This is a genomic window from Psychrobacter pacificensis (assembly GCF_900101915.1).
Classification (GTDB): domain Bacteria; phylum Pseudomonadota; class Gammaproteobacteria; order Pseudomonadales; family Moraxellaceae; genus Psychrobacter; species Psychrobacter pacificensis.
On the sequence record NZ_FNAL01000010.1, the window covers coordinates 1 to 57671 of the forward strand.

47 protein-coding genes, 2 tRNA genes, 1 rRNA gene and 1 pseudogene (1 of these 51 running past the window's edge) are annotated in these 57671 nt (G+C 45.6%); 29 read left to right on the forward strand and 22 right to left on the reverse strand.

Going from position 1 to position 57671, the window contains the following annotated elements:
* Nucleotides 1-25: 25 nt before the first annotated feature.
* Nucleotides 26-139: ribosomal RNA gene (gene rrf, locus BLR43_RS07385) — 5S ribosomal RNA — on the forward strand.
* 146 nt (nt 140-285) lie between these two features.
* Nucleotides 286-783, forward strand: a complete 498-nt coding sequence (locus tag BLR43_RS07390; protein WP_093070042.1) for a hypothetical protein — start codon at nt 286-288, stop codon at nt 781-783.
* 166 nt (nt 784-949) lie between these two features.
* On the opposite strand, the gene BLR43_RS07395 is transcribed toward BLR43_RS07390, so the two are convergent.
* A complete protein-coding gene (locus tag BLR43_RS07395; RefSeq protein WP_093070045.1) occupies nt 950-1210 on the reverse strand; it encodes a DUF1289 domain-containing protein in 261 nt (86 codons plus the stop codon).
* Nucleotides 1211-1398: 188 nt separating this feature from the next.
* On the opposite strand from BLR43_RS07395, the gene BLR43_RS07400 reads away from it, so the two are divergent.
* The 3 genes from BLR43_RS07400 (at nt 1399) to BLR43_RS07410 (ending at nt 4921) form a co-directional block, all read left to right on the forward strand.
* Nucleotides 1399-2052, forward strand: a complete 654-nt coding sequence (locus BLR43_RS07400; protein WP_093070047.1) for a YqiA/YcfP family alpha/beta fold hydrolase — start codon at nt 1399-1401, stop codon at nt 2050-2052.
* Between the two features lie 110 nt (nt 2053-2162).
* Complete coding sequence (gene parE / locus BLR43_RS07405; protein ID WP_093070050.1) at nt 2163-4052, forward strand: DNA topoisomerase IV subunit B; 1890 nt, start codon at nt 2163-2165, stop codon at nt 4050-4052.
* A gap of 167 nt (nt 4053-4219) precedes the next feature.
* Entirely contained in the window at nt 4220-4921 is a 702-nt protein-coding gene (locus BLR43_RS07410) for a lysophospholipid acyltransferase family protein (RefSeq protein WP_093070053.1), read from the forward strand.
* A 37-nt stretch (nt 4922-4958) separates the two neighbouring features.
* On the opposite strand, the gene budC is transcribed toward BLR43_RS07410, so the two are convergent.
* Nucleotides 4959-5741: a meso-2,3-butanediol dehydrogenase gene (budC, locus tag BLR43_RS07415; protein WP_093070056.1), complete on the reverse strand. Its 783-nt coding sequence runs from the start codon at nt 5739-5741 to the stop codon at nt 4959-4961.
* A 294-nt stretch (nt 5742-6035) separates the two neighbouring features.
* On the opposite strand from budC, the gene BLR43_RS07420 reads away from it, so the two are divergent.
* Complete coding sequence (locus BLR43_RS07420; RefSeq protein ID WP_093070059.1) at nt 6036-7475, forward strand: hypothetical protein; 1440 nt, start codon at nt 6036-6038, stop codon at nt 7473-7475.
* A 137-nt stretch (nt 7476-7612) separates the two neighbouring features.
* On the opposite strand, the gene BLR43_RS07425 is transcribed toward BLR43_RS07420, so the two are convergent.
* Nucleotides 7613-9283, reverse strand: a complete 1671-nt coding sequence (locus tag BLR43_RS07425; protein WP_093070061.1) for a mechanosensitive ion channel — start codon at nt 9281-9283, stop codon at nt 7613-7615.
* 477 nt (nt 9284-9760) lie between these two features.
* Here BLR43_RS07425 and bamJ point away from each other — a divergent pair, with 477 nt between their 5' ends.
* Complete coding sequence (gene bamJ / locus BLR43_RS07430) at nt 9761-10492, forward strand: BamJ family beta-barrel-assembly machinery protein (RefSeq protein ID WP_058025059.1); 732 nt, start codon at nt 9761-9763, stop codon at nt 10490-10492.
* Between the two features lie 94 nt (nt 10493-10586).
* Here the strand turns inward: bamJ and argA are convergent, their stop codons facing one another.
* Nucleotides 10587-11909, reverse strand: coding sequence for an amino-acid N-acetyltransferase (gene argA, locus BLR43_RS07435; RefSeq protein WP_071002725.1), 1323 nt, complete (start codon nt 11907-11909; stop codon nt 10587-10589).
* A gap of 341 nt (nt 11910-12250) precedes the next feature.
* On the opposite strand from argA, the gene BLR43_RS07440 reads away from it, so the two are divergent.
* Nucleotides 12251-12838, forward strand: coding sequence for a hypothetical protein (locus BLR43_RS07440; protein ID WP_058025061.1), 588 nt, complete (start codon nt 12251-12253; stop codon nt 12836-12838).
* Nucleotides 12839-12978: 140 nt separating this feature from the next.
* Here the strand turns inward: BLR43_RS07440 and BLR43_RS07445 are convergent, their stop codons facing one another.
* On the reverse strand, nt 12979-13965 hold the full coding sequence (locus BLR43_RS07445) for a patatin-like phospholipase family protein (protein WP_093070063.1): 987 nt from the start codon (nt 13963-13965) through the stop codon (nt 12979-12981).
* Between the two features lie 406 nt (nt 13966-14371).
* Here BLR43_RS07445 and recG point away from each other — a divergent pair, with 406 nt between their 5' ends.
* The 9 genes from recG to BLR43_RS07490 all read left to right on the forward strand — a co-directional run bounded on the left by recG (nt 14372) and on the right by BLR43_RS07490 (nt 26594).
* Nucleotides 14372-16723 (forward strand): ATP-dependent DNA helicase RecG, encoded by a 2352-nt coding sequence (gene recG / locus BLR43_RS07450; RefSeq protein ID WP_093070065.1) that lies wholly within the window; start codon nt 14372-14374, stop codon nt 16721-16723.
* 73 nt (nt 16724-16796) lie between these two features.
* Complete coding sequence (locus BLR43_RS07455; RefSeq protein ID WP_071002728.1) at nt 16797-17480, forward strand: TetR/AcrR family transcriptional regulator; 684 nt, start codon at nt 16797-16799, stop codon at nt 17478-17480.
* A gap of 102 nt (nt 17481-17582) precedes the next feature.
* Nucleotides 17583-18938 carry an efflux RND transporter periplasmic adaptor subunit gene (locus tag BLR43_RS07460; RefSeq protein WP_083328910.1) on the forward strand — a complete coding sequence of 452 codons (1356 nt, stop codon included), beginning with the start codon at nt 17583-17585 and terminating at the stop codon, nt 18936-18938.
* Nucleotides 18935-22024: an efflux RND transporter permease subunit gene (locus BLR43_RS07465; RefSeq protein WP_093070068.1), complete on the forward strand. Its 3090-nt coding sequence runs from the start codon at nt 18935-18937 to the stop codon at nt 22022-22024. Before BLR43_RS07460 ends, BLR43_RS07465 begins: the two co-directional genes overlap by 4 nt.
* A gap of 202 nt (nt 22025-22226) precedes the next feature.
* Nucleotides 22227-22745: a hypothetical protein gene (locus tag BLR43_RS07470; RefSeq protein WP_093070071.1), complete on the forward strand. Its 519-nt coding sequence runs from the start codon at nt 22227-22229 to the stop codon at nt 22743-22745.
* 263 nt (nt 22746-23008) lie between these two features.
* Nucleotides 23009-24001, forward strand: a complete 993-nt coding sequence (locus BLR43_RS07475; protein ID WP_093070073.1) for a DUF1852 domain-containing protein — start codon at nt 23009-23011, stop codon at nt 23999-24001.
* Nucleotides 24002-24073: 72 nt separating this feature from the next.
* Nucleotides 24074-25102 carry a methionine synthase gene (locus tag BLR43_RS07480; RefSeq protein ID WP_093070076.1) on the forward strand — a complete coding sequence of 343 codons (1029 nt, stop codon included), beginning with the start codon at nt 24074-24076 and terminating at the stop codon, nt 25100-25102.
* 103 nt (nt 25103-25205) lie between these two features.
* Complete coding sequence (locus BLR43_RS07485; protein WP_201587532.1) at nt 25206-25709, forward strand: flavin reductase; 504 nt, start codon at nt 25206-25208, stop codon at nt 25707-25709.
* 66 nt (nt 25710-25775) lie between these two features.
* Nucleotides 25776-26594, forward strand: a complete 819-nt coding sequence (locus tag BLR43_RS07490; protein ID WP_071002733.1) for a sulfite exporter TauE/SafE family protein — start codon at nt 25776-25778, stop codon at nt 26592-26594.
* 417 nt (nt 26595-27011) lie between these two features.
* Here BLR43_RS07490 and BLR43_RS07495 read toward each other — a convergent pair whose 3' ends face one another.
* From BLR43_RS07495 to BLR43_RS07505, 3 genes are all read right to left on the reverse strand, one after another.
* Complete coding sequence (locus tag BLR43_RS07495) at nt 27012-27536, reverse strand: PaaI family thioesterase (protein WP_058023454.1); 525 nt, start codon at nt 27534-27536, stop codon at nt 27012-27014.
* A 65-nt stretch (nt 27537-27601) separates the two neighbouring features.
* Nucleotides 27602-27919, reverse strand: a complete 318-nt coding sequence (locus BLR43_RS07500) for a hypothetical protein (protein WP_244265490.1) — start codon at nt 27917-27919, stop codon at nt 27602-27604.
* A 61-nt stretch (nt 27920-27980) separates the two neighbouring features.
* On the reverse strand, nt 27981-28859 hold the full coding sequence (locus BLR43_RS07505; protein ID WP_093070083.1) for an alpha/beta hydrolase family protein: 879 nt from the start codon (nt 28857-28859) through the stop codon (nt 27981-27983).
* Nucleotides 28860-28945: 86 nt separating this feature from the next.
* On the opposite strand from BLR43_RS07505, the gene BLR43_RS07510 reads away from it, so the two are divergent.
* Complete coding sequence (locus BLR43_RS07510) at nt 28946-29311, forward strand: MerR family transcriptional regulator (RefSeq protein WP_093070085.1); 366 nt, start codon at nt 28946-28948, stop codon at nt 29309-29311.
* A 424-nt stretch (nt 29312-29735) separates the two neighbouring features.
* Here the strand turns inward: BLR43_RS07510 and glmS are convergent, their stop codons facing one another.
* From glmS to hisF, 7 genes and pseudogenes are all read right to left on the reverse strand, one after another.
* Nucleotides 29736-31580 carry a glutamine--fructose-6-phosphate transaminase (isomerizing) gene (gene glmS, locus BLR43_RS07520; protein WP_093070087.1) on the reverse strand — a complete coding sequence of 615 codons (1845 nt, stop codon included), beginning with the start codon at nt 31578-31580 and terminating at the stop codon, nt 29736-29738.
* A gap of 183 nt (nt 31581-31763) precedes the next feature.
* Complete coding sequence (gene glmU / locus BLR43_RS07525; protein WP_093070089.1) at nt 31764-33140, reverse strand: bifunctional UDP-N-acetylglucosamine diphosphorylase/glucosamine-1-phosphate N-acetyltransferase GlmU; 1377 nt, start codon at nt 33138-33140, stop codon at nt 31764-31766.
* A 167-nt stretch (nt 33141-33307) separates the two neighbouring features.
* Nucleotides 33308-33913: a phosphatidylglycerophosphatase A family protein gene (locus BLR43_RS07530; RefSeq protein ID WP_093070092.1), complete on the reverse strand. Its 606-nt coding sequence runs from the start codon at nt 33911-33913 to the stop codon at nt 33308-33310.
* Nucleotides 33914-33916: 3 nt separating this feature from the next.
* Entirely contained in the window at nt 33917-34960 is a 1044-nt protein-coding gene (thiL, locus tag BLR43_RS07535) for a thiamine-phosphate kinase (RefSeq protein WP_093070094.1), read from the reverse strand.
* An 11-nt stretch (nt 34961-34971) separates the two neighbouring features.
* Nucleotides 34972-35820: pseudogene (nusB, locus tag BLR43_RS07540) on the reverse strand (transcription antitermination factor NusB); the annotation flags it as partial.
* 217 nt (nt 35821-36037) lie between these two features.
* On the reverse strand, nt 36038-36556 hold the full coding sequence (ribH, locus tag BLR43_RS07545) for a 6,7-dimethyl-8-ribityllumazine synthase (RefSeq protein WP_057762077.1): 519 nt from the start codon (nt 36554-36556) through the stop codon (nt 36038-36040).
* Nucleotides 36557-36741: 185 nt separating this feature from the next.
* A complete protein-coding gene (hisF, locus tag BLR43_RS07550; RefSeq protein ID WP_071002744.1) occupies nt 36742-37524 on the reverse strand; it encodes an imidazole glycerol phosphate synthase subunit HisF in 783 nt (260 codons plus the stop codon).
* Between the two features lie 186 nt (nt 37525-37710).
* Here hisF and BLR43_RS07555 point away from each other — a divergent pair, with 186 nt between their 5' ends.
* The 4 genes from BLR43_RS07555 to BLR43_RS07570 are packed head-to-tail and all read left to right on the forward strand — an operon-like array spanning nt 37711 to nt 41570.
* Complete coding sequence (locus tag BLR43_RS07555) at nt 37711-38877, forward strand: homoserine kinase (RefSeq protein ID WP_093070099.1); 1167 nt, start codon at nt 37711-37713, stop codon at nt 38875-38877.
* A 48-nt stretch (nt 38878-38925) separates the two neighbouring features.
* Nucleotides 38926-39300, forward strand: a complete 375-nt coding sequence (locus BLR43_RS13850; RefSeq protein ID WP_227517134.1) for a hypothetical protein — start codon at nt 38926-38928, stop codon at nt 39298-39300.
* Nucleotides 39301-40221 (forward strand): class II glutamine amidotransferase, encoded by a 921-nt coding sequence (locus BLR43_RS07565; protein WP_093070101.1) that lies wholly within the window; start codon nt 39301-39303, stop codon nt 40219-40221.
* Between the two features lie 50 nt (nt 40222-40271).
* Nucleotides 40272-41570, forward strand: coding sequence for a PDDEXK-like family protein (locus BLR43_RS07570; RefSeq protein ID WP_093070104.1), 1299 nt, complete (start codon nt 40272-40274; stop codon nt 41568-41570).
* On the opposite strand, the gene BLR43_RS07575 is transcribed toward BLR43_RS07570, so the two are convergent.
* Entirely contained in the window at nt 41542-42114 is a 573-nt protein-coding gene (locus tag BLR43_RS07575; RefSeq protein ID WP_093070107.1) for a YchJ family protein, read from the reverse strand. The two genes, BLR43_RS07570 and BLR43_RS07575, sit on opposite strands and share 29 nt — an antisense overlap.
* Nucleotides 42115-42173: 59 nt before the next feature.
* Nucleotides 42174-42890 (reverse strand): metal-dependent hydrolase, encoded by a 717-nt coding sequence (locus BLR43_RS07580; RefSeq protein ID WP_093070109.1) that lies wholly within the window; start codon nt 42888-42890, stop codon nt 42174-42176.
* Between the two features lie 126 nt (nt 42891-43016).
* Between BLR43_RS07580 and BLR43_RS07585 the strand changes: the two genes are divergently transcribed.
* Together BLR43_RS07585 and acnA are read left to right on the forward strand one after the other, a co-directional pair.
* Nucleotides 43017-44081 carry a DUF3025 domain-containing protein gene (locus BLR43_RS07585; protein ID WP_093070112.1) on the forward strand — a complete coding sequence of 355 codons (1065 nt, stop codon included), beginning with the start codon at nt 43017-43019 and terminating at the stop codon, nt 44079-44081.
* A 286-nt stretch (nt 44082-44367) separates the two neighbouring features.
* Nucleotides 44368-47208, forward strand: a complete 2841-nt coding sequence (gene acnA, locus BLR43_RS07590; RefSeq protein WP_093070115.1) for an aconitate hydratase AcnA — start codon at nt 44368-44370, stop codon at nt 47206-47208.
* Nucleotides 47209-47327: 119 nt separating this feature from the next.
* Here the strand turns inward: acnA and BLR43_RS07595 are convergent, their stop codons facing one another.
* From BLR43_RS07595 to gltX, 4 genes are all read right to left on the reverse strand, one after another.
* Nucleotides 47328-47981 (reverse strand): LysE family translocator, encoded by a 654-nt coding sequence (locus BLR43_RS07595; protein ID WP_093070118.1) that lies wholly within the window; start codon nt 47979-47981, stop codon nt 47328-47330.
* A 223-nt stretch (nt 47982-48204) separates the two neighbouring features.
* Nucleotides 48205-48280 (reverse strand) — tRNA-Glu (locus tag BLR43_RS07600).
* A 129-nt stretch (nt 48281-48409) separates the two neighbouring features.
* Nucleotides 48410-48485, reverse strand: a tRNA-Ala gene (locus BLR43_RS07605).
* A 231-nt stretch (nt 48486-48716) separates the two neighbouring features.
* Nucleotides 48717-50237 carry a glutamate--tRNA ligase gene (gene gltX / locus BLR43_RS07610; RefSeq protein ID WP_379542901.1) on the reverse strand — a complete coding sequence of 507 codons (1521 nt, stop codon included), beginning with the start codon at nt 50235-50237 and terminating at the stop codon, nt 48717-48719.
* 373 nt (nt 50238-50610) lie between these two features.
* Here gltX and rsmH point away from each other — a divergent pair, with 373 nt between their 5' ends.
* Nucleotides 50611-51624 carry a 16S rRNA (cytosine(1402)-N(4))-methyltransferase RsmH gene (rsmH, locus tag BLR43_RS07615; protein ID WP_093070121.1) on the forward strand — a complete coding sequence of 338 codons (1014 nt, stop codon included), beginning with the start codon at nt 50611-50613 and terminating at the stop codon, nt 51622-51624.
* A gap of 242 nt (nt 51625-51866) precedes the next feature.
* Here the strand turns inward: rsmH and BLR43_RS13620 are convergent, their stop codons facing one another.
* Nucleotides 51867-52025 (reverse strand): hypothetical protein, encoded by a 159-nt coding sequence (locus tag BLR43_RS13620; RefSeq protein WP_167669394.1) that lies wholly within the window; start codon nt 52023-52025, stop codon nt 51867-51869.
* Between the two features lie 14 nt (nt 52026-52039).
* Between BLR43_RS13620 and ftsL the strand changes: the two genes are divergently transcribed.
* The 4 genes from ftsL to BLR43_RS07635 all read left to right on the forward strand — a co-directional run.
* Complete coding sequence (ftsL, locus tag BLR43_RS07620) at nt 52040-52522, forward strand: cell division protein FtsL (RefSeq protein ID WP_093070187.1); 483 nt, start codon at nt 52040-52042, stop codon at nt 52520-52522.
* On the forward strand, nt 52519-54603 hold the full coding sequence (locus tag BLR43_RS07625) for a peptidoglycan D,D-transpeptidase FtsI family protein (RefSeq protein ID WP_071002756.1): 2085 nt from the start codon (nt 52519-52521) through the stop codon (nt 54601-54603). The genes ftsL and BLR43_RS07625 overlap by 4 nt, the downstream gene beginning before the upstream one ends.
* Nucleotides 54604-54670: 67 nt before the next feature.
* Nucleotides 54671-56425: a UDP-N-acetylmuramoyl-L-alanyl-D-glutamate--2,6-diaminopimelate ligase gene (locus tag BLR43_RS07630; RefSeq protein ID WP_093070124.1), complete on the forward strand. Its 1755-nt coding sequence runs from the start codon at nt 54671-54673 to the stop codon at nt 56423-56425.
* A gap of 83 nt (nt 56426-56508) precedes the next feature.
* Nucleotides 56509-57671: the 5' portion of a UDP-N-acetylmuramoyl-tripeptide--D-alanyl-D-alanine ligase gene (locus BLR43_RS07635; protein WP_093070127.1), read on the forward strand. 286 nt of this gene lie beyond the right edge of the window; the window shows 1163 of its 1449 coding nt (coding positions 1-1163); it begins with the start codon at nt 56509-56511; its stop codon lies off the right edge, out of view.

The following is a 57671-nucleotide window of genomic DNA, read 5'->3' on the forward strand; positions in this document are numbered from 1 at the left end:
AACAGACTCATATCTAACCCCCTTTGCTGACGACAATAGCGCGATGGCACCACCTGATCCCTTCCCGAACTCAGAAGTGAAACATCGTTGCGCCAATGGTAGTGTGGTTCGCCCATGTGAGAGTAGGTCATCGTCAGCTCCTTATTCCTGATTAGCCCCTTGATACGTTAGTATCAAGGGGCTTTTTTTTGCTTACGATATAGACTTATACTATTCAATTGATAAAAATTATTTTTAAAAGCTTTGAACTATAAAACATAGTTTTTTTTAAATCAAGGATGAAAAATGGATAGTTTGTTGGTTTCTTTAGTTGTAGGAATTAGTAGCAGCCTTTTTGCCACAGCTTTATTTATATTAGTTAGTGAGTTTTTTAGGAGAAAAGTTTTGCCTTGGTATGGCGACAAAATATATAGAGGAGTAAGAATTGATGGAGACTGGGAGGTATGCGAATTTAAGGGAGTAAATCTTAGAGACCTCAAAGATAGTGATGGTTTTATCAAGCCATCCCTTAAGCAAAGTGGTGATGTTGTTGAGGGTATATATTCTCATAAAGGAGGTGATGAAGAAATTGATCAGTATGTGCTTCAAGGTCGTATTAGGGATATGTACTTTCTTGCTACAGCAGTCCCAAAGTCTAATCGACATGTAGATGCTATTACATTACTTCTTTATATAACTAATAGTAAATCGCGACTAATTATGACTGGAGGGCTTACTCATAAAAGTACACCAGGTAAGGTTGACTGCACGTTAGGTGTTGAGTTTCAGTGGAAGAGAACCTAAAAATCCTATACTCTACAATACTTATCACATATTAATTTTATCTATTTTCTTTAATTGAATACATCGGCTGTATTGTATACATAATTTTCTCAATATTTATAAGTTTAGAGATTAATTTTCTATGTGAAAAATTCGAAGTGCTATGTATTTATCACAATTCTAATTCCTAAAACAACTCACCCATCTCAAACTTTTCTTCAAAATCAAATCTTAACTGCTCATTCTTACGCAGCCGCATGAGCTCGATACGTAGTTTACGTCCTGCGATAAGCCTTAGTACCTCGCGTTGCTGCTCTGTCGTCATATCATGCCATCGTTGGCGCTCGGCTCGACTGCGCAGGCATCCAAAGCAATAGCCTTTTTTGTTGCTTTGACAGACACCGATACAAGGGTTGTCAATGTCGAACAGCTCAAACTGTTGATTCATGGCGACTCCATTGCTATGACCGTCATTCCTTTGACTGGTACCAGACGATTATGACCATATTATTATGTCGCAAATATTGACTAATAGTGTGCCGTTTTATTGTTATTATTTTTGTGCATCGGGTGCTATGCTTAGCGTCACTGGTCTATATAAGACAATCATAACAAAATTAATAAGTGAGATGATACGTGAACCTGATTTATATCCATGGACTGGACAGCGATGCAAACTCGACTAAAGGGCTGCTGTTAGAAAAATATTGCCAGCAGTATCATCCTGATATCAATGTACTGCGTCCTGATTTGAATAAATCGCCTGCGCAAGTGCGTGAGCAGTTGTTGTCATTGATAGAAGGGTTAAATAATAGCCAAGATGAGCAGACGGGATCGTCCAACACGGTATTGGTCGGTAGCTCATTGGGTGGGTATTTTTCTACCTTAATCAGTAATCAAATAGATTGTCCTGCATTGCTGCTAAATCCTAGCACGCAGCCTCACGTTACGCTACAGCGCTTTTCTGATAACTCAGCATCAAATCAAGATAGTAGTGATGAGTCATCGGATAATAAAGTCCTGCATACGACGGCGGGCGGTTGGCGTATTACACCGTCAGATTTGCAATGGTTTGCAGATCATCAAATTTCTCAAGTTATTTATCCCAATAAAGTTGCTGTACTGCTGAAACAAGGTGATGAGCTATTAAACGCTGAGTTGTCCCAGGCCTTTTATCAAAGCCAGGGCGCATCAGTAACCGTACAAGCAGGAGGAGACCATCGCTTTAGTGACTTTGGTGAGCAGCTACCGATGGTGATAGAGATACTACGAGAGTTAGTAAGGTCTTAGATAGACGACATTATATGACGTGAACGATGGACTATTGACCTTAACGTCGCTGTTTTTGGTTATAATGGTTTTATAGAGTTAAACGCACATGAATAGTTAAGGATGCATTTGTGAGTCAATATAATGCGCAATCGTTAGAAGTTTTAGAAGGGCTGGAACCCGTACGTCGTCGCCCAGGTATGTATACCGATACCACGCGACCAAACCATTTGGCGCAAGAGGTCATTGATAACTCGGTGGATGAAGCGTTGGCGGGTTATGCCAAAACCATCAAAGTGCAGCTGCATAGTGATGGATCGCTGTCTGTCGAAGATGATGGGCGTGGTATGCCAACCGATATTCACCCTGAGTTTGGTCAATCCGGTATTGAGCTGATTTTGACCCGTTTGCATGCGGGTGGTAAGTTCTCGACTTCTAATTATGAAGTATCGGGCGGTCTGCATGGTGTAGGTATCTCCGTCGTCAATGCGCTATCTACGCGCGTTGAAGTGACGGTATGGCGTGATAGCACCCAGTTTGATATGGCGTTTGAAAATGGCGCAGCCGTGACGCCGTTGACGGAATCAGTCAGCTCAAACAAACGCAAACGTGGCACCAGAGTGCACTTCTGGGCCGATGGTAGTTTCTTTGATATGCCCAAATTTAACGTTAAGCAGCTCAAGCACAACTTGAAAGCCAAAGCGGTTTTGGCCGCGGGACTAACGATTGAGTTCACCGATGATATCAATGATGAAAAGGTCGTTTGGCAATTTACCGATGGGGTTGTCGAGTATCTAAGCGAGCAATTAGATGGTCTTGAGACACTACCTGAAGCACCGTTTTATTATAATTATGATGCAAAAGCGGGCGAACGTGCGGGTGTGACCTTTGCCTTGTCTTGGCTGCCTGAGGGTGGTACACCGATTCAAGAAAGCTATGTGAACCTGATTCCGACAGCGCAGGGCGGTACCCACGTCAATGGTCTGCGTACAGGTATCCTAGAAGCGTTACGTGAGTTTTGTGATATTCATAACTTGCTACCGCGAAGTGTGAAGCTAACCGCAGAAGATGTGTGGGATGGGGTGAACTATATCTTATCCCTGAAGTTTTCTGAGCCGCAGTTTTCTGGTCAAACCAAAGAACGTCTCTCTAGCCGCGAAGCTGCAGCCGCTGTACAGACCTTGGCAAAAGATGCCTTTAGCTTGTGGCTAAATCAACATGCGGATATGGGCACGCAGATTGCTGAATTGGCGATTAATAAAGCAGGACGTCGCCTAAAGTCAGCTAAAAAAGTCGCTCGTAAGAAAATCACACAGGGACCCGCACTGCCGGGAAAATTGGCGGATTGTCGCGGTGATTTGCGCGATGGCGCAGAGCTGTTCCTAGTAGAGGGTGACTCGGCAGGCGGTAGTGCTAAGCAAGCACGTGATCGTCACTATCAAGCGATATTGCCACTGCGGGGTAAGATTTTGAATACATGGGAAGTGTCGTCAGATACGGTACTATCAAGCCAAGAGATTCATGATATTGCTATTGCGATCGGTGTGGATCCTGCCTCTGATGATCTGTCCGAGCTGCGCTATGACAAGATATGTATCTTAGCAGATGCTGATTCTGATGGCCTGCACATTGCGACGCTGATCTGCGCGTTATTTGTGAAGCATTTCCCTGCGCTAGTGGATGCCGGTCATTTATTCGTTGCCATGCCGCCGTTATACCGTGTCGACGTGGGTAAAGATGTGCATTACGCGCTAGATGAGCCAGAGCTTGCGCATATATTAGCCAAGGTACCGGGCAATAAAAAAGCGCAAATCACGCGCTTTAAAGGACTGGGTGAGATGAGTGCTGAGCAGCTACGTGAGACGACGATGAGCCGCGATACGCGCCGCTTGGTGCAGCTTGATATGGACGATATGGTACTGACCAATGGCATCATGGATATGCTACTGGCGAAAAAACGTGCCGCTGATCGCAAGTCATGGCTTGAGAGTAAAGGTAACTTAGCCGATATTGCGTTATAGAGTTACAAAGTTTTTAAACGATTTTCACACAGGGATAAGCGTTAAGCGTTATCCCTTTTTTATGACTAAAATCTAGTCAAGCTATACAGATAAAGCAAAATATAAATAATAAGTTAGTCCGCTCAGGTTAATGCTATGATGGGGTATTCTCATTGTGTAGTGCTATTATGTCCTCAAACCCAAAAACCAGTCCCACTGCTAAACCTACTGCGAACAGACGCTCTAAAGTATTGCCTGAGCTTAATAAAAAAGATCTGGGCAACTTAATCCCTAAGCGCGGCGGTAAACTGACTCCTAAAATAGGTCGTATGCTGATGAAGTCGGCGGGCTGGAAGACCGTAGGTTCTATCCCTAATATCTCACAAGCGGTGGTCTTGGCTGTCCCTCATACCTCCAACATCGACGGGATATATGCGCTACCTTGCTTGTTTGCACTGGATCTCAAAATCAGTATTATGGGCAAGCATACGCTGTTCAAAATACCAGTGCTGGCGCAGCTCATGCGCTGGCTTGGTATCATACCTATTAATCGCGAAGCCAAAGGCTCAGTGCTACAAGCGAGTATCGATAAGTTTAAAAATAATAAGACTTTGTTTTTGGGTTTAGCGCCTGAAGGCACGCGCAAATATACTGACAGCTGGAAAACTGGGTTTTATTACTTGGCAGTAGGAGCCAATGTACCTATCTTACCAGTAGCGTTAGATTATAATACTAAAGAAGTGCGATTTTTGGAGATGGTTTACCCGACGGGTAATATCGAAGAGGATTTGCCAAAGATTTATGCCCAGTACGGCGGGGTAATGCCTTATCATCCTGAGCGGCTCTCACAGCCGCTACAAGATGTTAATCAAGCCTTCTTTAAAGGATAATCGTAGAGTAAAAGGATAATCGTAGAGTATAGCAGGTTTAGAAATTAGGCTGTCCGTTCGAGGCGCTCACGCCGCCATCGACAGGCAAATTAACGCCCGTAATCATCGCCGCATCTTCGCTGGCTAAAAAGGTAATCGCGGCGGCGATATCTTCAGGAGTCACAAAGCGTCCTAGAGGGCAGCGTGCTAAAAATTTATCGACCTTTTCTTGATCTTCTCGCATGTCTTTGGTCATGTTGGTCTTAGTCGCGGTAGGGTTGACCGCATTGACGCGCACACCATCAGGGCCATGATCCATCGCTAACGTACGTGTCAAGTTGGTGACGCCTGCTTTGGCAGCGTTGTAAGCGGCCATGTTCCAATCACCGCCGATACCTGAGAGTGATGAGACATTGACGATATTGCCTTGTGTCTTGATGAGATGCGGCATTGCAGCCTGACAGACATAAAAAGTACCATTTAAATTGACATCAATAGCTGCGTGCCAATCCTCACTAGATAAGTCCGTTATTTTGCCTTCCATACCTTTGCCCGCATTATTGACGACGATATCGAGCTTTTCAAACCTCTCAATCACTCGTTTTACCATTTCTTGTACTTGGCTTTGTACACTAATATCACAGGTGATGGTCATGTAGTTGTCGGTATGAATCCATGTATGATCTTCTGGAAACTGTTTTGCGGTCTCCTCTAAAGTTTCAGAGGTTCGTCCCACTAGTACCACAGTCGCGCCTTCATTAGCGAAACGCAGAGCAGTGGCGCGTCCCATACCTGAGCCGGCTCCAGTGACAATGACGGTTTTTTCTTTGAAACGCTTCATAATGCTCAATCCTTGTTATTATATAGTGCTTATTAAAATTCGATAAACGTACCTGACATTGATACGTGAGCGCAGCTTATAACTATAAGATCCACGCACAAGCATTGCTGCTTTGATATCATCATAACAAGTCATTACGTTGAAAGCGACTGCGTCTGATAGTGCTTATGTAGCGTAATTTTACATTCGTAAAAATGTTGAAATGCTGATGACTATGTTTATAAATATGCCACCATTTTAATCAGCCAAAATGTCATTCATCACATATCATAAGATTATAAAGGGCTAGAATCTGTGTCTCATTCGTCTACTATAATATCCGATGGGGGCTACCTTGCTAGTGAGCTGGCCTGTTACTTACAGACAGCAGCGGTAGACATCGCTCTGGCTGGTATGCAGACTACTGAACAGCAATATGATGCTCGCTATAGCGCACGCTCGTATCATTACCAGCTCTCGTCGGGCAAGCTGCAACTGCTGGCACTGACATTATACTTGCCAATGAGTACAAGCTCAGCTGATATTGAGCGAGCACGTATGACTGCTATAAAAGCTGCGCTGGCATGGCATAAATCTTCATTGTCTCAAAATGAACATGTTGCACAGACTCATGATATTTTGGTTTTCGATATTCAGCTGACTGATAATGTAGTAGATGGTCATAAGAAAAATACTGATAGTCAGGACAGCAAGCAATTAAATCACTTGCAACATGCTTTTGGTGCTCGTTATTTTTTGGAGGACTTGGTTGTAGACATGAGTGAGGGCGGGCAGCAATTGCAAGTCTTCAGCTGGCATGACTGGCACTCAATACTGGTTGCGGTACAGACACCCTGTGAGTTATGGCGGTTTTTGAATTATCACTTAGAGCAACTACAATATTCGGTTATCAGTCATGTCCCAAGTTTTGTATCAGAAGAAGTGCTAGTCGCTGAATTTTTGCAAAGCGCCTCTTTATTCACACCTGCGATCACAGTAGACAATGCACTTAACAAGTACGACATTCAGGACAAACCTAATCCAGCGTTGGTGGCCATGGCGCTTGCATATAAGAATCAGAGCACGACTGCGCAGATGTACCAACAGCATATGCAGCAGGCAGCCACGCTATGGTCACAGCTCAGTACACAAATGATAGCAGCATATGCTGATAAGCAGACATCTAGTAATGACCAAGAATCATCAACTGAGCCGTTGGGGTTTCGTTGGCAGCAGCAACTATTAGATGAGTCTTTATTTTCGCGTCATGAGCTGATCCGTACGCTATATAGACATCCTAAGCAAAGTAAGACGCTGCAACAAGATGGTTATATCGTACATCAGCATTCCTACGAAACCTTGGGGCGGCATTATGTACTGATATTCTATGGACAAAACGCTCAAGCAAAGAATAGCAAAAATGTTATTCAACCGAATCTAGCAAAAATTGCACAGGATGTTGCGACTCGATTGCCAATAGCAGAGCTGCATCATATCGTTGTACTCGGTATCGACTTTATTACTGAGGTAAATGAAACGTTCATCGATATTGATGTGTGGATTCAGTCAGTGGACGCGATGACGCAAAGAGAGCGACAGCTAACCAAGCAAATACAACAATTAAAGAGTAAAAAGTCGCTTCAAAATACGCAAAAGGCAGAGAAGCAAGCTGCTCAAAACTCTGAAAGTCATCCTCAATCTGACAAGTTGCCTCAAGTACGTCTAAGCCTTTCTATACCAGCGCGAAAGAAATAATGAGCACGTAACATATTTTGAAAATCGAGCTGAGTATTCTGCTAGAAGCTGCTGTAAGTCTAACTTATACTGACACTCACAAAAAAAGACAGCCTAGGCTGTCTTTTTCTTATCTAAGAGTAGGTAATTACTGATACTTATTTATTGATATCATCGTTAAGATCATTACCAGGAAGGATTTGATTACTGTTATAGATATCATTGGTATCAGTATCTACGCGAGGAGTGTCAATCACATCAGTGCGCAAATCAGTAGTTGACGTGCTAGCAGCTGAAGGTGTGTTGTCACGAACTGAATCAGCAACTTTTTCTTGCGTTGATGAGCTTGGCTGCAGCGTGGATTTTGCTTTTGCTTCGTCGCGCTCACGATCCATTCTATCTTGCATTTTACGTAGGAAACGTGCGGCTGCTTCTTGACCACCAAGACCAAATGATAGGGCAAAGGCGACGGCGACGGCACCTAGCGTTAGACCAAATGCTAGATTCACGATTGAATCTGCAATACCCATTGCTTTTAGACCCATAGCAAGTACAAGGCCCATAATCAATACACGCACAATGTTTGCTAAGAATTGTGAACCTTGTTCAGAACGCTCAACAACACCTGCAATAATATTGGCAAGCCAAAATCCAATGAACAGGATAATCGCACCTAAGATGATGTTAGCGCCAAATGCGATAAACATCGTAATAATTGCTGAGATAGGCTCGAAACCTAGTAAATCAGCAGCTGCGATAGCAGCAAATAGCATAGCAAAGAAGATAATCGCATAAGCAACTAAGTCAGAGATTCTCTTGTCACCCATAGTCTCTTGCAAGCCAACTTTGGCAGGCATTTGATTGATTTGAGTGTTTTCAAGCAATCCTTTGACGATATTTGCAACCATACGTACAACATAAAAAGTCACAAATAAGATAGCCACTGCCATGAAGATGTTAGGCAATGCTTCCATGATTTTATTCAACATATTGGTCGCAGGGCGAGCAATAACGTCGATTTTTAATGCGTTCAAAGCAGCAATAATCGTTGGGATAATAACCACTAAAAATGCTAGCGAACCGGCAATATTAGGTAGGCTGTTTTGTTCACTTAAGCCAGCTTTCGTCGCTAACTCTTGAACATTAAAAGTAGAAACAAGATTGGTCACAATGCCGCGTACGACTTTGGCAATGATATAACCAACAACAAAGACCACACCAGCGATTAGGATGTTAGGGATAAAGCTGAAGATTTTGTCGACCATATTAGTCAATGGTGCAAACAAACCATCAAGCTCTAGCTGACCGAGTACCATGGTCAAAACAACCAATAAGATGAACCAGTAAACCATATCAGCGATGGTGCTGCTCATTGGTTTTACGCCTGCTTGTGCGCTTAGACGCTCGTCCATTGTCGTTTTAGAAAGCGCCGCATTGATTGCAGTGCGTGCGACAGTGGCGATAACCCAACCAATTACACCAAGCGCGATCGCACCGACGAGGTTAGGGATAAATGCCAATACTTGATTAACCATATTTGCAAATGGCGCCGAGATTGAGTTTAAATTTAGTTGGTTAAGCGCCCCTGAAATAGCAATGATAAAAATAAACCAAAAAACAATCTTGGAGATAATTCCCTCAAGATCGTAAGTTTTACCGGTTGAAGAGTTCATACGTTGATTAAGATTGACTTTAGATAGGACACCGCGCACAAGTGCTGCGATACCAAGTGCGACCAGCCAACCAATGATAAATATCAAGATAGCGCCAATGATAGAACCGATAGGCCCACCAAGATAACCGTTAAAAGATGTATACATTGGGTTCATCTTATCCTCCTTGAATCATTCTATAGGTAACACTCAAAAGTATTGTTATTACAATCACTGTTGAATGAGACAAATATACAGATAGTTTATTATAAATAGTGTCTTTAAATTGAGTTATGGGAAGATATTATCATTTTCGAATAAAAGTAATTATCAAAAGTATCAGGCTGGTTTTTAGTTATCGCTTTGCTACTGACAATCATATATCAATGATAAATACCAACATTCGATTACTTATCTCCTTACCTAATTTAGCTTAGCCTATGTATTGATGGATTTAAAGATAGAAAGCTTTACCTGCCACTATATTTGTGTGATAACTTGTTATTATAATAGGAAATATTAACACAGACTGTACATTCGCCCGATAATTTCATGTAAAGCGTGGTTCCCAAAACTAAGATTTGTTATTATAGAGCAATGTGACATCTCGCCACTATTCTTACAATCAGAGAGTAATCTATCAGAGAGTAATCTATGAAAAAAATCACTACTTTAAGCATTAGTGCCCTTGCTAGTGCTATGTTGTTAATGACAGGCTGTAGCACCAATAACGGCAGTCAAGAAACAGCTGCTCAAAGCGTTTCTATCACAGAGCAAAGCTCAGCAAGTGAAAAAGTGGGCTATAGCTTAGGATTCATGATGGCAGAAGGCAATAAAGAAGCTGTCAAAGATTTGAACCTGGATACTTTTGAAAAAGGTTTCCGTGATGGTTACGAAGGCAATGATTCAGCATTGACCCAAGAGCAAATGCAAGAAGTATTGATGACGTATCAAAAAGAGCAAGAAGAGCAGTTCGCAAAAGACATGCAAACCAAAGCAACAGAAAATAAAACTGCTGGCACAGCATTCTTAGCAGAAAATGCGAAAAAAGAAGGCGTGAAGCAAACGGATTCTGGCCTGCAATATAAAGTATTGAAAGAAGGTACAGGTAAATCGCCAAAAGCAACTGACGTGGTGGAAGTGAACTACGAAGGTAAATTGATCGATGGTACCGTATTTGACAGCTCATATGAGCGTGGTGAGCCAATTGAGTTCCCACTAAACCAAGTAATCGCTGGCTGGACGGAAGGTCTACAGTTGATGAAAGAGGGCGGCAAGTACGAGTTCTATATCCCATCAGACATCGCCTATGGCGAAGCGGGTAACGCTGGTATCGAGCCAAATAGCACGCTTATCTTTACGGTTGAGCTATTAAAAGTAAAGTAATGCGCGGCTGAAGCATTCATCTATAAAAAAAGCCTTCATAATGATTATGAAGGCTTTTTTATGCGCAGAGGTTTTATATCAGTTTGTCTATAAATTATAGGTTTTTTTGAAAGACTTTAGAGTTGCGACCATTGTGGTACTTCTCCAGACGTGCTGCTGGTAAGGCACTTGCCTCAACTTCCGCAAAGCCTTGCTCAACGAACCAATGGGCGGTACGCGTGGTCAGTACAAACAGTTTATGTAGACCATGGCTGCGCGCTTGCTGCTCTAAAAACGCGAGCAAATCAGCACCGCGGCTACCATTGCGATATTCAGGACGTACGGCAACACAAGCGACTTCTGCGGACTCTGCGTCTAGCGTATGCAAGGCTGCACAACCCAAAATCATACCATCACGTTCGATGACGCTATAGTTGTCGATTTCTTGCTCTAAGCGTTCACGTGAGCGGCTGACTAAGATACCTTGCTCTTCTAGAGGGGATAACAGCTCGATAAGGCCAACGACGTCATCGATATTGGCACGGCGAATTTCTTCGTAAGGATCATGGCTAATTAGCGTACCAGAACCGTCACGAGTGAATAATTCTTCTAATAATGCACCGTTTTTGGCATAGGAGATGATATGCGTGCGATGGACACCTTGACGGCAAGCCAAGCTTGCGCAGTTCAAGAAATAATTGATTTCACAGTTCAAATCACGGTCACGTAAGAAGCGATCCACTTCGTTAGGAATCATCTCATGTAGCAAACGATCACCATCATTGATACCTGCTTCTTCGCCTAAAAATATCAGCTTATCAGCACCCAGCTCTACTGCGGCGCTAAGTGCAACGTCTTCAGCGAGCAAATTGAACACTTCACCTGTCGCAGAGTAGCCCATCGAGCCCAATATCACGATGTGGTCATGCAGTAGGTTGTTTTTGATGGCCTCAACGTCAATAGAGCGCACTTCACCCGTCATTTGATAATCAATGCCTTCACGAATGCCATAAGGGCGCGCCGTGACAAAATTGCCTGAGATGGCGTCAATACGTGAGCCGTACATCGGCGAATTGGCCAGTCCCATCGACAGCTGTGCTTCGATCTGTAAGCGAATTGCGCCAACCGCTTGCAGGATAGCGGGCATTGCGGCACGCGGCGTGATACGAATGTCTTGATGCAGCGGAGATTCAATATTGTCGTCTTTTAGGTTTTTTTCGATCTGCGGTCGCGCCCCGTGTACCAGTACCAGCTTGATACCCAAACTATGGAGCAAGGCAAAGTCATGAATCAGCGTGCTGAAGTTAGGATGATTGACCGCTTCACCGCCAAACATAATCACGAAAGTCTTACCGCGATGCGTATTAATGTATGGGGCAGAGTTACGGAACCAATGGACGTATTCAGGGTTAATCTGTGGCATGGAACTAGTAGTCATAATGGGAGCAGTAGTCGTTAGAATAAGAAAAAGGGCGTAGCAAAAAAATGCCTAACGCTAAAGATTTACCATAGCAAAAAACGCGGTTATGAGCTATCTTTTATTTCAGCTGTGTTGAGGTCTTTTTATTGCCCATCGGTGATATACACAACCTCAACACGGGGTTAATGTACCCACAAATGCTTTTTGCTATGCTAAGCGCTATTGCTTTACTGTCAATGAACGAAGATAATCAATAAAAATAATGAATCTGATTCTTTTAATTATTGACTATGTGTTAAGAAAACTCAGTTTTTGCCATCTGTGCTTTACCGATATATCAATCAGGGATAATGAGAATTATGAAAAAAAGTAACCAATTTGCTAGCCCATTTAGTGCTTGGAGCGGTCATCGCTTATTTCACGTTGTTGCCGGTACGCTCATCGGTGCGATGGTAGTCACGCAGGCATCTGCCATGCTGCCGACACCAGAGCAAGCAGTTGATAGCTCAATGGCAGTTCAAGCCAATACAAATGCGAGCAGCAACTCAAGTGCCCAAGCGGTTAATAGTAAAATCACAGCATCGTTGGTCAGTGTTGATGCCAATGGACAAGAAGTACTCGTCCCTGTCGATACAAATACTCGTTTGCAATCAGGTAACGTATTGGAGTATCAAGGCTACTTTACCAACACCAATGCCGATCGCGTCCGTAAGATGACGGTCACCATGAGTATTCCGGATCAAGTAGAATTGCTTGGTACAGTGGCACCTGAGTTCCCATATGGGAGTGTCGATGGCAACAACTTCGCCCGTATGCCACTACGTACCAAGGTAGACAATCAACTACAAGATGTGGCACTAAAATACTATAAAGCGGTTCGTTGGGATCTTGAAGGTGTCGGTTTGAACGACACCGTTGCAGTGAAATATCGCGCGCGCGTAAAGTAACGCTAAGACTTTTATAGTAAAAGTTCGTCAGATAATGATGTTTATTATTGATAAAGCACCACCGTTTATAACCGTGGTGCTTTTTTATGCATTGGATTTAATGTCGCTTAACTCTTGTGATGAGTACGCAATAAAGTTAATTAAAGCGTCGCATATTTGCTAGTAGATTTCTCTCGAATCAGCTGTTTGATGGCGTTAATTTTTGGCGTCGTGGCTTGTGCACCTGCTTTTATCAGCGCACGACGCTGCCTGGTATCTATTGAGCTATTACGACCGACATTAGGCGTAATGACAATGTCCGCGCGATCTCGTTCGCGGCTTATTGATGGGGAGCGATTGGTAGGGGATACGATATTGGTTTCGAGAAAGCCCCAAAAGTCGCTTAATGAGCTGATGGTTAACGCTCTATTATCAGTAGGCCCATTAACTTGAGCGGCAGTCACATCAACAGCAATAACAATATCAGCGCCCAAGTCGCGTGCGCTGTCAACGGGTACGAGGCTGACCACGCCACCGTCAATATATTTTTTGCCGACTTTTTCTGGAATACGTGGGGCAATAAAAATATTGGGCACGCTACAGGATGCTTGGACAGCAAGCCCTGCGTTACCTGTGGTAAAGACGGCTTTTTTTAGGGTGTTTTTTTCTGCTGCAACGGCGGCAAAGGCAATTGGAAAGTCTTCTATGACTTGTCCGCGAACTTTTTCATTCACAAAGTTTTTGAGTTTGATGCCTTCGACAAAGCCTTGATTAGACAACGTAAAGTCCGTCAACTGGCTATCGGTGGTGGTCAGTGCCAACTGCTCAAGCTGTAACGGCGTGTATCCACTGGCATACAGGCTACCGATTAAACTGCCGACACTCGTGCCGACGATCAGGGTAGGTTTGATGCCATTCTCTTCCAATGCCTTTATCACACCCACGTGGGCAAACCCTTTGGCACCGCCGCCACCCAAGACCAATGCGACGCTAGGTAACTCCACGATAGGCTCTGGCGTTTTAGGTGTTTGAGCAGTGGGTGTTAGGGTACTGCAAGCACTGACGCATAACCCAGCTACGGCAAACATGCTAAGACGTAATATACTTAAACCTTGATGAGACGGTCGATATAGAGCAGAGTCTGACATAAAAAACACCTTATAAAATGACCGTGGTTTATAAAAACCATGATGCAGAAAAACCATGTTGTAGAAAATAAGACAGCTACTATTTATATATAGTCAATCAATATTAAAAGTGGTACAAGGCAGACGAGTGCAAGTACTACAGTAGTAGGCTAAACGAGTCTAACGCTGTAACACTTTAATAGTGGTTCGACTATAATAGATGTAAACAAGTTGTCTTAAAGGGTTTTGCAGTCATGACGGAATAGCTTAGCATAAGTCATTGACTGTTCAGCTATAATGAGATGAATCGATATTTATATTTTGCTGTTTTTACGGGTCATTTTATGACAATCTTTCTTAGGTGAGTTATATTTAAAACAGCCGATGACATAGATAAAAATAATAAATAACCTTGTTAGGATCTTTGATGCCAGTATCGATGAATGTTTCTTCAGCCAATTCAGCAGACCATATAAGGTCTGACTTGCCACTCTCGGCGTTAGATATGCCAGTGACAGCGTTGGCAGGTGTTGGGACAAAGGTAGCTGAGCAATTGGCACAATTGAATATCAAGCGGATATTTGATTTGCTACTGCATTTGCCGCGTGATTATGAAGATCGCAGTCGACTGGTATCAATCGCAGAAGTGGCGCACGGACAGTCGGCTATGATTACCGGACGTGTGGTCCATGTCGATACTAAACGTAGCGGCATGACCGTAACTGTGGATGATGATACGGGCACCATAGCTTTGCGGTTTTTTAAAGTCTATCGCGGCCTTGCGCAGACCATGAATGTGGGGACGCGATTACAGCTGTTTGGTGAAGTCAAAGTCAGTCGTTACGGCAAACAAATACACCATCCTGAATATCAAGTTATCACAGATAATATAGCTACGACTGATACGGGTCTACAGCCCATTTATCCTAGTGTGAAAGGCTTACACCAAAATAAGCTACGGACTTTGATCAAACTGGCCCTGCAAACAGTTCGTAGTCAGGGTCTACCGATGACGTTGTTTACGAAGGAGGATTTTGCCGTCGTGGCTGACTTACCATTAGTACCTTTTGAGCCAGCCAAATCTGTACTGCTAGAGACAGAGTTTCCAGAAGATATTTTTTCGACATTGGCGCGAAGTGTGCCTGATCATGTGATTGGTAATAGTGTGAATAGGCCTACTACGTCCATTTATGACGTCAATAATGATAGCCATAGCGCAGCTGCTCGCATCGCTCATAGCAATGTTTATAACTTAACGATATTTGAAGCGCTAGTACTGCTGCATACACCGCCGACTTATACCAACGCAAGTCAGCAATATAAGCTGTTGACCCAACTGACGGCGCGTACTCATGCTGCCTGTCAGCGCTTGATTATCGAAGAGTTAACCGCCCATCAGCTCAGCTTGTTGTACCGTCGTCAGCAGCTGCATCAGCACAAAGCACCCAAATGTACGACCCACAGTCCGCTAGCTGATAAGCTGTTTGGTGCATTGCCGTTTGATCTAACAGGTGCACAAAAACGAGTGATGAAAGACATCACGACTGATATGGCAACCTCTATCCCAATGCTACGACTGGTACAAGGTGATGTGGGCGCTGGCAAGACGTTGGTTGCAGCAGGAGCGGCGGGTTATGCGCTTGATAGTGGTTGGCAGGTGGCAGTCATGGCGCCGACTGAGATTTTAGCAGAGCAGCACCTCGTGAACTTTAAGCAATGGTTTGAGCCGCTAGGTATCGGTGTGGGTTGGCTTGCGGGTAAGCAAACTGCCAAACAGCGCCGCGAAGCATTGGAAGCGGTTGCGGAAAACACGGTACAAATTGTCGTTGGTACGCATGCCTTGTTTCAAGAGCAAGTACAGTTTGCCAAGCTAGGGCTCGTGATCATTGATGAGCAGCATCGATTTGGTGTTGAGCAGCGTATGGCATTGACCAATAAAGGCGTGGCCAATAGCACACCGCATCAGCTAATCATGACCGCTACCCCGATTCCGCGAACGCTTGCCATGAGCGTTTATGGCGATATGGACACCTCCATTATTGATGAGTTGCCGCCAGGGCGTACCCCCATTACCACGGTGACCATCGATCGCAATCGCCGCGATGAGGTGATCGAACGTATTGCCGTGAATTGCGAGGCAGGCAGGCAAGCTTATTGGGTGTGCTCCTTAGTCGAGGCGTCTAGCGTGCTCGATGCACAAGCAGCTGAAGCCACGTATGAAGATTTAAATGAGCGCTTAGACATTCGCATTGGCTTAGTACACGGCAAAATGAAGTCTGCGGATAAACAAGCCATCATGCAGGCGTTCAAGGCGGGTGATTTGGATTTGTTAATTGCCACAACCGTGATTGAGGTGGGGGTCGATGTACCCAATGCCTCACTCATGGTGATCGAAAATGCGGAGCGTCTAGGGCTTTCACAATTGCATCAGCTTCGCGGGCGCGTCGGGCGCGGCTCAACCAAGAGCTTTTGTGTGTTGTTATACCAAAAACCGTTATCAGAAACAGGCACAGAGCGTTTGAACGTGCTACGTGATAGCACCGATGGTTTTGTTATCGCTCAAAAAGACTTAGAGCTGCGCGGGCCGGGTGAACTGCTCGGTAAACGTCAGACAGGCAATATTGGCTATTGTTTGGCCGATCTTATCCGTGATGAGCAGTTATTTGCGATTGCGCAGCGTTTGGCCAAGCACTTGATTGCAGACCCTACCAGAAAAGCGGATGTCAGCCAACTGATTCACCGCTGGATGCCTGAGGCGAGTCGTTATACCAATGCTTAAAAGGGCTATTATTATATACCGTTTGGATATCTAAAACGTTTGACTCAATCAATTGATTGATTAATAATGACCCATGACAAAATTATCTGAAATTGACTTTGAAACCGCGCTTGATCGAGTCGAATCTGAACCTAGTAGTAGCGCCGCCTCTATTTTACGATGCGCCGAAGCGCTGTTTTCGGCTAAAGGCTTTAAAGCGGTTACTACTCGAGATATTGCCAAGGCTTCTGGCAAGAATATTTCCACCATTCACTTTCACTGGCAAAGCAAACGGTCGCTGTATGAAGCGGTATGTAGAATGCATGCTCGTCAGCTGTTGGCTTTTGTGTCTCAAACAGAAGCCGCGATTGCAGATAGTACACTTGAGCCCGCCCAAGCGTTAGAGCAGTGGATCGATAAAACTTTGGATTTACTGATTGAGAATCCAGCGATTGCTAAGCTAGCGTCACAGAATATCTCAGTACAAAATAACCCAGAAATGGTGACTTTGTTTGAACATGACATTCAAGTATTGGCGCGGTTTCAAGGCTATCTGTCTACATTTCTTGGTCCAACTGACGATCATACTAAGCCATTGCGCCTGTTCACCTTGCTTTATTTTACCATCGGTATGTTTACAGACTCGTCACTACAACAAGCCACGCTTGGCGGGTCGGTTTATGAGCAACCAGAGTTACAACAACAGCTTAAATCGTTTGCAAAAAATCTCGCAATGAGCTTGCTACAAAGAAATAGCGCACTAACCACTAATTCATAAGCTGTTCTGACTAGTGGCTGTCCAGTAATTGTTTTTGAGTAATGGTTTAAGTGAGCGTTTAAGCGCTGCTTTTATTATTATCCGTATTTATAGAGACCGACTATGAGTGACTTTAAAGACCCTGATAATAAGCAAGAACCGACTAGCGGACAGCAAACCAATATTGAGACACCTCAACACGCTGAGCTACCCCCGTATCGTCAAGCTGAGGCTACCTCTACCAATAAATCTGCAAAACTACCCCCGTTGCTCATACCTGCATTGATTGCGGTGCTGGTGATTGGGTTTGTGCTAGGTAAGTATTGGGGCGGTAGTGCAGACGAGTTACGAGAGGAGCCAGTCGCCTCTAGTGGTGTGGCAGGTGGCAATGAAGCTGATAGCACTGCGAGTATGGAGCAGTCTGTTTTGTCAGTAGAAACCGTTAGCCCAAGCCAAGATGATATCGGTCGCACACTTAGCGCTGATGGCACCATCAACGCCAAAGATATCGCTAGTGTCAGTGCAAAAGTCAGTGGTGTGGCCATCGAGCGTGTATTGGTCGAAGAGGGCGACCGCGTGAGAGCGGGGCAAGTGCTCGCAATGTTTGATACCGATGCGATGGAGCAGCAAGTGCTGCAAGCTGAGGCAGATGTGGCAGAGGCAGAAGCCACACTTGCCAACGCCAGCGCCGATGCGGCCCGCGTATTGCCACTCATCGATATTGACGCCATTAGTAAACAAGAAGCCGATCGCTACCGTACTTCTGAGGTACGTGCCCGCGCAGCTTTGCAAGCATCCAAAGCCCGTTTAAGCAATCAGCGTTTGACCCTTGATAATGCCACAGTAGTTGCGCCAGTCAGCGGCGTCATCAGTGATAAAATGGTGGAGGTCGGCATGGTCGTCGGCATGGTCGCAGGCGGTGAACCGCTATTTACCATCATAAAAGGCGGGGAATTAGAATGGCGCGCAGATATCGATCCAAAGCTTGTCGGCGATATCAATATTGGTACACCTGTACGAGTCGCTCTACCCGGTGATGATAGTGTGATGGGACAGGTGAACCGTATCGCACCGACGGCAGATAATAATCGCCAAATCACCATCTATGCTAGCCTAGCGGCCAACGCAAAAGTACGCGCTGGCATGTATCAAACGGGTGAGTTTTTATTGGGTAGCAGCAACACCCAAACCGTTCCTAACAGTGCGGTGGTCAGCAATGATGGCTATGACTATGTGATGATGGTCACACAAATTCGCACCAACCACGCAGCGCAAAAAACAGGCCGTATCAAGCAGCAGCGTGTGAGTTTGGGTGAGCGTCTCGGCGATAGTGTGGCGGTCACAGAGCCATTGCCGAGCGACAGTCAAATCGTCAAGCAAGGCGGTAGTTTTTTAAACGATGGCGATTTGGTGCGCATCGTCGATGGTCTTAATCAATCCAATAATAACGCTGATACAGCTTCGCAGGCGCGCTCATGAGCCTAAATGTATCTGCTTATTCGATTAGAAATCCGTTGGTCGCTATTTTGCTGTTTGTACTGCTGACGTTGGGCGGTATCTATGGCTTTATGCAAATGAAGGTGCAGCAGTTCCCTGACATTGATTTGCCTGCCGTGGTAGTGACCGTCACCCTGCCTGGCGCGGCACCTACCCAGCTCGAAAACGACATTGCCAAAAAAGTCGAAAATAAGCTGACCAGTATCGAAGGTGTCAAGCATATTCGCACCACCCTACAAACCGGCGCTGCCACCATGGTCACTGAGTTTGTCCTAGAAAAAGACATCCAAGAAGCGGTCGATGATGTGCGCTCAGCCGTCGGTGAGGTGCGAGGGGATCTGCCAGCCGCGGCCAATGATCCGATTATTACTAAGGTCTCAACCGCAGGGTTTCCGGTGGTGACTTATTCTGTCGCCGCAGAAAACATGAATGTGGCAGATCTGTCTTGGTTCGTTGATGATACGGTCACCAAACGGTTATCTGATATCCCTGGTGTCAGTACCGTTAGCCGTATCGGTGGCCTGCAGCGTGAGATCACCGTGGCAGCGGACCCGATTGCGCTCAGTGGTTTAAAGTTTCCTATCTCTCAGCTATCGCAGCAAATCGCTGGGATTCAGCAGGACAGCTCAGGTGGTGAAGCCGAGGTCGGTAAAACCACGCAAACCATTCGCGTGCTTGGGGCGGTCGAGCGCGCAAGCGAATTAAACGACCTACAAGTGGCCGTGCCGACAGGTGGCACGCAAGCGCTTGGACGTATGGCGCAAATCACCGATGGTGCTGCTGACCCAAGTTCGATTGCTAAGCTCGATGGGCAGACGGTGGTGGCGTTTAACATCACCCGCTCGCGCGGTGCCAGTGAGGTCGAGGTCATGGAGCGCGTCGATGCCGAGCTTGCCAAACTGGCGGCCGATACGGGTAATATCAGCATCGAAAAAGTCTATGATCGAGCCACCCCTATTGCCGAGGATTATCAAGCATCACTGCGTATGCTGATAGAAGGTGGACTATTGGCCGTCGTGGTGGTGTTTTTATTTTTGCGCAATATCCGTGCGACCATTGTCGCAGCTGTGGCGTTGCCATTGTCCGTTATTCCTACCTTTTTGGGTATGTATCTGTTTGGCTTTAGTCTCAATATTATTTCTTTATTGGCATTGTCATTGGTGATTGGGGTGTTGGTCGATGATGCCATCGTAGAGGTCGAAAATATCATTCGTCATCTGCGTATGGGCAAGACACCTTATGAGGCGGCGATGGAAGCGGCTGATGAGATTGGTCTGGCAGTCGTTGCTACTACCTTTACCTTGATTGCTGTGTTTTTGCCGACGGCCTTTATGGGCGGTATTGTTGGGCAGTTCTTCCGTCAGTTTGGCTGGACAGCGGCTTTATCGATATTTGCGTCCTTGATGGTAGCGCGACTGATCACGCCGATGATGGCAGCTTACGTACTGCGGCCAGAAAAAAATCGCGTGGAAAAACAAAGCGCGCTGATGGATTGGTATCTTAAGATTGTTTCATGGACCTTACGACAACGCTGGATCACCATCGGCGCAACTTTGGTGCTGTTTGTCGCTTCATTGATGCTGGTGAAGTTGCTACCGACCTCCTTTATTCCTGACAATGATATCGATCAGACGCGTGTTGAGATTGAGCTGACGCCAGATGTGGCGCTCGAAGATACCGAGCGCGTGGCAGCGATGGCCAGTGAGCGTATCTTGGCCATGCCCGAAGTGACCAATATCTTTACCTCGGTAGGGGAGGCGCAAGCTGCTATGGAGCCCAGCTCTGGCGGCAAAGCCGAAAATATCGCAGGGCTAGATATCGTCCTTGCGCCACGAGCAGAGCGTATCTCTAAGCAAGAGATTGAGCGTAAAATCAGTCATCTGCTCGCGGAGGTACCTGGCGCACGCTTTACCGTTGGTCTATCGAGCGGCGGCGAGACGGGCTATAACTTTTCTTTGACCAGTACCAATCCAGAGGTGCTAGAGCAGACCGCCCAGCAGATTATGACTGAAATCCGAGCGCTGCCTAGCGCCGGCGCAGTGACCAGTGACCGTAGCCTGCCGAGGCAAGAGCTTACGGTCATGCCTGACAGACTGGCAATGGCAGATAAAGGCGTCACCACGCAAGATATCGCCACCACGCTACGAGTGGCGACGGTCGGCGACTATGAGCAGCGCTTATCTAAGCTTAATCTCGATACTCGGCAGATTCCTATTGTGGTGCGACTGCCTGATGTCGCCAAACAAAACGTCAGCCAATTAGAAGGCCTATACGTGCCAAGCGCGCTGCCTGCAGGACAAGGGGTACGCGTGGGCGAGGTGGCCGATCTAAACTTTGGGACAGGCCCGGCCCAGATCAACCGGCTCGATCGTGAGCGCGCCATTAGTATTACTGTGCAGCCTTCTGATGGCGAGCTTGGCGACTTGGTGCAGGCGGTCAAGTCGGTACCAGCGATGCAGACGCTGCCGCCATCGATTACCATCATTGATCAAGGTCAAGCCGAAAATATGGCGGAGCTGTTTAGTGGGTTTATCATTGCGATGTCGGTGGGTGTGGTCTGTATCTTAGGCGTTCTTATTTTATTATTTGGCCGTTTATTGCAGCCATTTACCATTTTGATGGCACTGCCGTTATCGATAGGCGGCGCGTTTGTGGGTTTGGTCATTACCAATAGTAGTCTGTCGATGCCCTCGATGATTGGTTTTATTATGCTCATGGGTATCGCAACCAAAAACTCAATCCTACTCGTCGATTACGCGTTGATTGCTCAGCGCCGCGGGCTCGCGCGTTTTGAGGCCATTATGGATGCCTGTCGCAAGCGTGCGCGGCCTATCATCATGACCACCATTGCGATGGGTGCAGGCATGTTACCCCTGGTCTTTGGTTGGGGTGATGCTGATCCTACGTTTAGGCGACCGATGGCGGCCGCCGTATTGGGCGGTCTGGTCACCTCAACGCTCCTCAGTCTGGTAGTCATCCCAGTGGTTTATACGTTGATGGACGATGTGTCAGGATGGTTTGCCAAATGGCTGGTGCCACATGGGAAGAAGAGAAGCCCACATATTTAACATACTGCAATACACAGTCATCATGATGATCATGCACCCCATACGTGACTACCGCGTATGGGGTTTTTTGATACTTCTCACAACCAAACTATCATAGAACCCATATGCCTTTTTACCTATCGTTTAATTGTCTGATATATCAATACGTTATAGTAACGCCATTATCAAACCGTATTCTATGATTTGTCATTAGGAGGCACTCATGAAGCTAACCGCCATCATTTTCAGTATGGTCGCCGCCTTATCACTAACCAGTTGTGCAACGCGGCAGGCAGCCAGTACCGACTGGACCCCATATCTCAAATCCATGCAAAAAGGCTGTGATTATCCTAACCCGACAACCAGCAGCTTGCCCATAACGTATCAGCAGTCCATTATTGATACCGATACACGTATCAAACCTTACAATTCGTCTGATGAGGAGCAACTGGAGCATTTGGACGAAACCATCACCACTTACATGCTAAATAACGCGACCGCCTTTGGTAAACAGCTCTCAAAAATTGAATATCTCAGCGGTTTTGAATGGTCGCATTTGAAGCTGTATTTTGCCAATAACCCACAGTCGCTACGCAGTGAATTCACGCTGCCTGTTGATAAACATGATATTAACACCGTAACCAAAAACGACAGTAGTGGCTATCAAGTGACGGGCGAGGGCTACAAACATTTAACCTTTGATAAAAAAGACAACAGCATTACCTGTGGGTTTGGGGTGTAGCGAAGAGCAAGGTTTTTAGTGACCGATATATTTGAGCGTTTTCATACGTAAAGACTTAAGCCTCAAGATAGCAGTGCTGTTATCTTGGGGTTTCTTATATATAGAGATGTAATTTATTCAAAAAAACAAGCAGGTCATTTTCTTAAAATGAATAAAATTCATCTTATACTAAGTTTATATCGTTTTTATTCATGTTAAATATTTGCTTAAATATACCCATACAGACATTTAGTATTATCTCAATTTGTAGGGTAGGAATCACCATGACTAAGCCTTTTGCATGCTCAATCAAGCACATTCGTTTTGATGAAAACTATCAGCCTGCCAGCAGCACGCGCATGACGACCAACTTTGCCAATCTGGCGCGCGGCGAGCAGCGTGAAGTCAATCTGCGTAAAGCGTTGACCATGATTAACAACCGCTTTAACGCGCTGGCACATTGGGACAACCCCAATGCCGATCGTTATTCGGTCGAAGTGGACATCGTGTCTGCCAACATGGATATCGAAGGCAATGGCGATGCGTTCCCTGTGATTGAGATGCTACAAACCACCATCGTGGACCATAAAGAAAACAAGCGCATCGATGGCATGATTGGCAACAGTTTCTCATCTTACGTGCGCGATTACGACTTTAACGTGGTGCTACTGGAGCATTTTAATAAGCACCCAAATGCCAAAGCGCCTGACGACTTTGGCGACTTACACGGCAAATTGTTTCAATATTTATTGAACTCAGAGGCCTACAAAGCCAACTTTAACAAACAGCCTGTGATTTGCTTGAGTGTCTCAACCAGCAAGACCTATTACCGCACCACCAATGTGCACCCTGTGCTGGGCGTAGAATACAAGCAAGATGAGTATTCATTGACCGATGACTATTTTCACAAAATGGGCTTGATTGTGCGTTACTTTAAGCCTGAGGGCAGCGCTGCACCATTAGCGTTTTATTTTGCGGGTGATTTGACCAGCGATTACACCGATCTTGAGCTGATCAGTGCAATCAGCACCATGGAGACCTTTCAAAAGATTTATCGTCCTGAGATTTATAACGCCAATTCAACGGCAGGTCAGGTCTATCAGCCAAGCCTAAAATACCAAGACTACTCGCTGACGCAAATTGTTTATGACCGTGAAGAGCGTAGCCAAATGGCGGTCAAACAAGGCAAATTTACCGAAACGCATTTTATCAAGCCTTACCAAGATATTCTTGAAGCATGGGCGGCCAATTACGCTGTAAACGAGAACGTCGCTTAAAAAATCCAAATATAAAAGCGCACGCTATAACACCTAAAATAGAGACATCTGAAATAGAGAAGACAATACGACATGACTTTATTATTACCAACATCGACCGCTGGCAGCTTGCCAAAACCCTCTTGGTTGGCAGAACCTGAAAAAATTTGGTCGCCGTGGCAACTTGACGGTGAAGAATTGCTTCAGGCAAAACAGGATGCGCTGCTAGTATCGCTACAAGAGCAAGTGCAAGCAGGCATCGATATCGTCAGTGACGGTGAGCAGACCCGTCAGCACTTTGTCACTACCTTTATTGAGCACTTAGACGGCGTGGATTTTAACCAGCGCGAAACCGTGCGTATCCGCAATCGATATGATGCCAGCGTACCGTCAGTGGTGGGTGCCGTGAGCCGCCAAAAACCTGTGTTTGTAGAAGATGCCAAGTTTTTACGTAAGCATACTGACAAGCCGATCAAATGGGCATTGCCTGGGCCGATGACCATGATTGATACGCTGTATGATGGTCACTATAAAAGCCGCGAAAAACTGGCATGGGAGTTTGCAAAAATTCTCAATCAAGAGGCCCGCGAGTTAGAAGCAGCAGGCGTGGATATTATCCAATTCGATGAGCCGGCGTTTAACGTCTTTTTCGATGACGTCAATGATTGGGGTATCGCGACACTAGAGCGCGCTATCGAAGGCTTAAAATGCGAAACGGCGGTACATATTTGCTATGGCTACGGCATCAAAGCCAATAACGATTGGAAAAAGACGCTGGGCTCAGAGTGGCGTCAGTATGAGCAAGCGTTTCCTAAACTGCAGCAGTCAAAGATCGATATCGTATCTTTGGAATGTCAAAATTCGCGCGTACCGATGGATTTGATAGAGCTCATCCGCGGTAAAAAAGTGATGGTTGGTGCAATCGATGTCGCCACTAATGATATTGAAACTCCTGAGGAGGTAGCCGATACGCTACGCAAGGCCTTACAATTTGTCGATGCGGACAAGCTGTATCCCTCGACCAACTGCGGTATGGCGCCGTTGTCTCGTGAGGTGGCACGCGGCAAGCTACATGCGCTGAGCGCTGGTGCGGCAATCGTGCGGCAAGAGCTGAGCGTTTAGCAAAACTTAACAAGTTCTGGCTTGTTTAAGCTTATGAGTGGCCTCAGTTAACAAGGTACTTATAGATTTAACGTTTCTCAGGATTGTAGTAATGATAAAAGATATGATTGAAGCCACTGATTTTAGAGATGCCATGGCGCTATTGCCCACGGCGGTCAATTTGATCACCACCAATGGTCCGTCAGGCACTCATGGGTTTACTGCCTCGGCGGTATGTAGCGTCACTGATACACCGCCGACACTGCTGGTGTGTATGAATCAAGCCGCGCGCTCGCATAGGCATTTTGTGGATAATAAAGTCTTGAGCGTCAATGTGCTTGGTGCCCAGCATGAACACTTATCCAATGCTTTTGCTTCTAAACTAAGCTCAGATGAGCGTTTCGAGCAAGGGGTTTGGACTGAGCTTGTGACAGGCGCGCCTATCCTGAAAGATGCGCTAGTGAGCTTTGATTGTGAGATTGAGCACATTCAAGAAGTGGGTACGCATAGTGTGCTGATGTGCCGAGTGGTCGCTATCAAACCTCCAGAATCCCCAAGCGGGCAAGATGAGAGTTTAGTGTATTTTAACCGTGCTTATCATTACGTCGGTCAAGTTGAGCTTGTATAAGTCATAACTGGCATTAATATAGAGCACTTGCTCAGAAAATAAATCTATATAAGAAGACACTATCCCGTGGAACTACTCATTTTTTTAATCATAGGTGCACTAGCAGGTTTTGCGGCCGGGCTTTTCGGCGTGGGCGGTGGCACCATTATCGTACCGCTGTTATTTATCGTCTTTACCCAAATGGGCTACGATGCCGATACCATTATGCATCTGGCTTTGGGAACGTCGCTTGCGACCATCATCGTCACCTCGATCAGCTCCTTGATGGCGCATAATAAAAAGGGCGGCGTCATGTGGCCGGTCTTTAAAAATCTAGCACCTGGTTTGGCGCTAGGGTGTTTTTTGGGAGCAGGGATAGCAGGGCAAATATCAGGGTTATATCTGCAGCTGATTGTCGGGGTGTTTTTACTGTGGGTCGCTTATAGAATGTTTACCGCTGGTAAAAGACGTACACATATGAGTGATGCGAGTCATACGCCTGTGGTATTACCGTCTAAACCCAAGCAACTTGCGGCAGGTGGTATTATTGGTGTGGCTTCGGCCATTTTTGGTATTGGCGGTGGCAGCTTAACGGTGCCGTATCTCACCCGTTATAATGTGGTCATGCAAAAGGCGGTAGGCACGTCGGCGGCGTGTGGTTTGCCTATTGCCATTGCTGGTGCGCTCGGCTTTATGTTCTTTGGTATGCAGCAGCAAGTTGATGTACCCAATACCATTGGCTTTGTGCATATTTATGCCTTTTTGGGCATTGCGAGTATGAGCTTTTTTACCGCTAAAGTTGGGGCAAAAGTTGCTCATATGCTCTCACCACCCCTGTTAAAGAAGTGCTTTTCGGTATTGTTATTCGTAGTGGGACTTTATTTTCTGTATAAAGGGTTATTTTGAAGATTTGGATTGGTGTGTTTGAAATATGAAGACTAAGAACGATATGATATTGCTTAATATTGAAAATCACGCCTAGTTTAGTAATCTGTTATAAAATGCTACTTTTCTTACTTGCTGTGACTGCGTCTCCAGAGGCTGCGAAAAATAGCGTTTAATCTTGCTATACCATTTTTATAATGGTTTCACTATAACATCCATTATATTCTTAGCGGTTTTCTTTGGTTTAGAAGCTATTAGACTTGAGACTGTCAGGTAAGCTTCATTAACTATAGTTAGCTGAATGTAAAACTGTTATGGATTTAAACGCGCTACTGGTATAAATTTTACTTGCGTGCTGCGTTCCCAGAGGCTGCGCAAAATTCATCCCAGTAGCGCTATGACATTTTTAGAGTGTATTGACTATATCGAAAATTCTATCTAAACATCAAGAATGATGCAGGTTGTGGTGGCATGAGCATACAACTTGCCATCAGGCCCTACAATTTTTCCTTCAGCAGTTGCTGTTCTTCGACCAGCATGAATGACTTTACCTTCAGCCCGTACTAAAGGTGTTGCCACTGTCAAAGCTCGCACCATATTTACTTTTATCTCTAAAGTTGTATAGGTTTTTCCTGCTGGTAAAAGGGTATGTACAGCGCAGCCAACAGCAGAATCTAAAAGCGTACAAAACCAGCCACCATGGACTGTACCCAATGGGTTGTAATGATGACGCTTTGGACGCCCTTGAAAAACGGCAATACCTTTTTCCATATGAATAGGAGTGTAGTCGAGCGTTAGACCAATAGGAGGATGAGGCAGCTCTCCTGCAAACATAGCGTTAAAAATGTCCATACCGCTGCGAGTGGTTAAGTCTGATAATGGAATGACGTCAGCGTCACCTAGCTTTTCTCTAATGAGTGCTTCTTCTGTTTCCCATGTTGCTATAGTTTCTTCAACATTCATTTTCAATTCCTTAAAACGATAAATAAGAGGTTAGCTCATTCTTATAAAGACCAAAGTTTTATCAATTAGTGTTCTTGATGTTTGCTTTTATTTTTAAAATACATCGTGACATAGCCGATTAACCAAAAAGCACATATTGCTTGAAACCAGATAAGACTGTGCATGGTGATCGTCATAATATTATCAGTCTCAACGTTGTAGTGTAGTAATGACAATAAACCCATCAAGGCATACAAATAAAGCCACCAATGCCCCTTGCTCATCTGGCTTTTGACAGCCACGATCAAGCTGTAGATACCGATTGGTGTCAGGACGAACCAAAAAGCATCTACAAGCTGAGGGGATAACCAATCAGGCTCAGGATAGTGGTCAAAATAAACCACATTATGAACATAGTGCAAAATGCTCGAGAACACATTAAGTAATACAATGAAAATTAAGGTTTTATAATGTTTGTAACGATTTATCATGGTGTACCTTGTTGATCGTCTCTAAAATATCTTGCCAAATATGAGTGTTCTTGCTTCTAAAATAGCCAAAATGCCCAATTGATTGGTCTGATCCCCTGCCAATGCTATAGCGTTTAAAAGTGATAGGTCGATCGCTAGTCACATTTTTCCAAAAATTATGCAGGTTGCGTTCAGTGCAGATTTCATCATCATCGGCAGTGAAGACGAAGGTTGGCACATTAAAATTCTTGTAAGTCCCAAGGGGAATGGTTTTTCCATAGAATTTATCTGAGAAAAACAGCTCTTTTTCTCGGCACCAAGCCCCCCATTCATCTGTAAAACCAGCTGGCAAATCTTCCATGAGTTTGAAGCTTTTAGCCGGCACATAATTAAAGACTTTATTACTAAGCGGGGCTAAAAAACGGAAAAAGAAATTGGCTTTAAGGCGATAGCGAAGCGGCATATAGCTAAAGTATCCTGCTGAGACAGCCACTGCAATTAGAGCATCTAATTGATCGGCGTTATGAGCCAGACCTACCTGTTGACCACCAGTACTATGACCCACACAATACAAGGGTAAATCCTTAAATAGGCGCTTAGCTGTATCGATGGCAGCTGGAATGTCGTACCGTCCGATATCAGAATACTGATAATGACAATCCTTTAGATGACTCACTTTAGAATCGCAAAACCCTCTATAGTTCCATAGAATGACATGGAAACCATGCTCTCTTAAATATTTAGCAAAAGGTAAATAATAAGAAGTATTGGTAGCGGTTCCTGGGTTTATTAGAACAACGGCTTTAGGATTAGCAGCTTTATAAAGAGTTGTACGCAGCTCGACGTTATCGTCCGTCAATATATTAATATCCATAAAAGAACCTACTTGTTGTTAATTAACGCCTACTATAAACTATGGACATTACTCCACAGTCAAGCGTTAATTGAGGGTGCTCGATAATGAATATAAAAGAATTAACTGAAACAGTCGGACTAAGCAGAGATACGATCCGTTTTTACGAAAGGGAAGGATTAATTTCGTCACCATCTAGAAAATCTAATGGTTATAGAGATTACGATAACAGGATTGTAGAACAGCTCAATATGATTATTATGGCGAAGGAGTTAGGTTTTACCTTAAAAGAGATTAGAGAGCTAACAGAGCTATTGTATTCAAACAACCTGACGCAATCACAAATGGGTGAAAGGCTTCTAGAAAAAAACAAGCAAATTGAAGTTAAGATTCTAGAGTTATCTAAAATGAAAGCGTTAATAGATGATGCATTAAAAGGCATGTGTTCTTATAAGGATAAGCTAGCGCTTTAATCTAAGTTATGAAAGGTCCCGATACAGTACCTCCAGGTCTCAAATCATCTAAACCAATATCATGGCATAAAATTGACCCACTGCTATTTACTGCCTCAATCTTGTACTTTGCTTAAGGGAACTCAGACTTCATGAACTCAGCTATCTCTTCTTTGGTTGCTGACATAGGCCTATAGTGGTGTGTTCGTTTAGTCTTGTGACCAAAGACACAGTGAGATCTTCCAAGTGAGAATATATCAGCTATTTTGACAAATGGCTGATAATCTTTCAAAGACTCAGTTGTTGTGGGTCCTTTTCTATTTTTGTTATTCACAAAAAAATCCTTTGCCACCTCGTTGATACAAGATAGCAAAGGATGAATCTTCACACAATAGTGTGACGGGTAATTTATTAATAAAAATTACAATAAAATCAATAACTTATATTACTCAACCGTCACTGATTTGGCAAGATTGCGTGGCTGATCGACATCAGTACCGCGCATCACGGCCACATGGTAAGACAGTAGCTGTATGGGTACGCTGTAGACGATAGGGGCAAGCGTCTCGCAAACTGCTTTAACATATACTACATGTAGGCGGTCTTCAGCATTGATGTGACTATCTTCACTGGCAAAGACGAACAGCTCGCCGTGACGGGCATGTACTTCTTGCATGTTGGCTTTGAGCTTATCGAGCATACTGTCTTTGGGTGCCAGCACGACGATTGGCATGTCTTTGTCAACAAGCGCTAGCGGACCGTGTTTGAGCTCACCTGCGGCGTAGCCTTCAGCGTGGATATAAGAGATTTCTTTGAGCTTTAACGCGCCTTCTAGAGCGATAGGGAACTGTAGACCGCGCCCTAAAAATAAGCAGCTTTTCTTATCTTCAAAGTGCTCCGCCATCGCTTTGATCGGAGCATCAAGGTGCAAACTGGCATAGAGTTGACCGGGCAGCTTTTGTAGCTCGCCAAGTAAGGTGCTTAGGTTTGCGCTGTCGATACGCTGCTGTACTGCGCCTGTTTTTAAGACCAATAGCATGAGTGCGACCAGCTGGGTGGTAAAAGCTTTGGTCGATGCTACACCGATCTCAGGACCTGCAAGGGTCGGCAAGAATATGTCTGTCTCGCGAACCAAGGATGAGGTCGGCACGTTACATAGTGCTAGACTAACCAGTCCTGCTGGATTTTGTTTTTTGATCTCACGCAGGGCTGATAAGGTATCGGCTGTTTCACCAGACTGAGAGATACAAATCACCAGCGAGTTGTCGAGTACTACAGGATTGCGATAGCGGAATTCACTAGCAACCTCAACAGAGCAGGATAGGCGCATCAAGCTCTCAAACCAATATTTAGCAACCATCCCCGCATGATAGCTAGTGCCGCAAGCGATGATCTGTACATGCTGTACGCCTGATAATTGCGCTTCATTGCGTGCTAAAAAGTCATCACGCAGGGCTGATGCTTGGCGGTTATCAATCGCCATCTCAAGCGTACGCGCGACTGCATCTGGCTGCTCATAGATTTCTTTGAGCATATAGTGCTTGAACTCGCCTTTGTCAGCATTATGCTGCTTGGCATCGATTTCATGCACTTCGCGGCTGACTTCCTCGCCATTGACATAGACTTTAATGCTGTCACGGGTCAATTTGGCAATATCGCCTTCTTCTAGGTACATAAAGCGGTTGGTGACTGGCAGTAGCGCCAGCTGATCTGAGGCGATAAAATTTTCACCAATACCAACACCGATGACCAAAGGCGAACCTAAACGTACCGTGACCAGCTCATCTGGTGTGTCCACGTGAATGATGCCTAAAGCAAATGCACCATGCAGCTTAGGAATCACTGCGCGTACCGCTTCTAGCAAATCATTGGTTTGCTCATAAATGTCATGAATCAGATGCGCCACCACTTCGGTGTCGGTCTGTGAGGTAAACTCGTAGCCTTTAGCGATGAGCTCTTTTTTGAGTTCAGCGTAGTTTTCGACGATACCATTGTGAACGACGGCAATCTTACCAGATATGTGCGGATGGGCATTGCGCTGTGCAGGTTCGCCATGCGTGGCCCAGCGAGTATGAGCGATACCAATATGCCCATCAAAAAAATCGGTACTGGCTTCAACCGCATCGACCAAGGCTTGAACCTTGCCCACTTGACGCTCGCGATGTAATTCACCATCACGAATGACGGTTAAACCAGCCGAATCGTAGCCCCGATATTCTAGACGCTTAAGACCTTCAAGCAAGATATTCGCAATATTGCGTTCAGCAACTGCGCCAACGATTCCACACATGGCATCTCCTTAAATTTGTTTTTTAATAATTCAATATATGATGGTACAAGACTAGTAAGTGTCGTTAGCTACCAATGCTCAGTTATTAGCTCAAAAGTATGATGAAGCAGTACTACCACGATTGCCGTACTGCTTAGGTTTACTCAAGAATGACGACGATTGATCAAACTTTCGATAAATCAGTTATTTTTTAGTCGGTCGTTGAAAGTCATTTTTTTGTACCTGACGAGCTCGGCCAAATGCTAAAGCACTACTATCAACGTCTTTGGTAATGACAGAACCTGCAGCGATGGTAGCCGTATCTCCGATGGTTACTGGCGCGACTAGGCTTGCATTGGAACCAATAAAGGCATTATCTCCAATGATAGTCTGCGACTTGTTGACACCATCGTAATTACAAGTAATGACACCTGCACCGACATTGACGCCTGTGCCGACAGTTGCATCACCGATGTAGCTTAGGTGATTTACTTTACTGCCTTGACCGATTGTTGATTTTTTGATTTCAACAAAGTTACCGACTTTGCTGTTGTCAGACAATACCGTATCAGGACGCAGGTGTGCAAAAGGTCCTATGTCGACACCAGCTCCGATGTCAGCGCGATCAATCACACAGTAAGGCTTAATATAACAAGCATTGCCTATCTGAGCGTTTTTGATGACGCAGCCTGCTTCAATATAGACATTGTCGCCTAAAGTGCAGTCGCCTTCAAATACCACATTGACGTCAATAAACACATCTTGTCCGGCACTCAACGACCCGCGAATATCCACGCGCGTGGGATCGGCAAATTGAACGCCCGCTTCTTGTAGGTCGGCGACTATCTTGCGTTGCCACGTGCGCTCTAGGCTTGCGAGTTGTTGGCGGTTATTAACCCCTTCAATCTCAAACGTATGCTCAGGCTCAATCGCGGCAATCGTAATACCATCAGCGACGGCCATTTTGACGATGTCAGTGAGGTAATATTCTTGTTGCGCGTTATTGTTAGAGAGCTCTGGCAAATACTTATGCAGTAGGGCGTTGTCTACGCAGTAGATACCACTGTTGATCTCCTTAATATTTTGCTCGTCAGCACTGGCATCTTTTTGCTCAACGATGGCTTCAATGTTGCCGTTTTGGTCACGTTTGATACGACCCAACCCGAACGGATTATCGACAGTCAACGTCAGCATAGACATACCGTCAGTATTGGCAGCTTTTAAAGCAGCTAATGTCTGGCAGCTGACCAATGGCACATCACCATATAGAATGAGACTTTTCCCTGATTTCGGTAAATCAGACAGTGTCACTTTGACCGCATGACCTGTTCCTAACTGCTCAGTTTGAGCAACCCAAGTAAACGACGACTGTGTATATTGGTTGGTAATCTCTGACTTTACCTGATCACCGCCAAAACCATGGACAATGATGGTTTCATCAACAGTGAGCTGATTGCAAGTATCTAATACGTGGGCCAATAATGACTTACCAGCTAGGGTCTGCAAAACCTTTGGCTTTGCAGACTGCATGCGAGTGCCTTTACCGGCCGCTAAAATAATCACAGAAAGAGGAGATGTCATAATAAGCCTACAAATGTAACAAAATATAATGTTGAATTATAGCGTAAAAACTTGCACAAAAAAAATTATGACGTGCAAGCTTTGTAACTTGAATACTCAAAACTTAAGCAAGCAAAATCAAATACGTAAGATGGCTAAACCGAAGTAATGATTTCCGCGGAATAATATTAAAAAGACATAAACATCATCACAATGATGTAAATAATCAACCAAATCACTGCTGCCATAACCCCTGCAATAATGTCATCCAACATTACCCCAAGGCCACCCGCAACCTTTTTGTCTGCCCAACCAATCGGTGGTGGCTTTAAAATATCAAATACGCGAAATAGGATAAAAGCAGTCGGTAGCCAGCCCCAAAACATCGGCAGAATCATTATCGACAAGGTATTTTCAGACGTAGGAAATACATATGATAATATATAAGATAACGGCAATAGGGTAATCCACATGCCAGCCCATTCATCCCACACAATATGCGGATCATCGTGTACCTGCATCAACTCAGACGTACGCCCGCAAATCCAAACACCAACCAAACACGACAAAATCGTCAAGATTAAAAAAGGAACGAAACCCAAGCTCATAAGCGGCACGCCCACAATCAGACCACCAACCGTGCCCCACGTACCGGGCGCGCGTCGAGGTAGGCCGCTGCCCAAACCTAGTCCGAGCCAATAAACCATGCGGTCAAGCATACTGGCACCGATTGGTAGAGGCGGGCAGTCATTTGCTTGTCGAATATCAGGCTTAGATAAGTGTTGATCAGTCATGGATTAGCCTGTGAAATGTTGATAACCGGTGAGATTAGGCCACGTAGAGAAGGGGGTAGATTGAGTCGGTGTGACTGGCTGATTTTGATAAAACAGTTCAAGACGTGAGTGATTAGGCGATTTGGCATCTGTCGCAATAGAATCTGCGCGCGCAACGATTTCTCCAATACAAGTGACAGGCGTATTAGAAGTAGGTGGTTCAATATGTGCAGGCAAGGTAAACGCCAATTCGTAGTCATCGCCACCCGCTAATTGACATAACAAACGCTCAGATAACTCTACCGTGGCTAGTGACTTGCTACTCGGTAATTGATCTAAATGAATACGCATACTGACTGAGCTTTGCTGACAGATATGTCCAAGATCTTGATAAAGACCGTCAGAGATATCGATCATCGAGGTTGCGCCAGCTTGTGCCAAGGCGGCACCTAAGGCAATGCGCGGCGTCGGCATGTGCAAGCGATGCGCCAGTTGCTTACCAATAGGGCTATCGGGGTGCTTGAGGGCATAGGCAGCATCACCAAGGGTGCCTGAAACATAGATTTTATCGCCAACTTGTGCCCCTGAGCGATAAACAGCTGGTGTACCTGCGGCAAGCAATCCTTGCGCACTGACACTCAGCACCAATTGCGCACTGCGCGTGGTATCACCGCCAATCAACGTCACGCCAAACAGCTGGCAGGCATGAAACAATCCTTTGGCAAATGTCGTGAGCCATTCATGATTCGCTAGACGCTCAGGCAATGCCAACGCTAGCAAAATACTATGCGGCGTCGCGCCCATCGCTGCAATGTCTGAAACATTAACCGCAACAGCTTTATAACCAATTTCAAACGCAAGCTTATCTACTTGTGCAAAGTCAGCATGAAAGTGACGCCCTTGAACCAATGTATCAATGCAGCTAACCAAGCGTGATCTTGCTGGCAATGCCATCACAGCCGCGTCATCACCGATACCTTTTTCGATGCTGTTTTTAGTACCAGCCGCTGCGCTCTGTGCCGCTTGCCGCTGCAAAAATATACGCTCAATCAGCTCAAACTCGTTCATAACTAGTCTTAGTCTTTGGTATCGTTAGCGCTTTTCTTGCTCGCCTTGAAGTCACTGATATTGGCACTAGCTTTACTGGCACTACTGCGTTTAACGTTAGCTTTGTTAGCGCTGATACGTGGCTTATTTGATGCAGTCGGCGCATTATCGATCGCGCTTTCTGTTTCAGCAGCCGCTTCGATATTGTCAGCTACCGTTACTTCAGCCGAACTCGCTTCAGATTGTTTAGCCGCCGCTTTTTGTGACGTACGTAGGTTGGCATTGGTATCTGCTTGTACCTCTAAAGCACGTAGCTCACCAGCCATTTTATCCAGTACCGCATTGATCAGTTTGTGAGCGTCAGTCGCGCCAAAGTGATTATTCAGCTTCATTGCTTCATCGAGTACAACCTTGTAAGGAATCTCCATACGGTTTTGTAGCTCGTACGCACCAATCAGCAAAATAGCGTGTTCAACCGTATCTAACTTATCAATCTCACGATCAAGGTGTTGGCTGATAAGCGCGTCTAGGGCGTCGATCTGCTCTGGGATATCGCGCATCATTTCGTGATAGTAGCCGATATGGACGGTGTGCATAGCGTTGGTTGCGCGCGTGCGTGCCGCGATATCATGCGGCGCATTGTCTTTCCAGCCAAGCTTGCCATCTATATCAAAGCGGCGGTCGGTGACAAGCCACTCGTATAGACCTTGCATAGCAAAGCGGCGCGCCTTACGGATAGCGGTATGACTGGTCTTGTAAGAAGACTCACTCATATCGAAGGTTTGATCACCTGCACTACTGCTCGCTATACGGGTAGCTTCAGCTTGATTGGCTTGTGCGGTTTTCGCAGCGCGAATCGCGCGCTTGAGTTGGTCAGTCATAGGGGGTCTGTACCTAAATTTTTTGAGATGATACCCAGTCAAAATATAAATTAACAAAGTAGCTTTTTAGCTTTGTTTATTTAAAACTTTAAAGAGTATAGAAATACGGCGAAAATTCAAAAAATAGCCAGTGTGTTGATAGCTGGCGTCATGTTACAAGGTGCTGCTATTGCTCAATAGCAGCACCAGTTAGACTAATAAATTTGAGCTTTAAGGCTTAAGCTTCATCGATATCATCAATATCAAGCTGTGATAGAACAGCAATCATCTCTAATACGACCATCGCAGCTTCAGAGCCTTTATTACCTGCTTTGGTACCGGAGCGCTCGATAGCTTGCTCGATGCTGTCAGTAGTGATGATACCGTTGGCGACAGGAATATTATAATCCATTGCCACAGCGCTCAAACCTTTGGCCGACTCGCTGGCTACAATATCAAAATGTGGCGTGCTGCCACGGATGATTGCACCCAATGCCACAATGGCGTCAAAACGATCTGATTCCGCAGCACGCTGGGCCACAAGTGGCAGCTCGAATGCTCCAGGCACACGAATAACAGTAATGTTGCTACCCAATACACCATGACGGAGTAGGGCATCAATCGCACCATCAACCAATGACTCAACGACAAAACCATTAAAACGACCGACGACAATACCAATGCGCGCGTCAGCGTTTTGATGCAAGTTACCATCGATATGAGTCACGTCGTTGCGCTGCTGTTGTAAATTCGACATAAAAAATCCTTTGCTTAATAAGCGTTCAATTGAAATATAGGCATCAATAAATAGCTAAACAGTCTGATGCGTTCAATCGACTTGGCCGCCTATTATTTTGGCGTTGCTCTAGTTAATTGAACGAAAATAAATGGTTAGCACTATGATAGCATTTTTTTGGGTGTTATTTGTATTTTACGAGCGTGCTACAGACGCATCTGTATCCCTTGTGCTGCCATATAGGCTTTGGCCTCCGACACGGTATACTCACCAAAGTGAAAAATACTGGCGGCAAGTACCGCATCGACGCCGCCTTCTAACACGCCTTCTGCCAAATGTTGCAGGTTGCCGACGCCGCCTGAGGCAATGACGGGCACATTGACGCGGCTCGTAATTTGTTGCATGAGTGCCAAATCGTAGCCTTTTTTGGTGCCATCACCGTCCATTGAGGTGACCAGCAATTCACCAGCGCCCAGCTCAGCCATTTTGCTCGCCCAAGCGACGGCATCGATACCGGTTGGCTTACGGCCACCATGGGTGAAAATCTCCCAACGCGGCACAGTAATCCCATCGACGTTGATGTCAGCGACGCGTTTGGCATCGATGGCCACAACGATACATTGGTTGCCAAACTTCTGCGCGGCTTCACCGACGAACTCAGGCGTAAATACCGCAGCTGAGTTAATTGCGACTTTATCTGCGCCCGCATTGAGCAAATTGCGGATATCAGCGATTTTTCGCACGCCGCCGCCTACGGTGAGTGGGACAAATACCGTTTCAGCCATACGCTCGACCGTATGATAAGTGGTATCGCGCTCGTCATTGGTCGCAGTAATATCCAAAAAAGTAATCTCATCAGCGCCTTGTTCATTGTAGCGGCGAGCGACTTCGACAGGGTCGCCTGCGTCTTTGATATCGACAAACTGTACGCCTTTGACCACGCGGCCATTGTCAACGTCCAAGCAAGGAATGATACGCTTTGCTAACATAGGGTCTTTCACCTTATAATCAATTCATAGGCGCTAGTCTAGCAAAATCACTGCTATTTCAGGCAGGTTTTCGCAAGATTATTACGCTTTTCACCATCGTTTTATGATGTGCGGTACAATTGCGGTCATTACCGCATCAATTTATTCTATCTAACCTCTTTACCCAATTGCTATAAGTGAGATGTCATGTCCGTCTATACCCAGTTAACCGATGATCAGTTTGCCGCCTTTTGCCAAAGTTTTGGCGTATCGTTTGCCCGCGCGATTCCGATCACTCAAGGTATTAAAAACTCAAACTGGTTTATTCAAACGACTGACGATGTAGACGGCACCTACTCTTACGTGTTTACATTATTTGAAGAGCGTCCTCCTGCTGATATCGAAAAAATGGCCGTTATCCTCAATCAGTTAAATGGCAAATTACCAGTCGCCGCACCGTTAGCCGTTATTGAGTCAAATGGTTCGCGAACAGATGGTGATGATAAACGCTATGTCATCCATTATGAAGACAAAGCCATCACTTTAGTGCCGTGTCTAGCAGGCTCACATCCCGAGCAAACTACGCAAGCGATGTGTCACGATATTGGCGCAGCATTGGCGACGCTACATGAGACGCTGCAAGCATTGCAGCCAAGTGAGCAGTACGGCGTGCCTTTGTATCCATGGAGCGACGTGCGTGACCGTGAAATGCAGTTCATGCCAGGTGACGAAGGCAAGCTGATGAGCGATATTTGGCGCGCTTATTCAGAGCTGCCATTAGATACCTTGCCAAAAGGTCTATGCCATTTAGATATGTTTGCCGACAATACCTTATGGAATCTACAAAAAGGCGAGGCGCGTCTGACAGGTCTACTAGACTTCACCGAAGTCAGCGTCGAGCATTACGTGATGGATATTGCGATCACTATCAATGATTTTTGTACCACGTGGGGCGGCGCAGAACAAGGTGAATCTGTGAACTTTGACCGCAGTAAAATGGCAGCGTTCTTACAAGGTTATGAATCGATACGTCCACTCAATGGTGAGGAAAAACGTGCACTACCTGTGATGCTAGCAAAAGCGGCCGTGATTTTTTGGTTATTGCGCCTCAATGTGATTCATTACAACCGTACCGAAGGTCGTACGGGTGATAACATCATGGTCAAAAACCCTGACCTAATGAAGCGTCTGGCCGCTTACCATTGGGCGCATGTTGAAAAGTCGCAAAACACCGTATTTGTACTATTAAGCAAACCAGACAATCAAATAGTCGGTGTGTTTAGCAGTATTACCCAAGCTGAGCAAGCACATGATCACTTAACCAACACCAATGATTTTACGATTGAAACATATACGTTAGACCAATTGGCATAAGTATGTTTTACTCAGGTATGTACCTACCAACACTTTGAAGGCGATCCCATGACCGATCACGTTGACAACTGGCACAAACTGGCGCGCTTTGATACCAATATACAAGGCGAGCTGCATGCCAATCTATTACGTAATAACGGCATAACCGTGTCCTTGCAGCCGCTCAGCGCAATCCCTGGTATGAACTCGGGTATCGTTCTCTGGGTAGAAGACACCGTCTTGGCAGAAGCTCAGCGCATTTTGGATACCATCCCAACTGATGGTGCCGCTTTGCTTGATGAGATGAGTGATGCTGACTTTGATGCGCTATCTGCCAATCAAAGCAATGCTACTCAAGGCAATGCTACTCAAGGCAATGCTACTCAAGGCAATGCTACTCAAGGTAACTCAATAATAGATGACAATAACGGCGGTACTTTATAAATGTGTCAACTCTTAGGAATGAACTGTAATACCCCAACAGATATTGGTTTTAGCTTTGCAGGGTTTCGCAAGCGCGGCGGTATGACGGACAGTCATGAAGATGGCTTTGGTATTGCGTTTTTTGAGCGCAGCGAATGCAGCAATAATGACAAAACCAATGATGAGACGGCAAATGACTCAACGGGTCTGCGTTTGTTTCATGATAATCGTCCAAGCCATCTATCGCCAGTCGCTGATTTGGTTAACAACTATCCAATCAAAGCCATGAACGTTATTGCGCATATTCGTAAAGCGACGCAAGGGCAGAACTGCTTGGCAAACACCCATCCATTCGTCCGTGAAGTCTGGGGCGAACAGTGGGTATTTGCGCACAATGGACAGATGAATAGCGAATTTATCAAACGCTGTCAGCGCTTGCAAGACAACGGCAATGCCGCGCATTGTCAACCAGTAGGCAGTACTGATTCTGAGATGGCATTCTGCTATTTGGTCAATCGTTTAAAGAGCAGCTTTAAAACCCGTCCTGATGACAAGACACTGTTTAATTTTTTGACCACCCAATGTCGCTATCTATCGGCCAATGGGTTATTTAATTGCTTAATATCCAATGGCAGGTGGCAACTGGCGTATGCAGGTAGCTTACTGTTTTATCTCACGCGCAAAGCGCCATTTGGTGAAGCCAAACTGGCGGACGATGATATGGCGATTAATTTTAGCGATGTCACCACCGATACCGATAAGGTGACGATTTTGGTGACCGTGCCATTGACTGAAAATGAGAAGTGGCAGCAGCTCGCCGTCAATGAATGCTTAATCTTTCAAGATGGTGACGTCATTTATAAAGACAGCCCAAGCCTGCGTAAATTTTTGACCATTGATGAAGGTATCGCCATTGCGCGGGAAGTGGGGGCGAGTGTTTAGGAATCAGTGTGGCAGTCAACATTAACATTTACAAAAAATAACGAGCGATTATGGTCTACAACAATCTTTTCCAAGCGTTAGAGAAAATTGATCAGGCAGCGACAGAAGAAGCATCCAATACAAAGTATGGTTTCAATATATTCTCTATCTTGAGAAGAGATGATGAAGAAGTGGGTCTACATTCTAAGTTTTTAGCGGAGCTTTTAAGTCCAACAGGTAGCCATGGTATGGATGCCTTTCAAAAGCTATTTATCGATCAGGTAGTGAATGTAGCTTTTAAAAATAAAGATGAAAAACGTCTGCCACTTTGTCTAAATCAACCCTATACGTGTCAAACTGAAGTGGCTATCACAAATTCTGGTCGGATAGATATTATTTTAAAAAATAACGAAAATATCATCGTTGTTGAAAACAAAATCAATGCTTATGATCAAAGAGCACAGCTCCAGCGCTATTATGAAGCTTGTAGAAATATGAACTATGAACCAGAAAATATCTATATCTTATATTTAAATAAATATGGTGATCCAGTTAGTACTTATAGTAAAGGGAATTTAAAAGACAGTGATTTTGCGCAAATAAGCTATAAAGAGGATGTGGCAAATTGGTTAGATGCTTGTATTATTGAGGCAAAACCATATCCCCATATTGAGCACACATTGTTACAGTACAGAAGATTGGTTGGAAAATTGACGGGTGATACAAGGTCGGCAAAAATGAAACAAGCGCATATTGAACTGTTATACCAAAAAGACAATTTTAAACTGGCGCATGAGCTGAGCGAGTCGCTTGTCAGCTTTCAAATTGATTTACAAAAGAAACTTTGGCAAGAGTTACAAGAAGTATTAAAGAAGAAAGGCTATGATTTCAATTTTTGTGATGAGAATCTACAGTTGTGTGATAGGAATAAAAAAATTAAGAACTACTATAAACCTCAGAAACCATCTAGAAAATACGGTATTCAGTGTAAAATTGGTAGTTTAGAAGAGTACGATATTAATTGTTTTATACAGGTCTATAAGAATGTTTATTTCGGTATGATTAGTTCTCGAGAGGGCAGACCTATTGGGTATCCATCTTCTTTAAATAACCTAGCAACTCAAATCGGTAGCTTGAATATACCAATAGTTGGTAATACTAAAGAATGGGCTTTAGGAGGAGATCTTAAACCAACACAGCCTATACAATTTGATAAAATTAAGAGTCTTTATAAAATTGCTAATAATAATGACAGAGCACAGTGGATTGAACAAACCACTGATGAAATCGTTTCATTTATTGAGAGTGTCAAAAGCTTAGGACTTATTGATGTTCACTCGGCTACAGATACATCCCACAACACCGTTTAAACTTCTCCCCTGAGCCACAAATACACGGCTGTTTTTGGCTCACATTCATACGCACAGTCGGGTCGATAAAGTACCAGCGTGCATCTTGATTAGTTTTGTTTGTAACCTTTACGAAAGCAGACAACTCGTGGTGCGCTTGTATTTTTCCTGCTAAATCATTTGTATTATCTTTGGTATTAAAATAAGCCTTAAACTCAACCTGTGCATGCCTTTTACCAAGCTTTGGCTTGTGTTCTACAATCTCTAATCCTGCCCAGTCTGTATCCATCGCCCAACTTTTAATTGCCTGAACGTCAAGCAAGCCTTGCTGCGCAGGTACTGTGGTGTTGACGATATAGTCTGGTTTAATCAATACAAAGGCACTATAGCGCGTACGCATGAGCCGTTCGGCTGTTTCCGCTTTTATACCATCTGCTTTATCAATCTCATCATTATAAAAAGCATCATGATAAGGCTGGCAGCACTCTTGATAGGATAGTGGAGCGTCTGTCGTCTCTGTTGTTGGATTGATCTGGCAAGGGCACACGGGTAAGGAAGATTGCATGTTTGACTCTAATTTTCGTTTGGGCTTATTCGTTTATGCTTAATGATCTTATGATAACTTTATTGCAGCATGCCTTTTACTAACTCTGGCAATATACCGACTTTGAGCTGCGCCCATGCAGAAGGGTCGCTCAGTCGTAACCAAAACATCTCAAAAGGCGGGGCAACATATACCAGTAGAGCAAGGATAGTATATAAGAGCAGGTACCACCATTTGTCTTTCGGCTGATAAAACTTCATCGCCGTACCCGATGAGCGCTTCATTTTCATATTGGACAAATTGACGCTATATAGCTCGTCCAATGACAAATGCACCATCGCGCCACCAAATAAAAACAGACCATAAAACCAACTGGTTGTCAGTGGTAGGTGCAGACCATAATAGCTTAGACAGGTTAACCCCAGTCCAAGTATCGCCATATAAGGCACAGAGTGGATGACACCGCGATGCACCGTCATAGTGGTAAAGATATGAAAGATCACATAACGCATAAAACCATAACTCGCCAGCCATAATGCGATCAATGCCAGCAAGCTCAAATCACTGCGCCAATGCATGACCAAGCCAAAGGCAAAGACAAACGAGGTAATATCAAAACCGAGCTTAATCGGTGTTGAATTATCTGAATCCAAGTCTGGTAGCAATCCACCGATGGTACCAAGCGCCACGCATACTAAAAACCCTGAATCATCAATCAAGCCTGCCTTATAAACCGTCAAACTCAGAGTGCCGCTCACCATAAAAGCGACATTTAAGTGGGTATTAAAATTTGCCATAAAACTTGTTCATCCATAGCGCTCAAAAAGACCTTTCGAGCGGCGCATCTAGCTGTAAAAAAGCGCCCCATGATACCATAGAGTAGCCAGACATCTAACAGAGATAGCCTGTAAGAGAGAGCTTCTATGCCTGCCAGTGATTTATCTACCAAACCTGATTCTACCGCCTGTATTGAGCCGCCGTCTAAAATAGAGGGCACACTTGATAACAGCTTTGCTGAGATTGATTGGCAAGCGCCGTGGCTGTTGCACATTACTCAACAACATTACTTGAGCACCACTATTGAGCACCTTAGTAGACCAAGTCAGCAGATGAATAGCTCAAATGAATCCGTTAGTTTGGATAATGCAGAAAGTCTAGATACGCATGGTATCAATGCTTGTAACATCAGTACGCCTGACACGATTGCCAACGTCTTAAAAACGTCGATGCAGCAGCAGGCCAATCATTTAGAACAGCCATTACCGCAGACCAAACCTACCCATAACCAAACGCCTCAAACGCTACAGTTTGTCTCTCAAAACGCATTACCTGAAGGGGAGGCTTACGAGCATTTCATCGGTACAACTGGCAACATTCCGACGCGTGACAACTTGCATGATTTATTTAATGGCAGCATTTGGCTGACCTTTCCCAAGACCAAAGCAGTGCTGAATTATTACCACATGCTGGAAATCGCCAAACAAGGCATCAGTGAGCGTCGAGGGCGTGTGCGTGACACTATTACGGTGTTTGATGAGAATGGGGCAGTGCTGGTCACGGCAGACCCTAATATTGGTGAGGCATTGGTTGATTTCGACTGGCAGTCAAGTTTGGTGAGACCCCGTGATAAATGGGACGATCCAACACAGCCTGATGACAGCGCTCAAGCCGCAGTCTATATCTTTGGGCATGCCTTGCTAGAGCAGTTACTCTATCCGCGCAAACCCTTATGTGCGCACAGCATTGTCATCCATGTGACGCAACGTTTCTTTACCCTACCATTAGCTGAGCGTATACGTTTTTTGGATGACAAAGTTGCCGAATACATGGACACATTATTATCAAAAGATGACGTGACACCGCGCCAGCTTGCGCCATTGCCAATCTTAGGTGTGCCGCATTTCTGGGCAGAAAATGCAGTGCCTGATTTTTATGAAGACAGCTATGTATTTCGCAGTGGTCGACGCCAAAAGAATAAAAAGGAATGAGTCACTTAAGATTGGTTAGCCAAACCTTTGTTACGTTTACGATTGTGCCACGATTTGACAACGTCCAGACGTTAACAAAGCCTCATATGTTTGTTATGGTAAAAGGACGTTTCTGTTAAACAGCAAAGAGATGGTTATCTCTTTTGTTAACACAGAGTCACATCAGACCGTTTTATTAAACTGCTCTGCTGATTAAAGATATATCGATCATCTATTGAGCCACCCGTTATACATAAACTTATAATAATTTATGTCTAGGATTTATAACAACGATAAGGAAGCTATCATGAGTGATATTTTTAATGTAAAAGACACCCTTTCAGTTGCTGGCAAGGAACATGCCTACTACAGCCTGCCTAAACTTACCGAAACTTACGAGCATATCAAAACGCTACCATTTTGTATGAAGGTCGTGTTAGAGAATCTACTGCGTAACGAAGATGGCGGCCAGTCGGTCGGCAAAAACCATATCGAAGCGGTTGCCAATTGGGATGCAGGCGCCGAGGCGTCAAAAGAAATCGCCTTTATGCCAGCGCGTGTGGTATTGCAGGATTTCACCGGCGTGCCATCAGTCGTTGATTTGGCTGCGATGCGTGATGCAGTGGTCGAGCTTGGCGGAAAGGCTGAGCAAATCAACCCATTTATCCCTAGTGAGCTGGTCGTCGATCACTCTGTACAGGTCGATGCTTATGGCCGCGAAGATGCGCTCGATTTGAACGAAAAAATTGAATTTAAGCGTAACAATGAGCGTTATGAGTTCTTACATTGGGGCCGTAATGCCTTTGAGAACTTTGTCGTTGTCCCGCCCGCGACGGGTATCGTGCACCAAGTCAACCTTGAGTATCTTGCGCGCGTGGTCATGGCAGCAGAGGTCGATGGCGAGCTGACCGCCTATCCTGACACGGTATTTGGTACCGACAGTCACACGACGATGATTAATGGTATCGGTGTGCTTGGTTGGGGCGTTGGCGGTATCGAAGCTGAAGCGGCGATGCTCGGTCAGCCGTCTTCGATGCTGATTCCGCAAGTGGTTGGCTTTGAGCTAACAGGCAAACTCAGTGAAGGCGTCACCGCGACGGATTTGGTATTGCGTGTGGTCGAGATGCTACGAGCACATGGCGTGGTCGGTAAGTTTGTCGAGTTTTATGGCGAAGGCCTACACAGTATGCCACTTGCAGATCGGGCGACGATTGCCAATATGTCTCCAGAATATGGCGCAACTTGTGGTATCTTCCCGATTGACCAAATGGCGATTGACTATCTGCGTCTATCAGGCCGTGACGAAGCGCAAATTGAGCTGGTCGAAAAATACGCCAAGGCACAGGGTTTATGGCACGATGCCGATACGCCAGCGGCGACGTATTCGAGCAAGCTAGAGCTTGATCTGTCCTCTGTCCAGCCAGCACTGGCAGGCCCTAATCTGCCACAGCAGCGCATTAACTTAGCGGATATGCATGAGAAGTTTGGCGAAACGCTAGAAAAAATGACCAAAGATCGTAAGTCAGAAGTCGAAGGCAAAGTACGCTTTGACCAAGAAGGCGGCGAGCAAGAGCAAGCGGAACACTTGGCAGCTGAACCAAAGATCGACGTTGACACCGAAACTGAAGATAGCAAAGGCTACCAGCCAGCCAATAACGTGTTCTCAAGCGTTAATATTGACGAAAAAGAGCACAAATTGCGCGATGGTTCAGTCGTGATTGCCGCTATTACCTCTTGTACCAACACCTCAAATCCAGCCGTTATGATTGGTGCTGGATTGGTCGCCAAAAAGGCCGCTGCCAAAGGTCTAAAAGCTAAGCCTTGGGTTAAGACCTCATTGGCACCTGGCTCAAAAGTAGTGACGGATTACTTAGAAAAAACCAAACTGATGGATGAGCTAGAAAAAACAGGTTTTTATTTGGTCGGTTACGGTTGTACCACCTGTATCGGTAATTCAGGTCCGCTTCCTGATGTGATCGAAAAAGGCATTGAAGAAAACGATTTGGTCGCTGCCGCGGTCTTGTCAGGTAACCGTAACTTTGAAGGTCGTATTCACTCACACGTCAAGGCCAGCTACCTAGCATCGCCGCCATTGGTTGTCGCTTATGCCTTAGCAGGTACAGTCGATATTGACTTAACTACCCACCCACTCGGTCAAGATCAAGACGGCAATGATGTCTATCTAAAAGACATTTGGCCAACGTCAGATGAGATCAACGAGCTGATTGCCAATAATATCGATGCTGATATGTTCCGTAAAAACTATGGTGAAGTGTTCGACGGTAGTAAAGAGTGGAACGCGATTAGCTCAGCCGATAGTCAGCTATATCCATGGGATGAAGACTCAACGTACATCAAAAACCCACCGTTCTTTGATGGTATGACCATGGAGCCAGAGGGTATCCCTGATATCGAAGGCGCGCGTATCTTAGGTCTATTCGGTGACTCAATCACCACCGACCATATCTCACCTGCGGGCAATATTGATCCAAACTCGCCAGCAGGTAAATACTTGCAAGAGCGCGGCGTCATGGAAGCGGACTTCAACAGTTATGGCTCACGCCGTGGTAATGATGCAGTCATGACTCGTGGTACCTTTGCCAATATCCGTATCAAAAACCAAATGATGGGCGGCAAAGAAGGCGGTTATACCTATTACTTCAAAGATGACAAGTCGACGTTACAAGATGGCGAAGAAATGGCTATCTATGATGCAGCGATGAAGTATAAAGAAGATAAGCGTCCACTCGTCGTCCTCGGTGGGGCGGAGTATGGCTCAGGCTCTAGCCGTGACTGGGCAGCGAAGGGTACGATTTTGCTTGGTGTCAAAGCGGTACTGACTACCTCATTCGAGCGTATTCACCGCTCAAACCTCGTCGGTATGGGCGTGCTGCCATTGACTTTCAAAGATGGCGAAAACGCTCAAACCTACAAGCTCGATGGCTCTGAAGTGCTGAGCATCACTGGCCTAAACAATGGCGAGAGCAAAACCGCTCAAGTCACTGCCACCCGCGCCGATGGCTCGACTGAAACCTTTGAGGTCAATGTCGGTCTACAGACACCAAAAGAGCGCGAATACGTACGTCATGGCGGCGTACTGCACTATGTGTTGCGTCAGCTCGCAAGTGACAGTAAAAACGCTGCGTAATGGTTGATTAGCTTTTAAATAATACAAAGCCCAATTCCAGTAAAGTCTGGGATTGGGCTTTTTTTATGAGTAGTTAGATTTTATACAAATCAGCTTATTTGATCGTTATTTGTAGTTTTTTACTCCTTCTCAGTCAATAGCTTAACTCCCAAACCAATAAACACCACGCCGCTTATTTTATTTAAAAGAACTTCGATAGCTGGGTTTTTTCTTAAGTTGGCACTAAATTTTGAGGCCAGTAAGGCAAGGCACGAACACCATACAAAGCCCGTCAGCGCAAAACTCAATCCTAAGATCAGAAATGACAAGGCGCTATGAGCATAGCTAGGATCGATAAACTGAGGAAAAAATGCAAGGAAGAATAGCGCGACTTTTGGGTTAAAGACATTGGTTAATACGCCCTGTTTGTATATTTGCCAGTGTGCTATAGAGTTGGCAGGTACCGATGGGCTACTTTTTGGTAAATGATTTGCCAGTAAAGAAGGCTGCTTGCTCATCAGCATTTTTATACCCAGATAGCACAAGTAGCTGGCACCGATATATTTTACAATCGTAAAGGCCAGAGGCGAGTTGATCAAAATGATCGATAGACCCAATGCGGCGAATACTGTGTGTACCAAGATGCCTGAGATGATACCGAGGACAGAATAAAACCCTGCTGCGCTGCCATGCGAGACGCTGCGGGTGATGATATACATCGTATCGGTGCCTGGAGTGAGGTTTAGCAAAATCGCCGCCAAGACAAAGCCCAGATAGTTTTCGATACCGAACATGGCTCATACTTCCTTATGTTAGCAATAATAGGGGAGTGTTTTATTTGTCGTTTATTTCGTAGTTTACCTGGTATCGGTCGTTATGAGCAGCTCATATCGATGGTTTTTATAAACGACAAACGAAAAAAATCCCAGTCACCGGATGATGACTGGGATTTTTTAGTGTTCGCTTACTAGTCTAACCTGATGCTAAGCAAAAGTGCTAATAAGTGACGCCGAATAGTGGCGTCCCCAGGGGGATTCGAACCCCCGTTACCGCCGTGAAAGGGCGGTGTCCTAGGCCTCTAGACGATGGGGACGCATAGAGTGTCATAACCTATAGTTATAACGGTACTTCACAATATCAGAGCGCTTATTTATCAATAAGCCTTGCCTAGGTGCTGACATTGTTCTCAAAGCAATATTTATCCGTTGAGCGATAAATAGTATGGTGGAGCTAAACGGAGTCGAACCGTTGACCCCTTGCATGCCATGCAAGTGCTCTACCAACTGAGCTATAGCCCCTCGCTAAGAGTGTGCGTATTTTAGGTAAGACCAGCAGTCTTGTCAACCGCTATTTTTAAAAAAATGCAAAATAATGCAAAAAAAGTCATTAAAAGTATTTAAATGGCTAATTATGGACGTTTGAGTATGGGGGTTACATAAAAAAGAGCCAGTATCGAATGAACTGACCCTTTTTTATTATTTATCCATTCTACTCTTCATTGGCAAGTACAAGGATACCCTGCTGCCAAACTATGCATCAGCCAAAAAATTAGGCAGATCCGCCGCTTTTTTCTCAAGCTTTTTCAGTTTCTTTTTACCGAGGCCGCCTAAGACATCAACCGCATGGCGCAAGCGCGTCAAGGTCATATCCGCACCGATAATCGCCATCGAGTTCATAACGGGCGTCGATGAGGTGCTACCAGCAATCGCGATAAAGAACGGCGCCATAAAATCGCGCATCTTGATATCGAGGTGAGCGGCGAGGCCTTTTAGCGTGGTATAGATGTTTTCCTCCGACCACGTCGGCAAGGTTTCTAGCTGCCAAAGCGCCAGTTGTAGCAGCTCGATGATTTGCTCAGGCTCAAGTGATTTATGGGTGAAGCTCTCAGCGGTGATGTCTGGCAGGTTTTGGAAATAAAAGCCGCCCCAGTTGACCGCGTCAGACAACAGCTCGATGCGTGGCTGAATCGCAGCGGCGATAGCGGTGAGTTTATCGCTGTCATTGGCCCAATCGAGAATCTTGTTTTTTAGCTCTTCAGGTGTAAGCGCACGTAGCCATTCGCTGTTTAGCCAATTGAGTTTTTCGGTATCGAAGATAGGGCCACCAAGAGACACGCGCTGAATATCAAAGCTGGCAATCATTTCATCCAAGGTGAATTTTTCGGTATCGTCAGGCATTGAGTAGCCCATACGGCCTAGATAGTTGAGTAACGCCTCAGGCAGTACGCCGGCATCACGGTAGTAGGTGATTGAGGTTGGGTTTTTACGCTTTGATAGCTTTGATTTGTCGGGGTTACGCAGTAGCGGCATGTGGCAGAGTGTTGGCATCTCCCAACCAAAGTAAGCATAAAGCAGTTGATGCTTGGGGGCAGAGTTTAGCCACTCTTCGCCGCGCATGACATGAGTGATCTCCATCAAGTGGTCATCGACGACGTTGGCAAGATGGTAAGTTGGCATGCCGTCAGTTTTTAGCAGCACCTGCATATCGACTTGCGCCCAAGGAATCTCGACAGTGCCGCGCAGCATGTCGTGTACTTGGCAAACGCCGTCGGTGGGCACACGCATACGGATCACATGCGGGGTGCCCTCGCTTACCAATTGCTCGGTTTTTTCTGGAGGTAGGTGGGCACAGCGGCCATCATAGCGCGGGGTCTCGCCATTGGCCATTTGCTCAGCGCGCATGGCATCGAGCTCTTCAGGGGTACAAAAACAGCGGAACGCATGGTCTTTTTCTATGAGTATCTCGGCGTGTTTTTTGTAGATATCACTACGCTCGCTCTGACGATAAGGGGCGTGCGGGCCGCCAATATCTGGACCCTCGCTCCAGTCTAGGCCAACCCAGTGCAAGGCATCCAAAATCATTTGCTCTGATTGCTCAGTCGAGCGCGTCTGATCAGTGTCTTCGATACGTAAGATAAATTCGCCGCCATGTGCTTTGGCAAAAGCCAAGTTAAATAGTGCAATATAGGCCGTGCCTACGTGTGGAAAGCCAGTTGGTGATGGGGCGATACGCGTGCGTACAGGGCGCTTGCTGTCAGTAGAGGTTTGCATGATAAAAGTCTCAAAGTTTACTATCAATATAGGCTATTAGTATAAATAGCGATGAAAGATATGAAGAGGGTGTTAAGAAATAGCGTAAAATATAGCGCTAGTATAACAGAGACATGTGATATTTTTAATGAAAAGCCCTTCTAGTGCTTGACTACCCGTGTATCCTTGCGATAATAATGCTAGGCAAGTCATAACTTGTTTATTTTCATCCAATTACTGGCCAGTATGGTCGTCATCTATTGAGTTGTTTGTGTCCCTATCTAAATCTAAGTCAAATGCTAACGCTAACCATTCTTCAGTCGCGGCTGCTCCTAAGCCTGCGATCAGCCCCTCTTCGATAGAAAATGATGCAGCTCAAAACCTGCAATCGTCAATGGAAGATTCTGCCCCGTCTAATAAGCTGGATTTTGTCCACGATGCGGTGCTGCTAGAGGAGACCGTCGCTGCCGTGCTAGGGGTAAAATCCCTACCCAAGCAAAAAGACGGCGACCAAAATGGCTTAAATATAAGCGGTATATACGTTGATGCGACCTTTGGTCGTGGCGGTCATAGCAGGTTACTATTAAGTCAGCTTGCCGATGACGCCACACTGATTGTCTTTGACAAAGATCCGACAGCCATTAGTGTGGCGCAGGAATTGGCAAGTAAAGACAGCCGTGTGCATGTGGTTCATGACAGCTTTGCAACGTTGACAGATAGTCTGGCTGCTATGGGCATTAGTGAAGTGGATGGCTTGATGGCGGATTTGGGTATTTCATCACCGCAAATTGATGATGGTAGCCGCGGTTTTAGCTTTATGCGCGATGGGGCAGTGGACATGCGTATGGATACCAGTCGCGGCCAGTCAGTTGCCGAGTGGCTTGAGCAGGTTGACGATGAGACATTGGCCAATGTGCTTTATGAATTTGGTGAAGAGCGTCATAGTCGCCGTATTGCTCGCGCTATCAAGCAAATGGACAGCTACGAGTCTACGCTTGAGCTGGCAGAGGTAATTAAAGAGGCGCATCCCAATTGGCAACGCGGCAAGCACCCAGCCACGCAAAGCTTTCAGGCCATGCGTATTTTTATTAATAATGAGCTGGGCGATGTTGACGACTTTTTAGCGCAAAGTATTGCTATCTTAAAGTCAGGCGGGCAGCTTGCGGTCATTAGTTTTCATTCATTAGAAGATCGCCGTATTAAGCAGTTTTTGCAGCGACATAGCAAAGGGCAATATCCAGAAGATGAAAATCTACCGATGCCGCCCAATCGTCCGCGCTATTTTAGCAAGCCAAAACGCGTTGGCCCCAGCAAAGCTGAAACGAGCCAAAACCCGCGCGCGCGCAGTGCATGGTTGCGTATGGCAACTCGCACCGACACAGAGTATCAGCAGACGGCCGCGCCATAAATCATGGATGAAAACACGGAGTAAATCGCATATGATTGCTATTGTTTGTCTGAATGATGCATAAATGTCTTAATCGCTACGCCACTGTTAAAAAGCTGTAAATATTGTCTGTTAGGCTCAGCAAATAATTTTCCGTCATTTATTAGTTGAGAGTGTCTGAGATATCAAGCGACTCAGTCATTCTTTACTCTAAAATAACGTGATTATTTATTCGACCTATTCGACTTTGCAAGATAGCAGGTTTAGTAAGACAGCAGGTTTTGATATGACATATCGCTATAGCGGCAGGCTGTTGCCGCTATAAGACGGTCATCTTTGGTTTTATTTTTATCAATGGTATGGCTGAGCAATGATGCGTTCATTGCTTGCAGACCATTATCTACTTTATCGTTTACGTTCACTTTTTGAGATCGTCATGGCAATATCTGACAAACCTGCAAACCGCCGCACCGCCGCGCCCTATAACACCGATATCGGCGAGCTATTCGTGCGTCGGTTCAATGTGGTGAGCATTTATGTGGTCGTATTACTGCTCTTGGCAGCTGCAATCGTATGGAGCGGCATCAAGACTGCCGAAGCCGTTCAGCAATATCATCAGGATTATAAAACCTTGCAAGACATGAAAAAACAAGAGCGTAAGCTACAAATAGAACATCAGCGTCTATTGATTGAGCAGCAAACCTTTAGCGCCACGCCGCAAATCGCCAGTCGTGCAGTGGCGGAATTGGGTATGTACTCACCGACACTAAAGGATAAGCTGATTATTCAGCCTGGTGTCGCCACCGCCTTGGCACCAGTAGTCTCTGATGACGACGATGAGTTAGATTTAGATGTGGTCGGACCACGAGCTTCTACCGATATCTCCCCTGAAGAACCGGTAGCGGAGGCAGGACAATGAGCGACAAAAAACCTAAATCCACATCAGCAAAAAATACCAGCAAAAAACCAGCCAGTGGCAAGGTGACCAAACCATTACGCCGTGCGAGCGCTGCCAAATCTGGACAAACGAGTGATAAAGCGGCAGGCAGTCGTAAAGCCAAATTATTTGATCGTATCAAAAAGAGTGACACGAAAGGGACGCATGCTAGTGCCAGAAACCCAAAGAGCAAAAGAGGGTTTTTGGGTAAAGCCTCTGGCGCCTCGTCTCGTGGCGGCTTTGAGCAGGATAAAAACCGTTTTCGTACCGTTTGGGGTTTGGCGCTGGTTATATTGGTGCTATTGATTGGCCGTGCCTACTATATTCAGGTGGCCAACGCGCAGTTTTATCAAGACAAAGGTAATGAGCTCATTACCAGTGAGCGTACGCAAAAATCCTATCGCGGTATGATTACTGACCGTAATGATTTACCACTTGCAGTGAGCGCACCGCTGGCGACCGTGTCATTTAGCCCGCATGATTACGCGAGCGAATACTACGAGCTCAAACGTATTATCTTGACCAATCCTAACAGTCCACAATTGCAGGCGCGTATGCAAAAGCGTTTGGACAATATGGATCTGACGACGCTGGCTGCGGCTGCCAACATCTCTGTCGATGAGCTAAAAAAAGCCACGGCAATCGATGACAGTATTGATGTGACCGATGAAGCAGCAGTCAAAGCGGCGCTGCCCTCTGGTGCAGGCTCGCATTATTTACCCCTTCTCAATAAAGTCACACCTGAGATTGCACAAAGTGTTAGCTCGCTTGATTTCCCTGGTGTCCATGAGAAAAACTTCTTTCAGCGTTATTATCCGCAGCCGCAGTCTAATGCGCAGCTGTTAGGATTTATGGGGCAAAACGCCAACGACCCTGAGGGTGGTTACGAAGGACGTGCTGGTATTGAGCGCCAGTATGAAAAAGATTTAGCAGGCGACGATGGCAAAGTGCTTGTTTTAAAAGATGCCAAACAAAACAGCTTAAAAGAGATCAAGCAACTTGAACCTGAGATACCAGGCAAAGATGTGGCACTGACGATTGATTCGCGGTTGCAATACTTGCTCTACAAAGAGCTAGAAAAAGCAGGGCGTCTGCAAAAAGCGCGCTGGTCGACGGGTATGATCGTCGATGTACAGACTGGTGAAGTACTGGCGCTCTCCACATGGCCATCATTCAACTCAAACAATCTCAATGAGATGACCGGTGAAAACCAGCGTAACCGTGCGCTATTGGATGTGTTTGAACCCGGTTCAGTGATGAAGCCCTTTACCGTTGCGGCAGCCTTAGATTCAGGCAAATATACGCCGACCACTTTAATTGACACCAATCCTGGCTCAATTCGCGTGCGTGGCTATACCATCCGCGATCATAATAACTTGGGCATGATCAACATGGCGACGCTATTACAGAAGTCTAGTAACGTGGCTTCAACTAAGATTGCGTTGTCGCTACCGCCTGATGCCATTACTAATATGCAACGACAGTTTGGCTTTGGTTCAAAAACGCCTTTACAGTTCCCAGGTGAGGGCAGTGGTCTGATTGTGACGCCAAAAGAGAAAGAGACGTCACGCCGTGCGACAGTCAGCTATGGTTATGGTTTACAAGTGACACTAGCGCAGGTAGCGCAGGCTTATTCAGCCCTCGCAGCAGGCGGAGTGATGCACCCGTTGACTTTGATCAAAGATGACAAACCGCAACCAAGCAAACGCATTATGGCGCGCGAGCAGGCGATGTCTATTGTACAGATGCTTGAGAGCGTGACCGAGGCAGGTGGAACAGCTAGAGCCGCCGCCATTGACGGATACCGTGTGGCAGGCAAGACGGGTACCTCGCGCCGTATCAACCCAGAGGGTGGCTATTATTCTGACCAGTATCGCAATGTCTTTGCTGGTATGGCACCAGCGTCTAATCCAAAGCTTGTGGGCGTCATGCTTATTGAAGATCCGCGCGGTCAGATTTATGCGGGTCTAACGGTCGCACCTGTGTTCCACAACGTGATGAAAGAAGCGTTACGATTGTATAATGTGCCTTTAGATAAGCCGCTCAAAACAGAACCACAGTAGGCGTTCAATGATTTTAAGTAGTCAGCTCTTTAAGGGCTGATTTGTATTAACTGTTTAGGATTTGCTCATGACCATGCCTACCTTATCGCCAAATAGCGCCACTGTTACGACGGCCACTCTACAGCAGCTTATCGATACTAGCGATAATAGGCTGGCGCAACAGCTAACCGCAATGATCGCAGCATCGGTTCAACAGGCGTCGAGTCAGTCAGGGGCGGATCAGATTCAATCAATTGCTCATATTCCTTTTCAGCAGTTCCAACTAGACAGCCGTCAACTATCCAATAATGACGTATTCATCCTTTTAAAAAGCCACAATCCAAATTACCAAAAGAGCCGAAATTATTTGCTACAAGCCGCTGAGAAGGCTGCTTTTGTCCTCTCAGAGATGGATCCTGCTGCCTTGATTAGCGAAGCAAATACCCCTCTGAAGATGGATGGTGAGTCTAACGCACAGCAGCAATTAGCAGCGCTGCCATGCCCAATCTTATACGTTCCTAATATTCGTGATTTCTTAGGCAGCTTAATCCAAGCATATTTGCAATATCAGCAGCCAGTGACCCTGCCAAAGGTAGTCGCTGTCACGGGCACCAATGGTAAAACCACCATCAGTCAATTGGTCGCTCAACTGACCCAATTAACAGGCATGAGCAGTGCAGTGATGGGTACGGCAGGTAATGGTCGCCTTGGCGCTTTGGTGCAAGCCAGCCATACCACTGGAGACGCCTTGGCTGTACAGCAGTTTTTATATCAAATGGGTACCGAGAATGCTGAAATATTGGCATTAGAGGCCAGCTCTCATGGTCTGGATCAGCAGCGTTTACAAGGCGTGCCAGTTAGCATTGCTATTTATACCAATCTGAGTCGTGACCACTTAGACTATCATGCTGATATGGAAGAATACGCGTCTGCCAAAGCCAAGCTATTTGATAAAGCTCACTTCCCAGATTTGACCCATGCCATCATCAACGTCGATGATGAACATGCTCAGATTATGTTGGATACAGCCACTGCTAGTGACTTGACGGTATGGACGTACAGTCTAGAGCCTGCAACATCTGCTACTTTTGTCGCTGCTGATATCGAGCCAAGTCTACAGGGCGTCAAGATAAGTCTGCGTACTGACTTTAATGATAAAACAGTTGGTGATGAGAAAACGGATATTATCGAGATTGTCAGTCCATTACTCGGTCGCTTTAATGTTGCCAATTTGCTTGCCGCTATCGCAGCAGCAGTAGCGACTGGTACTGTTGCTGGTACTAAGTCTGCTACTAAGTCTGCTACTGATTCAAATGTGGATATTGGACGCATTGCGACTGCGGTCACGCAGCTACAAGGTGCAGTTGGGCGTATGCAGCGCGTGCCATCGAATGATGGCTGTTTTATCGTTGATTATGCGCATACGCCAGATGCCTTAAGTCAAGTGCTGGCGAGCCTGAAAACTCACTGTAAAGGCCAGTTATGGGCAGTGTTTGGTTGTGGCGGCGATCGTGATGCAGGTAAGCGCCCACTGATGGCGCAAGCGGGCCTCACAGGTGCTGATCAAGTTGTCTTGACCGCTGACAATCCACGTACCGAAGACCCTAATGCCATCTTACAGGATATGCAGGCTGGGATGAGTGCTGAGCAATATCAACGTACGCATATAGAACCTGCTCGCCAAAAGGCCATTGAATATGCCGTCAGTCAGGCAGGTCCAGACGATATTGTCGTCATCGCTGGTAAAGGCCATGAGACCTATCAAGAGATTAACAATGTCCGTTACGATTTTGATGACCGTGTGATTTTGCAGCAGGCGTTAGCGCAAGCGGGCCGTATATAGTCGAGTGATTATCGATACCCCTATTATCAAAAAATTAAACATTAAATATAAAAATTGAGTAGTCATTATATAAGGTAACCATTATGACAGCCGACAACGATAACACCATCCAGTCGCAAGGGCTTTATGTCTGGCAAATGGATAATATGCTCGAGGCGACAGCGTCGCTCGATGGTCACTGGCAACTGCCACAAGACTATACAGATGCAGGCCAGCCAGCCCTAGCCAGTCAGCGTATTGCGACCGACACTCGTACGATAAAGCCTGGTGATATCTTTTTGGCGTTACGTGGTGAGAACTTCGATGGTCATGACTATATCGATATGGCAGCATCAAAAGGTGCCATTGCTGTCATTGTGTCTCGTCCTATCTTATCTGAGTCAAATGCGATTCCGCAGCTGGTTGTCAGTGATACCCGTTTGGCGTTAGGGCAGTTGGCAAGCTATCGTCGTCAGCAGCATAAAGATCTGACCGTGATAGCGATTACTGGTTCTAGCGGTAAAACCACCTGCAAAGAAATGCTAGGCAGTATTTTTGGTCGATTGGCACCGACATTGATTACTCGTGGTAACCTCAATAATGATTTGGGTGTGCCAATGATGCTGCTTGAGTTATCAGACCATCATCGCTATGCCATTTTAGAATTGGGTGCCAACCACATTGGTGAGATCGCCTATACGACTGAGATTGTGCGCCCTGATGTGGCCTGTATCCTAAATATTGGTACGGCTCATCTGGGTGAGTTCGGTAGCCGTGAAGGTATTTGCCAAACCAAGGCGGAGATTTATCACACCTTAACGGATGCGCAGTTTGCGATTGTTCCTGATAAAGACGATTTTACCAATCAGTTACGCCGCATTGCTGAAAAGCACACGTCACATGTGATTGGGTTTGGTAATACCGATGTGAGCGCAAGCCATCTAGATGTAGAGCCTGAGCGTAGTGAGTTTAAGCTACATATCGGTAATCAGGTTCATGATATCAATTTGCCACTGGCAGGCGAGCACAATGTCAATAATGCTTTGGCTGCTGCAGCCTGTGCGCATGCATTAAATATCAACGTCAGTGATATTGTTATCGGCCTTGAAAACGCGCGTCCAGCCAAAGGTCGTCTGAACAGTCAGATACTGGGTAAGCACCGTCTGATTGATGATACGTATAACGCCAACCCACACTCGGTACGCGCCGCTGCCAAAGTATTGGCTGCACAAACGGGTACGCAAGTGATGGTGTTGGGTGATATCGG

What these genes read in the sequence shown, in the direction of transcription:
- BLR43_RS07390 (WP_093070042.1), top strand. Translation starts at nt 286, where the DNA reads ATGGATAGTTTGTTGGTTTCTTTAGTTGTAGGAATTAGTAGCAGCCTT.
- BLR43_RS07395 (WP_093070045.1), bottom strand. Translation starts at nt 1,210, where the DNA reads ATGAATCAACAGTTTGAGCTGTTCGACATTGACAACCCTTGTATCGGT.
- BLR43_RS07410 (WP_093070053.1), top strand. Translation starts at nt 4,220, where the DNA reads ATGTCCTCAAACCCAAAAACCAGTCCCACTGCTAAACCTACTGCGAAC.
- budC (WP_093070056.1), bottom strand. Translation starts at nt 5,741, where the DNA reads ATGAAGCGTTTCAAAGAAAAAACCGTCATTGTCACTGGAGCCGGCTCA.
- BLR43_RS07425 (WP_093070061.1), bottom strand. Translation starts at nt 9,283, where the DNA reads ATGAACCCAATGTATACATCTTTTAACGGTTATCTTGGTGGGCCTATC.
- bamJ (WP_058025059.1), top strand. Translation starts at nt 9,761, where the DNA reads ATGAAAAAAATCACTACTTTAAGCATTAGTGCCCTTGCTAGTGCTATG.
- argA (WP_071002725.1), bottom strand. Translation starts at nt 11,909, where the DNA reads ATGACTACTAGTTCCATGCCACAGATTAACCCTGAATACGTCCATTGG.
- BLR43_RS07440 (WP_058025061.1), top strand. Translation starts at nt 12,251, where the DNA reads ATGAAAAAAAGTAACCAATTTGCTAGCCCATTTAGTGCTTGGAGCGGT.
- BLR43_RS07445 (WP_093070063.1), bottom strand. Translation starts at nt 13,965, where the DNA reads ATGTCAGACTCTGCTCTATATCGACCGTCTCATCAAGGTTTAAGTATA.
- recG (WP_093070065.1), top strand. Translation starts at nt 14,372, where the DNA reads ATGCCAGTATCGATGAATGTTTCTTCAGCCAATTCAGCAGACCATATA.
- BLR43_RS07455 (WP_071002728.1), top strand. Translation starts at nt 16,797, where the DNA reads ATGACAAAATTATCTGAAATTGACTTTGAAACCGCGCTTGATCGAGTC.
- BLR43_RS07460 (WP_083328910.1), top strand. Translation starts at nt 17,583, where the DNA reads ATGAGTGACTTTAAAGACCCTGATAATAAGCAAGAACCGACTAGCGGA.
- BLR43_RS07465 (WP_093070068.1), top strand. Translation starts at nt 18,935, where the DNA reads ATGAGCCTAAATGTATCTGCTTATTCGATTAGAAATCCGTTGGTCGCT.
- BLR43_RS07470 (WP_093070071.1), top strand. Translation starts at nt 22,227, where the DNA reads ATGAAGCTAACCGCCATCATTTTCAGTATGGTCGCCGCCTTATCACTA.
- BLR43_RS07475 (WP_093070073.1), top strand. Translation starts at nt 23,009, where the DNA reads ATGACTAAGCCTTTTGCATGCTCAATCAAGCACATTCGTTTTGATGAA.
- BLR43_RS07480 (WP_093070076.1), top strand. Translation starts at nt 24,074, where the DNA reads ATGACTTTATTATTACCAACATCGACCGCTGGCAGCTTGCCAAAACCC.
- BLR43_RS07485 (WP_201587532.1), top strand. Translation starts at nt 25,206, where the DNA reads ATGATTGAAGCCACTGATTTTAGAGATGCCATGGCGCTATTGCCCACG.
- BLR43_RS07495 (WP_058023454.1), bottom strand. Translation starts at nt 27,536, where the DNA reads ATGAATGTTGAAGAAACTATAGCAACATGGGAAACAGAAGAAGCACTC.
- BLR43_RS07505 (WP_093070083.1), bottom strand. Translation starts at nt 28,859, where the DNA reads ATGGATATTAATATATTGACGGACGATAACGTCGAGCTGCGTACAACT.
- BLR43_RS07510 (WP_093070085.1), top strand. Translation starts at nt 28,946, where the DNA reads ATGAATATAAAAGAATTAACTGAAACAGTCGGACTAAGCAGAGATACG.
- glmS (WP_093070087.1), bottom strand. Translation starts at nt 31,580, where the DNA reads ATGTGTGGAATCGTTGGCGCAGTTGCTGAACGCAATATTGCGAATATC.
- glmU (WP_093070089.1), bottom strand. Translation starts at nt 33,140, where the DNA reads ATGACATCTCCTCTTTCTGTGATTATTTTAGCGGCCGGTAAAGGCACT.
- BLR43_RS07530 (WP_093070092.1), bottom strand. Translation starts at nt 33,913, where the DNA reads ATGACTGATCAACACTTATCTAAGCCTGATATTCGACAAGCAAATGAC.
- thiL (WP_093070094.1), bottom strand. Translation starts at nt 34,960, where the DNA reads ATGAACGAGTTTGAGCTGATTGAGCGTATATTTTTGCAGCGGCAAGCG.
- ribH (WP_057762077.1), bottom strand. Translation starts at nt 36,556, where the DNA reads ATGTCGAATTTACAACAGCAGCGCAACGACGTGACTCATATCGATGGT.
- hisF (WP_071002744.1), bottom strand. Translation starts at nt 37,524, where the DNA reads ATGTTAGCAAAGCGTATCATTCCTTGCTTGGACGTTGACAATGGCCGC.
- BLR43_RS07555 (WP_093070099.1), top strand. Translation starts at nt 37,711, where the DNA reads ATGTCCGTCTATACCCAGTTAACCGATGATCAGTTTGCCGCCTTTTGC.
- BLR43_RS13850 (WP_227517134.1), top strand. Translation starts at nt 38,926, where the DNA reads ATGACCGATCACGTTGACAACTGGCACAAACTGGCGCGCTTTGATACC.
- BLR43_RS07565 (WP_093070101.1), top strand. Translation starts at nt 39,301, where the DNA reads ATGTGTCAACTCTTAGGAATGAACTGTAATACCCCAACAGATATTGGT.
- BLR43_RS07570 (WP_093070104.1), top strand. Translation starts at nt 40,272, where the DNA reads ATGGTCTACAACAATCTTTTCCAAGCGTTAGAGAAAATTGATCAGGCA.
- BLR43_RS07575 (WP_093070107.1), bottom strand. Translation starts at nt 42,114, where the DNA reads ATGCAATCTTCCTTACCCGTGTGCCCTTGCCAGATCAATCCAACAACA.
- BLR43_RS07580 (WP_093070109.1), bottom strand. Translation starts at nt 42,890, where the DNA reads ATGGCAAATTTTAATACCCACTTAAATGTCGCTTTTATGGTGAGCGGC.
- BLR43_RS07585 (WP_093070112.1), top strand. Translation starts at nt 43,017, where the DNA reads ATGCCTGCCAGTGATTTATCTACCAAACCTGATTCTACCGCCTGTATT.
- acnA (WP_093070115.1), top strand. Translation starts at nt 44,368, where the DNA reads ATGAGTGATATTTTTAATGTAAAAGACACCCTTTCAGTTGCTGGCAAG.
- BLR43_RS07595 (WP_093070118.1), bottom strand. Translation starts at nt 47,981, where the DNA reads ATGTTCGGTATCGAAAACTATCTGGGCTTTGTCTTGGCGGCGATTTTG.
- gltX (WP_379542901.1), bottom strand. Translation starts at nt 50,237, where the DNA reads ATGCAAACCTCTACTGACAGCAAGCGCCCTGTACGCACGCGTATCGCC.
- rsmH (WP_093070121.1), top strand. Translation starts at nt 50,611, where the DNA reads ATGGAAGATTCTGCCCCGTCTAATAAGCTGGATTTTGTCCACGATGCG.
- ftsL (WP_093070187.1), top strand. Translation starts at nt 52,040, where the DNA reads ATGGCAATATCTGACAAACCTGCAAACCGCCGCACCGCCGCGCCCTAT.
- BLR43_RS07625 (WP_071002756.1), top strand. Translation starts at nt 52,519, where the DNA reads ATGAGCGACAAAAAACCTAAATCCACATCAGCAAAAAATACCAGCAAA.
- BLR43_RS07630 (WP_093070124.1), top strand. Translation starts at nt 54,671, where the DNA reads ATGACCATGCCTACCTTATCGCCAAATAGCGCCACTGTTACGACGGCC.